Origin of the sequence: Mucilaginibacter sp. OK283 (assembly GCF_900110415.1) — a bacterium.
GTDB lineage: Bacteria > Bacteroidota > Bacteroidia > Sphingobacteriales > Sphingobacteriaceae > Mucilaginibacter.
The window spans coordinates 633,169-690,839 of the sequence record NZ_FODR01000002.1; the positions used below are offsets into that span (position 1 = coordinate 633,169).

The following is a 57,671-nucleotide window of genomic DNA, read 5'->3' on the forward strand; positions in this document are numbered from 1 at the left end:
AGGTTCGTTTTAAAAAGACTGGTGAATCTGGCGACAGCGAGAAAATATTTGTTATTATAAATGGCCAGGATGCTTTTAAAGCCGGAGACATTACTAAATTCTCCAACAACTTTACAGTATTAAATCCTGATCTGGTTTTATGTAACATGGACTCATCAGTAACGCTTGAAATTGAGCTTACTGTTGGTAAAGGCCGTGGTTACGTGCCGAGTGAAGAAAACAAAAACCCTGATGCAAATGTTGGCGTTATCGCTATCGACTCTATCTATACGCCGATAAAGAACGTTAAATATACCATCGAAAACTATCGTGTTGAGCAAAAAACCGACTATGAAAAATTAGTATTGGATATTGCTACTGATGGTTCTGTTCATCCTGAAGATGCTTTGAAGGAAGCTGCAAAGATCCTTATCCAGCACTTTATGTTGTTCAGCGATGAAAACATGATGTTAGAAGCGCAGGCTAAAGAAGAAACTAAAGAAGTTGACGAGGAAATTTTGCACATGCGCAAGATTCTTAAAACTGAATTGGTTGATCTTGACCTTTCTGTACGTGCATTAAATTGCCTTAAAGCTGCAGATATCCGCAGCCTGGCTGATTTAGTATCGTACGATGTTGCTGATATGTTAAAGTTCAGGAACTTTGGTAAAAAATCACTGACTGAAATCCAGGACCTGGTTAAATCAAAAGGTTTATCTTTTGGTATGAACCTGTCTAAATTTAAGTTAGACGAAGAATAAGTCGTTAAATCTTGAGTTCTGAGTGTTGAGTTTATCTCTGTCACTCGGGACTCAAGTCATTTATAGGGTAGTTGGTTTTTTAGGGTTTTAAACTCACTACTCATCACTTAAAACTCAATACTATTAAATAGCGAAGGCATAATTCCGAAGGCTTGAGTAAATCGCCGGACGGTATGCACGTGAAATAATTAAAACAATGAGACACGGAAACAAAAACAATCACTTAGGCCGTACTACCAGCCATCGCAAGGCGATGCTGTCAAACATGGCAACTTCGCTTATCCTACACAAGCGTATTACTACAACATTAGCTAAAGCAAAAGTTTTGCGCGGTTATATCGAACCACTTTTAACTAAATCAAAAAGCGATACTACTCACTCTCGTCGTACAGTGTTTAGCTACCTGCAAGATAAAGATGCTACAACTATCCTTTTCCGCGAGATTGCTGAGAAGATTGCTAACCGCCCAGGTGGTTACACCCGTATCATCAAGTTAGAAAACCGTTTAGGTGACAACGCCGAAATGGCAATCATCGAGTTAGTAGATTATAACACTGTTTACGGTGTTGATACTGCCGCAACTGCTAAAAAATCAACACGTCGTCGTGGTGGTTCAGCAAAAGCTAAAACAGCAGCACCAGTTGCAGCTGAAGAAGCAGTAGTTGTTGAAGAAGCTAAAGAAGCACCAGTTGCTGAAGCTCCTGCAGCCGACGCTCCGGAAACTGAAGAAAAAGGAGAATAATTATTCTTTTTTTTAGATATAAAAACGCCCTGTTCATTTGAGCAGGGCGTTTTTTTTGACATGATAATTGGAATGCGTGGATGACGGATTTATAAACCAGATGGTGGTTTGGTGAGTTTGTATGTCAGCAATCCTTCTATCTCCTCCATCTGCTCAAAGCCAAACTTGTCCATTAGCCTGCGCGATGGCAGGTTATCGGCATAAGTATGCACAATAATGGCTTTTACAAACGGATGCGTAAATGCCCATTTAATCATCGCCTGTATGGCCTCTGTAGCGAAGCCCTTGTTGTGCTGGTTGGCATCAATCATGTAGCCTATTTCTGCTTCGCCGTTTTCGTTTGGATAGCCCGCAAAGCCCATGCCACCGACGGATGTGTTTGTGCTTTTAAGCACCAGTTCCCAATCGGTATACCATAGGTATTTGTCGGGATAGGCGAGGGTATTGGGCAGCCAGAAGTTGTCCAATGCATCAATGATTTCGGCATAATAAAATGGATCAACGAGCATAAAGGAAGGTGTCAGTCCCATGGAAATTTCCATCAGCGTGCGGTCCTGGCGTAGCAATAAAAGTTGCTGATGTGTTAACGGTATCAGTGTTAACCGTTCAGATTCTAAATAAAACATTTGATTTGTTTAGGAATTAAATAACAATAGCAAACCGGTTCTCTTTTTTAAAGTGAAGGTTAAGCTTTGCGGGCAAAGCTTTTGTTATACAATTCCAGGCGTAGTGATTGGCCCGATTTGGTTATTAAGTAACAGAGGCGCTTTGTTTGTTAGGATAAATATGAGGATTTAGTTTTAAAATAACTAATGCTGTAATTTAATATAATTTGCGTTAGGGGGAGTAGCGGATACCGGCCCCGAGCCTAAGGCCGTGTGTGCGTATGAGCGGATGACCCGGCCGTAGGCAACGCCATTGTTAGTTGATTAGGTAGAACAGCGAGCAGTTGGTTAGGTTATGCTTTATTTAAAATTTTAGATATCCGCCGGTTCCGTTTTGGTTGTTTTACCCAATTTTAAATCACTTTCACTTTTTTGCATCTTAGCAATAAATTAAATCCGGTACTGTAGGGTTGTTTTTATTTTGTTCTTTTTGCTTGAACTTTACAGGCAGGTTTTTCATAACACTAATCTAAGATTTAATCAAACCTTTTGCTTTTTTCCTTTCTCCTTTCACCTCCAACGAAGCGATTTCTGCCAACCTGTCACCACAGTTTATGACTTTTCTGACGCAATAATTGTCATCCTGACCATATGCCCTGCCAAACGGGTTTGGCACAAACGTTGATAAATGGCTGTTGTAGTAATTTAATAAAATCAGAAAAAACAATCATATGTCTAAAATAATTGGAATCGACTTAGGAACAACAAACTCCTGCGTGTCTGTAATGGAAGGTAACGAACCTGTAGTTATAGCAAATAGCGAGGGAAAACGTACTACGCCATCCGTTGTAGCTTTTATTGATAACGGCGAGCGTAAAGTTGGTGATCCGGCTAAACGTCAGGCAATCACTAACCCTACAAAAACCATTTCGTCTATCAAACGCTTTATGGGTAACCAGTTTAACGAAGTTACCAGCGAGGCCGCACGCGTACCTTATAAGGTAGTTAAAGGAGATAACAACACCCCACGTGTTGAAATTGGCGACCGTAAATACACTCCACAAGAGATTTCGGCCATGATCCTTCAGAAAATGAAGAAAACTGCCGAAGACTTTTTAGGAACTGAAGTTACTGAAGCTGTTATTACAGTACCTGCGTACTTTAACGATGCACAACGCCAGGCAACTAAAGAAGCCGGTGAAATTGCTGGTTTAAAAGTTCGCCGTATTATTAACGAACCTACTGCTGCTGCCTTGGCTTATGGCTTTGATAAAGCACACAAGGATATGAAAATTGCGGTATTTGACTGCGGTGGTGGTACGCATGACGTATCAATCCTTGAATTAGGTGATGGTGTATTTGAAGTAAAATCAACCGATGGTGATACGCACTTAGGTGGTGACGACTTTGACCAGGTAATTATTGACTGGTTAGCTGACGAATTTAAAAGCGACGAAGGTATTGATCTGCGTAAAGATCCGATGGCTTTGCAACGTTTAAAAGAATCGGCCGAAAAAGCTAAAATTGAGTTGTCAAGTTCTGCACAAACAGAAATTAACCTGCCATACATTACAGCTGCCGATGGTATGCCTAAACACCTGGTTAAAACTTTAACCCGTGCTAAATTTGAGCAACTGGCAGATAGCCTGATTAAACGTACTATTGAGCCTTGCAAAACAGCATTGAAAAATGCAGGTTACAGCACATCAGATATCGACGAAGTTATCCTGGTAGGTGGTTCAACCCGTATCCCTGCTATTCAGGAAGCTGTTCAGAAATTCTTTGGCAAAACTCCATCAAAAGGTGTTAACCCAGATGAGGTTGTAGCTATCGGTGCTGCTATTCAAGGTGGTGTATTGACAGGCGAAGTTAAGGATGTGTTGTTGTTAGATGTTACCCCGCTTTCATTAGGTATCGAAACTATGGGTGGTGTAATGACCAAATTAATTGAGTCGAACACAACTATCCCTACTAAAAAATCTGAAACTTTCTCAACTGCCAGCGATAGCCAGCCATCTGTTGAGATCCACATATTACAGGGTGAGCGCCCAATGGCTGCAGGTAACCGTACTATAGGCCGGTTCCACCTGGATGGTATTCCACCAGCACCTCGGGGCGTGCCTCAAATCGAAGTAACATTTGATATTGATGCCAACGGTATATTGCACGTATCTGCTAAAGATAAAGCAACCGGTAAAGAGCAAAAAATCCGTATCGAAGCCTCTTCGGGTTTAACTGATGCCGAGATTAAAAAGATGAAGGATGAAGCTGAAGCTAATGCTGATGCCGACAAAAAAGCACGTGAAGAAGTTGAAAAACTTAACGGTGCCGATGCCTTGATCTTCTCGACAGAAAAACAACTGAAAGAGTACGGTGATAAAATTGGCGCTGATAAAAAAGCTCCTATCGAAGCCGGTTTAGCTAAGTTAAAAGAAGCTTACGCTGCTAAAAACTTTGATGCGATTGAAGCCGCTCAAACTGAACTGAACGCTGCATGGGCAACCGCATCTGAAGAGATGTACAAAGGTGCTGCCGATGGTGGTCAGCCTCAGCCAGAAGCTAACGCAGGCGCACAAGATCATGGCGACACCGTAACTGATGTTGACTTTGAAGAAGTAAAAGACGAGAAATAATATTAAATTTCGTTAAATACATACAAGGGCCCGGTTGAAGAAATTCAGCCGGGCTTTTTTGGGCGATAATTTTTGCCCTTTCATAGCATGACGAGAGGTGCATCATTTAATCCTGTATCCTCCTGTCATTCTGAGGTACGAAGAATCTATTTTACGCCATGCACGGCCGATAGGAAAGTTCGCGAATAGATTCTTCGTACCTCAGAATGACAAGAGTATTTTTCTTATTTTTACTCCATAACAAAAGGCAAATAAATTTCAATGTCAACAAAACCAATTGTAGCGGGCCTGATGGCCTACGGTATGTCGGGCCGTATTTTTCACGCCCCATTTTTATCAGCCAATCCTGGCTTTACTTTTAAAGCTATTGTGGAACGCCATGAAAAAAAGGCCGGCAAAGTATACCCGGATGTAATTAGCTATAACACTATAGACGAATTGCTGAATGACACTGAAATTGAATTGATTGTTGTTAATACGCCAAATGATACTCATTTTGACTATGCCATGCGGGCGCTTAATGCCGGTAAACATGTGCTGATAGAAAAACCTGCCGCAGTTACTTCTGCCGAAGTAAAGGCATTATTTGATTTGGGCAGGCAACTTGATTTGAAAGTAATGATTTACCAAAACCGCCGGTACGATAGTGGTTTCATTTCGGTAAAAAAAGTTATTGAAAGCGGCCGGCTTGGCGAACTGATAGAAGTGAATTTCAGGCTCGACAGGTATCGTATGGCTATCGGGGCAAAGCAGTTTAAGGAAACTAAAGAAACGCCGGGTAACGGCTTAACGTACGATTTGGGCGCGCACCTGGTTGACAACGCCATCAGTATTTTTGGCCGGCCGTTAAGTTATGTGAAAACTACAGCCACACATCGTCCCGGGTCGCAGGTTGATGATTATTTTCACATTCATTTAAGTTATCCCAACCAATTAAACGTGTATTTAACGTCGGGCTTGTTGATTGCCGAGCATCTGCCGGGCTTTGTTGTACATGGCACATTGGGCAGTTTTGTAAAGTTGCGTACAGATGTGCAAGAGGCACAATTAGATGCCGGAATGATGCCGGATGCAGCAGGTTTTGGAGTTGAGCCTGAAGGAAGCGAGGGTAAATTGGTACTGATGGGGCCTGACAATGAGAAAACTGTAGAGTGGGTTCCGTCAGATAAGGGTAATTATAATGGTTTATTTGATGCCGTGTATCATACTGTGCGTGAAAATGCGTTATTCCCGATAACTGAGGAACAAATAGCCTGGCAGATGGAATTGCTGGAGAGCTAAAAATATCGTAACTATGCTTTAATGAAATATTATATCAACATAATGAAAAGAATATGTTTGTTGCTTTGCCTTATTGCAGCCGCGGGCTGCAGCCAGGCCCAAACCATGCCCGTAAATAGCAAAATTGCCCCATATCATATATTAACCACCGACAGTGTTTATGTTACGCCTGCCGACCTGAAAAAGAACAAGCCGGTGATGGTGATTTACTTCTCGCCGGACTGCAGTCACTGCCAGCACTTGATGTATGATTTAAAACCCGAATTGGATAAGCTTAAAGGGGTGCAGATTGTAATGATAACCTTTGTGAACCAGCTAAAGGCCATACAGGTATTTCAGCGCGATTTTGATTTGGCTAAATATCACAATATCATTATAGGTACCGAAGGGTATACTTACGTAGTGCAGCGTTATTACCACGTACAAACCACGCCATACATTGCCATTTATGATAAAAACGGTAAACTTGCCCAGGCTTATGACAAAGTGCCAAAAATTCCGGTGCTGATGGATGCAATTAAGAAAGTGTAATTTTAATTTGAGAATTTGAAGATTTGAGAATTTGAAAATGGTTTATTAATTCAACTTTTAAAAAATCTAATCTTCAAACTATTTTACGCTTGTAACAGCGTGTCCAAAATTGATATTAAGAAAATTGAAAATTATTGTTGTTGCTGTTGTTGTTGCTGAATAATCTCTAAATGTCTTTGGTAGCTATTTTTGGGGCCACTGGTAGTTGGTTGATACAAATTGTCGTGATGGGCTTTATCGTCTATGCTTCTGAACGTATTCTCATTATCATCTACGCTAACAGCTACTTCCAGTTTATGGCCGGATGTGCCTTTATAAACGCCCTTTACCGGCGAACAATCTGAAAAATTACGGCCAACTGCCAAACGCACATGGGTTTCATTAGCGATGCAGTTATTGGTAGGGTCGATACCCAGCCAGCCATAATCCGGGATATAGGCCTCGGCCCAGGCGTGGGTGGCGCCTTCACCGCGCATGGTGCTGCTATTGGTGCATATATAGCCACTTACGTAGCGTGCCGGTATTTTTAGCAGGCGCAGCATCACCATTAAAATGTGCGCAAAATCCTGGCAAACACCGGCCTTTAATTTCCAAACTTCATCAAGTGTGGTTTCAACGCTGGTTACGCCTTTAATATATTCAAAATTTTGGTACACATAGCCGCAAAAGCGCAATGCTATCTGGAACGGGGTATCATCCAATGCTCTTTCCTGCTCAACAATAACTTGTAGCTCGGGAAGGCCTTCAAAATATTCCTGCTTCAAAAAGTCGATATAGGGCACCATGTATTGGATGTGTTTAAGATATTCCCACTGCTGATCGGGAAAAATATCTGTAACAGGTAGTGGTCGTTGCCTGGTGGTTACATTTAATTTTGAATTGATAACCATCACCGAATGCGGTTCGCTGTAGGTGAAACTACCTATCTCGTTTCCATAATAATCAATATGGGTATCAACAACAGGGCTGCCGGTTATTGATAACTCATGTTGTGTTACCTCCTGGTACTCGTCCTTTATCGGGTATAGTACAATTTGGTTGGCACTGTCACGTACCATCCCTTCGTAACTGTATTTGGTAATATGCTGTATCTTAAAGTCGGGCATGTTTTTTTGAATTAGTTAATTTGAGGACTGAGACAATTTGAAAATTTGAGAATTTGAAGATTTGAAAATGACTTTGATGTAAATCATCATTTGTAATCTTTTAAACAAGCAATTTTCAAATTCTCAAATCTTCAAATTCTCAAATTAAAATTATGAGTTTGCAAAGTAATATTCATTTAATGAGTTACCAATTCCATAAAGCTCTTTCCGGGTTTGTGTTAAAAACAAATGCAGGCCTTCATCGCGGATGCTTTTTACCGAACTGTATTTGATCCGGCTTTGCAACCTGCCTATCTGGAATGACATTTCGCGGAAGGTATCTACATTGCTGTCATTTTTCAACCTGTCAAAATATCGGTGTATGTTATTTACCGAATAGATAACCGAGCGGGGGAAGTCGTTATTCAATGCTACCTGTTCCAGTACATTCTCCGCCTCAAAACCCTCGCGGTATGTTTTCAGGTACAGCTCATATCCGCCTAATGAAAGCAAAAGATGTTTCCAATAGGTGGTGTCTGTCAGCAGGTCCGGATTATCACTTACCGAACTGAATTTGGTATCCAAAATATCTACCGATTGAATGGCCCGCTCCAGGTACTTGCCGATATTCATAAAGCTGCGCCCTTCGCCACGCTCCATAGTGATCTCGGCCGTACCGTAGTAAAGCATTACTTGTTTTATCAGTATATCAAGTACGCCGATAGGGTCTTCACGCTGTAAGGAACGCTCCAGGCGCGGATCTTTTACGGTATGGTAATACTCGTTAAGGCATTGCCAAAGATCCTTGGAGATGTGTTCCTGCACCCCACGTGCGTTCTCCCTTGCCAGGGTTATAATGTTCAATATCGAGTTAGGATTGTTTTTACCCGTAACCATGTATTTTAAAACTGCCCGGCTATCATTTTCCAGTTTATCAACTTCTGCCTCTTTAATTCCGGCAAAAATTCTGATCACCGGCTCCCACGTAAATTCCTGAACGGTATCCTGCGATGAGGCATAATTAATTTTGAGCATCCGCAGCATACCATCGCTGCGCTCAATGTAACGGCTTAACCAATAAAAACTTGCTGCAACCCTGCTTAACATATTAGCCCTTTAAGCCCCCTAACCCCCTAAAGGGGGAATGATAAGGGGATATTTATTAAAAATTTAACTATACTATTTTCACTCCCCCTTTAGGGGGGCGGGGGGCTTACGCCAGCACCCACGTATCTTTACTGCCGCCGCCCTGCGAGCTGTTAACCACCAATGAGCCTTCTTTTAAGGCCACACGGGTTAGGCCGCCGGGTACAATCTCAATGCCATCGGGGCCGTACAATGCGTAGGGCCTTAAGTCAATACGGCGGGGTTTTAATGAGCCCTGCATGTAACATGGCGCTGCCGAAAGGCTGATGGTAGGCTGCGCTATAAAATTACGGGGATCTTTCAGAATTTCTTTTTTATATTCCTCAATTTCCTCTTCAGATGCCGCGTGCCCCATCAGCATGCCATAACCGCCGCTGCCGTTGGTTTTTTTAACTACCATTTTATTCAGGTTTTTAAACACATGCTCACGCTCGTCGGGGTTGCCCAGCTGGTGGGTGGGCACGTTTTTAAGTATCGGTTCTTCGTTCAGGTAATACCTTATCATGTCCGGTACGTATACATACACCGCTTTGTCGTCGGCCACTCCGGTACCAATAGCGTTTACAATAGCTACGTTGCCTTTGCGGTAAGCTCCCATAATACCCGCTACACCCAGCATACTCGCGGGGTTAAAGACCAGCGGATCAAGGTATTCATCATCCACCCGGCGATAAATTACATCTACCTGCTGTAGCCCTGTTGTGGTTTTCATATAAACCTTATGGTTATTTACCACCAGGTCGCGTCCCTCCACAAGTTCAACGCCCATCAGGCGGGCCAATGTAGTGTGTTCAAAATAAGCTGAGTTATAAATTCCCGGGCTTAACAGCACGATAGTAGGATTGGAAATTTGCCTTGGCGATAATGCCAGCAGGTTTTTATACAGTATCGTTGGGTACTCTGTAACACTCCTTACACCGCACTGAGGCAGCAAATCGGGGAATAAGCGTTTGGTTATTTCGCGGTTTTCCAGCATATAGCTCACGCCCGATGGGGTGCGCAAATTATCTTCCAGTACATAAAAAGTACCGTCCTCATCGCGGATCAGGTCGATGCCCGAAATATGTACATAGATATCGTAAGGTACCTTCAATTGGTACATCTCGCGCAAAAAGTGCGGGCACGAATAAATGATATCAATAGGCACAATACCATCCTTTACAATAAACTGGTTATTGTATATATCTTTCAGAAAATGGTTTAGCGCGGTAAGGCGTTGCTTAATACCTTTTTCTACAAAAGCCCATTCGCTTGCGGTAATAATGCGCGGGATAATGTCAAAGGGGAAAATCTTTTCAATGCCCTCGCCGCTGTTATACACCGTAAAGGTGATACCCTGGCTCATAAAAAGACGTTTGGCCAGTTCCTCTTTTTTGTTCAGATCGTCGGCCGATTCCTGCGAAATATATTCTATTACCTTACGATAATGTTCACGAACATTGCTGTCCAGGCCATACATTTCGTCCCAAACACCACTTATTGGGTTATATTTATCAAAATAAGCTGATTCCTGCATATGAAATTGTGAAGATTTGAAGATTACTAATCAGTTATTTTTTAAAAATGTAATTTATGAAGTGTTTTTGATAAAAAAGCAAATTATTTTGAATTTTTTGCGATTATTTTAATTGATTTTTCATTTTTAACAAAGTTTATGTATTGATATGGTAATTTGTGAAGGTAAAAGTTGTTTTAAAGGTCTCGTCGTCTTCGCCTAAAATATCAATCGTCAGTGATGTATCTTTGCATAAACCTTATACAACTATTCATGTTATCTCAAATCATTAAAAAGTATGGACTGTTGTGTGGAGTACTATTGCCGTTGCTTCCGGCTTGCGACAATAACAAATGGGCGAAAGGCTTATTGCCTGCTAAAGCAACGGTTAAGTTCAACGCAGTTGATACCGCGTCAGAAAGTTTTAATGTATTCTTCAATAGGTTTAGCACCGATTCTGCGTTTCAAATATCAAGGATCGAGTTCCCGCTAAAGTTAACGATAATTGCGGCGAAGGTGAAAGTGATACCACAAAATTTCTCCAAAAAAAGATTGGTCATTCGCGCATGCGCAGCCTGAGAAAAAAATAATCACCAAGCTGGCTCAAACGGGCAAAGGCATGGCCAATATTCACTTTTTTATTGAAGATACGGGCGTTTCGGTTTATTATCAATTTGTCAGCAGGAGAGGAAAATGGTGGATGACTTCAATTAGAGATGAATCCGATTGAAGTTTTACAGCGTTTCACCCAAGTCCCCACAGGCCTTTACTCACATATCTCTCCGCGCACCCGGCATTTCAATACTAACATTTAAGTTGTTGATTTCGAGGTTGTCTTCCTTCTTTTTTAAATAATATTCCTATTTTGAGCATATCAAAAATATTCTGCTTACTTTGGTAGTAGGCTTACAATAAAGCCTGCCATATTTAAACCATCCTATTTCAAGCTTTTCGGTTTTTAAACATGAAAACTATTTTAGGTATTATCATTTTCCTGGTAAGTTACCGCTATGTATCGGCGCAGACTTCTGTTTTGGCTGATAATCCCGATGACGGCTGTAAAATAAAGTTCGAAAAGATTAAATCAAAAATTGATGCCAGGCGAAAAAGATACGAATTTAATGTGCAGGAATACAAGGACGGCCTGTTTTGCAGCGAATGCGGCCGCACCAAGAGCGAAATTGAAGAACGTGCCCATTTAAGTTTTAGTCAGCACATCCGCGATGGCGCCACCCATAACCGCCGTGCCCTGGTTGCAACAAAACAGCTATACCATGACCTTTATAATGATTATCTTATTGATTTTAATGATCTTAAAAAAGAATATGATGATAAGTATAACGATTGCGGGGGCGATAATTCTTCGTTGGTTTTACAAACAATAACAGATCAGCAGTTTCAGTTATATACGCTTGAACTTGGCGGAGACACCAATCAGTATAACACGCAGTGGGAATTACTTCGAATAAATTATACTTTTTATTATTCCTGGTTTATGAGGATCAGCATTACCAGGTGGCAAAGCACCAGGGTGCAGACTATTTGGCTTACCGATAATCATTATCAGGCAGATGGTCGTGAAAATGCGATTATAAAGGCAGGCAATCTTCTAAATAACTACCTTCAAACTTTAACCGGGCAAACTTTAAAAAGGGAGCAATCATCTGCCTTTATAGGTTTGGATTCCCAACCTACATGGCCGTTGAAGGGCGCATTGGTTAGCAAATAATCAATGAACCAACGAACCTGTTGTTGTTGAATTTACCAAATAAAAGTCCCGGGCGTGGTACCTATCCGGCAACAAAAAATGCCCGGAAGAAACCACGGGCATTTTAAATATTCAAGCTAAAATAGCTTAGTGTTTTACGTCATGAACTTCTTCTTCCCTGAACAATTTAGCGCTAAAGAAATCATTGTTCATGCGGGCAATGTTGGTCAGCTTAATTTCTTTAGGGCATTCGGCTTCGCAGGCACCGGTATTGGTACAGCTGCCAAATCCTTCTTCGTCCATTTGGGCTACCATTGATTGTACGCGGCTGTAACGCTCTGGCTGGCCTTGCGGCAATAAGCCCAGCTGGGTAACTTTTGCAGAAACAAATAACATGGCCGACGCATTTTTACATGCCGCAACGCAGGCGCCGCAACCAATACAGGTAGCTGAGTTAAATGCTTCGTCGGCAATAACTTTAGGGATAAGGATGGCATTACCATCGGTAGTTACACCGGTATTTACCGAAACATAACCGCCCGCTTGCTGAATCCTATCGAATGCCGAACGGTCAACTGCCAAATCCTTCACAACCGGGAATGCCGAAGCTCTCCATGGTTCAATGGTGATGGTTTCGCCATCATGAAAGGTACGCATGTGCAGCTGGCAGGTGGTAACACCACGCTTTGGCCCGTGCGGGTGGCCGTTGATATATAATGAGCACATGCCGCAAATACCTTCGCGGCAATCATGATCAAAGTTAATAGGCTCATCGCCTTTATGGGTCAAACTTTCGTTAACAACGTCAAGCATTTCCAAAAATGACATATCAGGCGAAATATTTTCGGCCTTGTAAGTCACGAATTTGCCCGATGTCTGAGCATTTTTTTGACGCCATACTTTCAGCGTCAGGTTCATATTTCCGTTACTCATCTCTTTAAGATTTTGTATCAAGTAGTAAGTATCAAGTATCAAGTAGGTTGGCGGTATCAGTTATCAAGATTTTTTTCTGTCTTGATACTTGATACTAACTACTTGCTACTAAGCGTAATTTCGTTGCGATAAATGAACTGCTTCAAATACCAGTTGTTCTTTGTGTAATTCCTCCGGTTGGTTTTCGCCTTTAAATTCCCAGGCTGCTACAAACGCGAAGTTTTCATCGTCGCGCAATGCCTCACCATCTGCTGTTTGCGATTCAACCCTGAAGTGGCCACCACATGATTCATTGCGCATCAATGCATCATCAACCATTAGTTCGCCAAGTTCGATGAAGTCGGCTATACGGCCGGCCCTTTCTAATGACGCGTTTACTTCCTCATTTTCGCCGGTTACAATGGCGTTTTTCCAGAAATCCGCTTTCAGCGCCTGAATCAAACCTTTGGCTTTTGTTAAACCTTCTGCCGTACGGGCCATGCCGCAATATTCCCACATAATGTGGCCAAGCTCGCGGTGATACTCGTTTACAGTTTTATTGCCTTTTAAAGCCAATAACTTATTGATATAGGTGATCACATCCTTTTTTGTAGCTTCAAAAGCAGGGTGCGATGTATCAACCTTTTTAGGGCCAATTTTAGCCAGGTAATCGCCAAGGGTATAAGGGATCACAAAATAACCATCGGATAAACCCTGCATCAAAGCAGAAGCACCCAAACGGTTAGCCCCGTGATCGCTGAAGTTACATTCGCCCAAAGCATATAGGCCAGGTACGGTTGTGCTCAGGTTATAATCAACCCAAAGGCCGCCCATAGTATAGTGTACCGCCGGGTAAATACGCATAGGTTGTTTGTATGGGTTTTCATCCGTTATCTGGATGTACATATCAAACAGGTTGCCATATTTTGCCCTCACGGTGTCTTCGCCTAAACGTTTGATGGCATCGGCAAAATCAAGGAATACCGCAAAACCCGAACCACCTACGCCCTTGCCTTCTGCAACCATTTCTTTGGCGTTACGTGAGGCCACATCGCGTGGCACAAGGTTACCAAAGGCTGGGTATTTACGTTCCAGGAAGTAATCGCGGTCGTCCTCTTTTACCTGGTCGGCTTTGATGGTTCCTTTGCGTAATTGCTCGGCAATCTCAACAGTTTTTGGCGCCCAAACACGACCATCGTTACGTAACGATTCAGACATCAGCGTAAGTTTCGACTGGTGATCGCCGGTTACCGGGATACAGGTTGGGTGAATTTGGGTATAACAAGGGTTTCCGAAGAATGCGCCGCGTTTGTGGGCCCTCCAAGCAGCCGTTACGTTTGAGCCGATTGCGTTGGTTGACAGATAGAAAACGTTGCTGTATCCACCTGTACACAACAATACTGCGTGACCGGCGTGAGTATCAATAGAACCGGTTATCATGTTACGGGTAACAATACCTTTGGCATGGCCATCAATAGTAACCACATCAAGCATTTCGGTACGGGTGTACATTTTTACCTTACCGGCATGTATCTGGCGGTTTAATGCCGAGTATGCGCCTAAAAGCAATTGCTGCCCGGTTTGGCCACGTGCATAAAAAGTACGTGATACCTGCGAACCACCGAATGAACGGTTATCCAGCAAGCCACCGTACTCGCGGGCAAAAGGAACACCCTGTGCAACGCACTGGTCAATGATATTTACCGATACTTCGGCAAGGCGGTACACGTTGCCTTCGCGGGCGCGGTAATCGCCACCTTTTATAGTGTCATAAAACAAACGGAACACACTGTCGCCGTCGTTCTGATAGTTTTTTGCAGCATTAATACCACCTTGTGCTGCAATAGAGTGCGCACGGCGTGGGCTATCCTGGAAACAAAAAGCTTTTACGTTATAACCAAGCTCGGCCAATGAGGCTGCTGCTGATGCGCCTGCCAAACCAGTTCCTACAACGATGATATCGTATTTACGCTTGTTGGCCGGATTAACCAGCTTCAGGTCAAATTTATGCTTGCTCCATTTTTGGGCTAATGGGCCTTCTGGAATTTTAGCATCTAAACTCATTTCTTTTATATTTTATATTAGTGAGTGGTTGGTTTGGTGAGTTGTGAGTGGAGAGTAGTGAGTTTGAAAGGGTGTTTTACTTCCCAACTTAATCACTTAACTTAATCAACCATTCAACTTAATCAACCTAATCAACTCATTTAACTTAATCAACCTTTAACTACAAAATAGTAATATACCGGCATAGCGGCAAAGCCCAGCGGGATAATTACTGCGAAGAACCAGGTGCCAATGGCATATACGATAGGTGTGTATTTACGGTGTACCCAGCCTAGTGTGCGGAAAGCACTCTGGAAACCATGCAACAGGTGGAATGACAGTGCACCCATGGCTATAACATAAAGAATAACATACCATAAGCTGCTAAAGCTTGTTACTACACGTGCATGTAAATCTTTTACCCTTACAATTTCTACGTTGTTTTCAACAGAAACTGAGTGGCTAAAATCTTCTGAAACCGGTGTGTAAACAGATTCGGTTGTTTTGCCCGTTGCCAGATCAGTGCGGTACTCCTTAAAAGCAACATCGTTGGTATATTTATACTTGAACCAAAAATCGCCCATGTGGATAACGATAAATAAAAACAGTATCGACCCCAAAAGCCCCATGTTTTTTGAAGACCAGGTAGCATCAGATTTTGGCTGGATAGCATAGCCTACCGGACGTGATTTGCGGTTTTTAACCGTAATAATTAATGCGTAAAGCGCATGTACCGCTATAGACAGGTATAAGATATACGCAATTACTTCAATTGGTGCAAAATGTGTAAGAAAGTTGGCATACACATTAAAACCAAAACCATTATCGTTGCTAAATAGCAGCAGGTTGCCCCCAAGGTGTACAATAATAAAAGTACACAAAAACAAGCCTGTTAAAGCCATGATCAGCTTTTTGCCCAGCGATGAGTTAAAGGTTTGTTTAATTTCGCTCATTATTAATTTAGATTTATTTTGGCAAAAGTATCTATTATATGCCAAAAGATATAAATGCATCCCGCTTATTAACCGCGAAAAAGCTATTTAGAATCAATCTAAGAAATTGCCATATAATTACACAAAATCCCTCCTTTAAATAAAGGCTAACAGCTAAAATATCAGGCTATCGCTACTACTTTATCTTTCAATACAGCAAAAATTTTATCGGCCTGCCCGCTGCGGATAGCTATTTTGCCGGTGAATTTGCCAAACGACGGAAAGATTGCCTGTTTTTTGCCGAATGCGAAGCAGGGTAAGGTAATACTTTGCCTGCCTTTACCGCTCAGGTTTACACCCGGATGGATGTGTCCGCAAAAAACATAACCGCCCGCGTTTAACAGTTCATGGTCGGGCAGGGGGTAGTGCAGCATCAGGAAGGGGCCAATTAATAATTCGTCATGCAGTTCAATATCGAGCTTTTGGTAGTTGCTGTCGGCTATAATATCATGGTTGCCCCTTATCAGGATGATTTGCAATCCCTGAAACTGGCTGCGCCAAAGTATAAACCAATCCCAATCATTATTCATATCGCTGTGAAACAAATCGCCAAGGAAAATAAGTTTTTCGGGTTTATATTCGTGGATCAGGTCGGATAAGGTGGCCAGGTCGCTTTGTTCCATATCGCGGGGTACCGCAATACCCGCCTTGCGGAAATGGCCCACTTTACCAAAGTGCACGTCGGCAACAATTAAAGCTTTTTGCTGTTGCCAGTAAATAGCTTTTTGAGGCAGTAATAAGAGATCCTGGTTGAGTAAATTAAAGGGAGTAGCCACACCGATCATCATAACAAAGCAAAGTTAAAAATTTTATTTGGGGCCAACCTGGTAAGCTTGCGTAATCAGAGAAATCACTTTTAACTTTTCTTAGATAAAGAAAATACACGACTTAAAAAAGGCAGGTAGCCTCTACGAGGCAAAATAAAGATTAGATGGATACTTCTACAAATATGTGGCCTCTACGAGGCATATCAGCATATTTTTCTGCCTCGTAGAGGCTACATATTTGTAGAAATGGAAAGAAAAAAATCTTTGCCCCGTTAGGGGCTACCTATATTTCGATGTCAAATCTTTAAAAGCTTCCCTGGCTTAATTGAATATGAAAGCGTACGGTTTTTCTTATATATTTTTAACCACTTGTAACACAACCCGATAATTGACCGTAAATACATCAAACCCAATTATATGAAAGCGCATCATTTTTTAGTTTTTTCATTTGCTTGTTTTATGATAGCCGCCTGTAAGGATGACAAGGTTATACCCCAACAATTACAGGGAACATACAAAGGGTCATTCAGGAGTGTAAATACGGCATCCATGACCGATAGGGCGGGCTTGCTTAATGGCAGCGCCGAAATTGTTATCAGCGGTAATAATTACCAGGGTGGTTGCGCAGCCGTGCAACAAAGCAAGGGGGGGTATGTAGTAGCAGGTAATGAAATAACCTTTACAGATAGCCTTATGCATACTGCCGATTTTAACTGGAGTTTGCTCCTAAACGGCACGTTTAAACAAAGTAACAAAGGCGATAGCCTGGTATGGACTAAAACGCTGGGCACTTACAATTATATTTACACCCTTAAAAAACAATAACCTCGGCGGCATTATTGATTTATCGAATGATGAAGGAAAAACTTCGATGTTGGATATTCAAAATTCGTTATTCGATATTACATTCCCTTCTTTCTTACTACTTTTACCGCAACCAATACGGTTTACATGAGTAATACCTTTAACCGCCCCATCCGAGTTCTTGTTGCCAAGGTAGGGCTCGACGGTCACGACCGCGGCGCACGCATCATAGCTACTTCGCTGCGCGATGCCGGCATGGAAGTAATTTATACCGGTTTGCGCCAAACGCCCGAGATGGTGGTGAACACCGCCCTGCAGGAAGATGTTGATGCTATCGGTATCTCTATATTATCCGGCGCGCATATGACGGTTTTTCCAAAAATATTAAAGCTGATTAAGGAAAAACAGATGGATGATGTGCTGGTTACCGGCGGCGGCATTATCCCTAACGACGATATGATTGCGCTGAAAGAGCAGGGGGTAGGCGAGCTTTTTCCGCCCGGAACAAGCACGCAGGATATTGTAAAATATATTACCGATTGGGTGCATCAGCACCGCAATTTTTAAATAATTATACCAATGGGATTTGAAAACATATTAACAGAAACGAAAGATAGGATACTATATATTACAATCAATCGTGAAAGTAAGCTCAATGCCCTTAATAAGGCTACCCTCGCCGAACTGCATGCCGCGTTTTTTGATGCTTTTAATGAGCCTGCTGTCGGCGGTATTATTATAACCGGTGCCGGGGCTAAAGCCTTTGTTGCCGGTGCCGATATTAGCGAATTTGCCGATTTGAATGTTGCCAATGGAACCGCTCTTGCCCGTGATAACCAAACCCTGGTTTTTGATTTGATAGCCAATGGCAACAAACCTGTTATTGCGGCTATAAATGGATTTGCCTTGGGCGGCGGATTGGAACTGGCTATGGCTTGCCACATTAGGATAGCTGCCGAGACTGCCAAAATGGGTTTGCCCGAAGTAACGCTTGGCCTTATACCCGGCTATGGTGGTACGCAGCGCCTTACTCAATTAATAGGCAAAGGCAAAGCGCTGGAGATGATATTAACCGCCGAAATGATTACCGCTGCCGATGCATTGCAATATGGCCTGGTTACCCATGTAGTTAGCCAGGAAGCTTTATTAGCAAAAGCCGAAGAGTTGATGTTGAAAATTATATCAAGGGCTCCGCTGGCCCTTGCGTCTGCTATTCACGCCGTAAATTCAGGATTAACCGATGGTATTAACGGCTATGAAACAGAGATAGAAGAGTTTGGCAAATGCTTTGGCACCGAAGATTTTAAAGAAGGGGTAGCCGCATTTTTACAGAAACGTAAGGCGGAGTTTAAGGGAAGATAATTATTGAATTATTGAATTATTGAATTATTGAATTATTGAATTATTGAATTATTGAATTATTGAATTATTGAATTATTGAATTATTGAATTATTGAATTATCAGATCCTAAAAATCAAAATCCAAAAAAATCTGATAAATCCGACGAATCGCGGTTCAGACAAGTGCATTAGGGATCGTCGCGGATACCGGCCAAAGTGGCTAAGGCCTGTGTAGTATGAGCACAGAGCCCGGCCGTAGGCAATGCCCGGAAAAAGAATCGAGCGGTTAGAATCAGAATTAAGAACGCAGTTTAATTTGATTTTTTTCGCAATTGCGGCATTTTACGCAGAAAATACCTTTCGATCGCACTAAATCCCATGTTAAGCCAGTGTTAATTCTGACATTGAAACAGCAATTGTCAAGCTATTTTACAGTGTCCTGACCATTGTACTGTATTGGTCAAAAAATAAATTATTGTCAATCAAACGGTTAAATACTCATGACTTTTGGATGAAAAATCATATGTGTTTTGGTGCTTTAATTTGCCCTGTGTTTAAAACAAAACAAAATCAAAACACAACAATGGTTATGAAAAATTCATTCAAAATTTCAGCTTTAATTTTAGCTTTTGCCGGCTTAGGTCTTGGCGCATCAGCTCAAACAACAACACCTACTACCACAACAACTTCTACTACAACAACCACCCCGGGTGGCATTCGTTACAGCATTGGCGTTGATGCGGGTATTCCTGTAGGCAACTTTAAAGATAATTACAAATGGAACTTAGGCGGATCGGTACAGGCAGACATCCCGGTTTACAAACAACAGTTATTTGTAACTATTAACGCAGGATACAACAATGTTTTTGGCAAAAAGAATGTTGGTGGTGTTGCTGCCAATGATGTTACCGATTTTAAATTGCTACCAGTAAAAGCCGGTTTAAAATTCTTCCCTATCGAAAATTTTTATGTACAGGGTGAAGCAGGTGCGGCTTTTTTGTTAAACAAATCTGATCTTGGCGCCAACAAATCAACCGCTTTTGTTTATGCTCCACAAATTGGTGTTCAGTTCCCGGTAAGCAAAACCAGCTTTATTGATGCTGGCGTGCGTTACGAAGCAACCACCAAATATGCCACTGGTGTTGATGCAAGCAAAGTGAATTTTATAGGTGTACGGGTAGCCTACGGGTTTTAATATCGATTCTACTTTTACCTGAAAAAGCAAAAAGAGGCGGCCGGTTATGGTCGCCTCTTTTTGCTTTTTGTGGATATTTTTTTAACCAATGTGACAACTATAATTCAATAAAATCGTACAAATAGCTACATTGTTTGTAATTTAACGCCTTTAATACATTTTACCACTGTAGTAACCGATATGAAAAAAATCCTCATCATTGATGATGAAGTTAATGTAGCCTTACTGCTATCTAAATTTTTAATCCGCAACGGCTTTGATGTAAGCACTGCATCAAGTGGTACAGGCGGAATGGAAGCCCTTAAAGTTGGCGATTATAACCTGGTACTGTGCGATTTCAGGCTGGAAGATACCGATGGGCGGGAAATGCTCCGCAATATTAAAACACAATATCCAAAAACCGGCGTAATTATTATTACCGGCTACTCGGATATAAAAATGGCTGTTGAGCTTATAAAAATGGGTGCCTATGATTATATTACCAAGCCCCTATATCCTGATGAAATTTTAAATACCATCAACAAAGCGTTTGAAACACATTATGCTTTAGTTGAGGCCACCGAAAATACTACAGGAACTGTTAACGCCGACAAATCAAAAAGCAAAGAGGCTAAAAAGCAAGTATTCGCCAGTGAATTTGTGGCCGGTACCAGCAAGGCATCAAAAGAATTGCTGAGGCAAATTGAGTTGGTGGCGCCAACTAATTACAGCGTAATTATTTTAGGCGAAAGCGGTACCGGTAAAGAATCGGTTGCTAAAAGCATCCACCTGAATAGTCCGCGCCATAATCAGCCTTTTATTGCTATGGATTGCGGTTCGTTAACCAAAGAACTGGCAGCCAGCGAATTTTTTGGGCACGAGAAGGGTTCGTTCACCGGTGCTTTGTATACCAAAATAGGCCACTTTGAAATGGCAAACGGTGGTACTTTGTTTTTGGATGAGGTAGGCAACTTATCATACGAGATACAGGCCGCCCTGTTGCGCACAGTGCAGGAGCGCAAGGTTAAACGGATTGGCAGCACAAAGGAGATTGATCTTGATGTGCGCATCATAATAGCCACTAATGAAAACCTGCAGGATGGTATAAGCAAGGGTAAATTCAGGGAAGATTTATACCACCGCTTTAACGAGTTTACCATTTACATGCCGCCACTGCGGGATCGTGGTGCTGATATCATGTTGTTGGCCGAACATTTTTTAAGGATAGCCGCAAATGAATTGGGCCGTAATGTGGAGTCATTTGCGCCCGAAGTTATTGATTGCTTTATGAACTACCGCTGGCCGGGTAACATCCGCGAGCTTAAAAACGTGATAAGGCGGGCCGCATTACTGGCCGAGGACAACGAGATTACCATGAAGGCCCTGCCGCTGGAAATCTCCAACTTTAAAACGCCGTCGTTTGATTACCCGGCTCATTCTGCGCCGTCGCCTTTTGATGCGCCAGAGGCTAAAGAAAACAGGCATGATTTAAAAAATGCCGCGCTTGAGGCCGAGTATGAGACCATCATCCGCGTTTTACGGGAAGTAAACTTTAATAAAACCAGGGCAGCCGAGATATTAAAGATTGACAGGAAAACCCTGTATAATAAAATGAAGGCTATCAACCTAAAGTAATACGATGGATTTGCATGAACAGGAAAAGGATAGCGAAGATGACCAGCTGCGCAAGCTGAAACACGATATTAGAAACCAGCTTTCAAACGTGCACCTGGCATTGGAACAACTAAAGTACGAATTGCCGGATATAAACGAGGAGTGTTTGTTTTATATAGAAATGATTGACACAAGTGCCAAAAAGATAAACGAGTTGTTAAATGGTGCGGAGTAGGCAAATTACGGCCAAATTACTTTTCAAAACGCTGAAACTTTTTAGCGTTTTTTTTGTCTCAGAAATGGGAAGGGAATCAAGAACCCAGGAGTCGGAAATGACACAGTTTGCGATTTTCCTTTCTCGATTCTAATATCTTGATTCTTATCACCAATGTCAATTTTTAACTACAAACAACGCAACAATATTATCCTGGCCAGTATTATAGTGCTGGGATGTTTTTTGCTGTATGCGCTTAGTGGCTTATTCAGTAGTATACTTGGCGCTATTGTATTGTATGTTATTTTCAGGCCGCTGTATGTGAACCTGGCCGAGAAGCGTGAATGGCCCAAATCGCTGGTGGCGCTTCTCATTATTTTTACTTCGTTAATCATTATTGTTATTCCCTTCCTTATCCTAAGCATTATGGTAGTAGGGAAAATATCCAGCATTAATATTAAAGACTTACCCATTGATCAATGGACTACAAAAATTGACGCATTTGCTGCCGCTAACCTTAATCAGCCCCATTTTGCCGAAGAAACGCTGCAAAAATTAGGCTCATTTGGTACCAGCCTGTTCCCATCTATACTTAGCAGCGCGGCAAGCATTATACTTACCTTGTTGGTTTTGTATTTTATTTTATATTTTATGCTTACACAAATGCGCGAGTTTGAAGCGGGTTTGTTAAAATACGCACCATTCAGAGAACAGCACGCATTAAAATTTGCAGCCGCCCTACGCGATTCTACCTATTCGAACGTTTTAGGACAAGGGATCATAGCTGTTACCCAGGGTGCGCTGCTGGCCAACGGTTTTTTAATATTCGGCATTCCCGACCCGGTTTTTTGGGGGGTTATAGCCATATTTATTTCATTTTTGCCGGTAGTAGGTGCGCCAACATTATGTATACCGGCAAGTATTTTGTTATTTGCACAGGGGCATAACTGGCAGGGTGTTGCATTGCTGGCTTATGGTTTATTATTTATAGGCAACGTTGATAATTTTTTAAGGATGATTATCAACAAGCGGGTGGCCAATACGCACCCCATTATATCCATCATTGGCGTGTTTATAGGGTTGCCGCTTTTTGGAATATTAGGCCTGGTTTTTGGTCCGCTTTTATTATCTTATTTTTTATTATTGCTGGAGATATATGAAACTAACCGTATGGCTGCCGACAGGCTTGAACGGATTAACACAGCAGCAGAAAACTGACAGCCATTGAACAGTTTTGTAAACACAGAACAAAAAAATAACTGACAAAAAAGCCATTTACATGCAATTAGTATACAAATAACACAATTAATGATATTTGGCAAGGTATTAGTATTAATGAATCAAATGTTCAACTTTAAATTTATATTACAATGAATGATAACACAAAAGTAGTTGTTGCATTGCTTGCGGGCTTGGCAGCAGGGGCAGCTTTAGGCATTTTATTTGCACCCGATAAAGGTGACGAAACTCGCGATAAGCTTACGGAATCATTAAAAAACCTTGGCGATTCGATTAAAGAAACCGCCGCGGCCGAAATTGACAACCTGGTTGGCCTGAAAGACAAAGTGGTTGGAAACATTAAATCAAAAATCCGCGGTGCCGAAGAAGAGTACCAGGACGATTTGGAACATGCATAATTTTAAATAGCCCGGATAATTCATATTATTGAGTTATCCGGGATTATAAAATTAGTAAACAAACAACCTATGGAAGCCGAAAAAGAAACACCACCACCATTACCACCAATTATTGATCAGTTAAGGGAATACGCCGAAACACGGTTTAAGCTTTTAAAATATGAGGCTATTGAAAATGGCACTTCCATTTTGGCAAGTGTTATTACCGATGTTGTTGTGGTATTAGGTATGGTGCTCTTCTTCATATTCGCCAGCCTTACTTTAGCGTTTTACCTGGCCGATTTATGGAACTCCAATTGGATGGGTTTTGGATGCGTTGCCCTTATTTATTTAATTATTGCCATCATTATTAAGTTGAATAAAAGCCGTATAGAAAAACCACTGGCCAATATTTTTATTCAAAAAATATTTAAAAGGTAAACATCATGAGCTATCAGATAAGAAGTATAAACGATTTGCAGGACGAGATATTCAGGCTCAAGACACTGGAGAGCCATCAAAGCGCGGCTTTAAAGGCGCGGGTGAGCAGCCCCTCTGCCATATTTTCATCTGTTATGTCGTTGTTTCCGCGTTCGGTTGATAGCGATGGTGTTCGTAGTCCCGGTCTTTTTCATCCGGATATTATAAACCTGGTATCAAGGTTTGTAATTCCGCTTACTTTAAATAAAACGCTGTTTAGAAATTCAAACTTCCTGGTTAAAACATTGGTGGGGCTGGTGTCGCAAAAGGCATCCAACTATGTTAATGAAGATTCTGTATCGGGTATTTGGGGTACTGTAAAAGGTCTTTTTGAAAAGTTTACCAAAAAGAAAAGCAAGGATGAGTACAAGCCAGAACCCTATAAAAAGCCAGTTGCCGGGCCGGTAGTTTAAAGCTATTTTAAACCCCACCCTGCTCAATTAGCAGAAAAAGTTATTTTTGCACTTTATTTTATAAAGTGGGAAAAGATAAGTTAAAGCGATTTGCAGAGATTGATACCTTTAGCAATGTATTACAATTGGATGCAGGCAAACCTTTTAAAGGGGAGTGGAGCAAAGGTTTTTTTAAAAATGACAACCCGGTAGTTTTAGAGCTGGCCTGCGGCAAAGGCGAATATACCGTAAACCTGGCCCAGCTTTTTCCTGATAAAAATTTTATTGGTGTTGATTATAAAGGCAACCGCATTTGGCGTGGTGCAAAAACGGCTATTGAAGATAGCGTTGCTAATGTTGCTTTCTTACGCATCCAGATAGAAAACCTGCTGGATTATTTTGCCGATAGCGAAGTAGACGAAATCTGGATTACCTTTCCCGACCCGCAACCGCAGCTAAGCCGCGAGAAAAAACGGTTAACATCTCCGCGGTTTTTAGATAAATATATCAGGATCCTGAAACCATCCGGCTGCGTAAACCTTAAAACCGATAACGACGGCCTGCATGCTTACACGGCCGAAAAGATTGAAGAGCTGAAACTAAAACTACACATCCGCACCGAAGATCTTTATCATTCGCCTTATGCCGATAATGTGCTATCGATAAAAACCTATTACGAAAAAAAATATTTGAAGGATAACAAGAACATTAATTATCTTAAGTTTTCGTTTGAGTAACGCATGAAGGCTTAAAGCTTAAAGCGGAAGGCCTAAAGCCTTGAAAGCCAAAACCTGTCAATAATAACACCAGGTGATTTAAAGCTTTTAGCCTTAAGCATCCGGCCCTAAGCTTTTAAAATGGATGATATTAACTTTTTTGATAAAGTATACCAGGTTGCAAGACTAATACCTAAAGGCAGAGTAACGTCATATGGGGCTATCGCCGCCTATTTAGGTACCAAAGGATCATCGCGTATGGTGGGCTATGCGATGCAGGCGGCAGGCAGGGCCAATCCGCCGGTACCCGCGCACCGGGTTGTAAACAGGCAGGGCTTGCTTACCGCCAAGTTTCATTTCGGGGGTAATACCATGCAGGAGATGTTGGAAAGCGAAGGCGTAAAAGTAACTGACGACCAGGTGCAGGATTTTAAAAATGTGTATTGGGATCCAAATATTGAGTTGGCGTTATAGGTTAATGGTTTGAATTATAGTGTAATAGAGATACAGTATGGTAAAAAGCTCTATAAAAGGTATTATAATTGCCATTACAGGATGGTTTTTACCCCTCAACCATTTGTAAGTTAACCAGCAAATTCCGACTGGAATAATAATGCTAAATATAAAGGCAAACATGATCAGTGTGAAATCGAATTTGGCTTGTCTGAAACTGTGACTCATAACAATATTATTTAAGCATCTCTAATAATTCTATCCTGTTCCCAAATGGGTCGATAAAAGAAAACCGTTCCCTGCCGGGGATTACGGGTTCTTCTATAAATTCTACTTCATAACTTTTTAAATGTTCACGTGCTGCTGCAATATTGGTCACCTCAAAGGCATTGTGCCTTGAGGTGCGTGGCATGGCCTCCTCGGTACTCAAATGCAGCTGGATATTGGCAATATTAAACCAATAACCTTTCGACCTGAACTTAGGCCGCTCAATTTGCTCAAGACCTATAATATCGGCATAAAAAATCCGTGCTTCCTCCAATCGCTCGGCAGGTACAACAATCTGGAAATGGTCGGCACGTTTAAAGTTAATCATCGGATATTCAGAAACAAAACTACTTATTCAACACAGCACGGCGATATGGGCAGTTCCTGCCTCACCTTATTAATTGGTATATGCTTATCGATGTGGCGTTACGAAAAACAATCAAAAGTCGGCTAAAAATTGCAAACAACAAATGGCCTTAAAAAAAATGGCCTTTATTTTGCTTTGGTTAAAATATCTACTTAAAACTAAATATTATGGCAAAGTATTCAGAAAAAGCAGGTGAAAAAGTTGAGAAAACCATGCACGAAATGAAAGAGGGGAAACTTAAAAGCGGCAGCGGTAAAAAAGTGACCAGCAAGAAACAGGCCGTAGCTATTGGTTTATCAGAAGCCCGTAAGGAAGGCGCAAAGGTGCCTAAAAAGAAAAGCTGATATTTAAAAGTAACAAAGCCACCGGCTGTAATAATCGATGGCTTTGTTACTTTTAATTGATAAAAATATCTACTTAAAATCGGTAGCTATCCAACTGGCCAGGTTGCCTTCTTTATTAATCTCTATCAGTTTTTCAACGTCATCATCCTTTTTATGAGATTCTTCCATGCTGTATTTGGATAGCATGGCTCTTAATGCTACCAGATTGGCCGTGTTTTTATCAAAATCGGTTTTATGTTGTAATGCAAATTTGGCGTACTGTGAAGTATAGGTAAACAACAGCTCGGGATTAAGATCGCTAAGATTATTTACGGCCTTATTGATGGATACGGAAACGCTGTGCGAGCCTTGTACCCAGGCTAAGATAAATAAGCGGGCGGCCTGCCTTTTTTCGCGTTTGTCTTTCCAGCCGGTTTGTTGCAGCCAGTCGGCTGTGTTTATTACCTGCTGCTCGTACATGTCAAAGTCGGCATCGGTTTGCAGTTCGTAATGCATGGGCACATCATATTTTTGTGCGGTTGCCGTAAGGCAAAAGATAGTTAACGTTATACTAAGTGTTAAAATGTATTTCATGTGTTATTTGTTATTAAGCAGGCTATACTGAAAGTTCAGCAAGTCTTTTTTTATTTCGAAATTCCTTTTGGCTACTGTCGATATATATGCACCTACCCCTTTGTTAAAAATGCCGATGGCCTCATTATCGTATTTAGGTTCATAATAATAAATCCACTTTGATGCCAGGTATTTATCTGCAGCTTCAAGTTGCTCCTCATCCATAAAGGCGCGGGTTTCTTCATCGGCTATTACAACCGCTATCCTTGGCTTCAGTGTGTGTTCAAAATTATAAACTTCGGTTAAAGTAGCGTTAATATTGTCGGCTGTCATGGTGTTGTACACCCGGTTAAAAACCGACATGGTTTTATTGTACAAATCATAATCCTGTACGGCATCGGCCTGGTATTTAAATAGCCTGTTGTATTTAACGGCAAGTAAATCGCGGGCTTCGCCGGTATTGCTTTTGTTGTAAAAGAAGATGAAAATATTTTTGTCCAAACTTTCCAGCTTTTTAACGGATTCGTGCCGTTCATGATCAATAAGGCCGCTTACTGTTTGCGCCTCGTTCTTTATGTATTTATTGCCTTTGTAATCAAATGTTTTGATATCGTTTTGGGCAGTTATAAGTGTATTTAATGTGCTAATATCCTGCTCCATTCTTTCGATGTTTTTTGGCAGGCTGCAATTGGCATCGGTAAACAATTCCTCAAAAGTAAAAGTTGTATCTGTAACCATGTTAATTGCATCTTCCACGTCAAACCGGGTTATCCCACGACCATCATAGTAGCCTTTATATGCCTCGTTAAATGAGTTTTGGCTAATAGCGTTATAAAAATCAGCTTTAAAACCTTCCAGGTTGATAACGGAAAAATCCTTGTTTAGTTTTGCCCCGGCATAAATCTCGTCGGTAAGCAGTATCTGCAGCTGTTCGGGGTTATTAAATATCACCCAGGCGGACTCGTTAACTACAGGTGCATTCAGGTTGATAATTGTTAATGCAGCTCCCCGGTCCTCGTTTGAGGGATGCGACGACCATTGGTCATTAATAATCACCTCGCTGGTTTCGCCAATGTTGGTATGCTTATCAATTATTGGCAGCCCTATGCTATCGGCTTTAAGCCCATGGTTGGCCGCATAATGACTGATCATTTCCAGTTGTTGCGGATAAAAATTTTGTGACCGTTTGTTTTCTGCCAATTGGCTATTCCAGTAATTTAACAGGCCGCTGTAACATAGCTGCCCAACTTCAATCCGTTTTAACGATGATATGGCATGGTTTGAACCGCTTACGTAGGCTGCCATGGCATCGGCATGAAATTCCATTTCGCGCGATAAGCCCATGTATGTTTTGTTAAGCACCACATATATCTTTTTCAGGATGTTTTGCATGCCCATCACCAGTTGGATATTTATCCAGGCAAACAGCCGGAATATGCTGTGAACGCGGGCAAAGCCGTTTAAAAGCTTGCCGTAACCATCATTGTCATACAACATGTTGTGAATAACCTTGTTAAGGTTATATACGTAGCTGCCAAACTTCATGCTTCGTTGCGAAAAATGGCCAAACTCATGCGCCATAATTGCCTTAAACTCCGATAAGTTAATGGAGTTTACCAACCCGAGGCCAATTTTAAGGTTCTTTTTAACCGGAAAAAACATGCTCCAAAAGCTGGAATCGTAAAATACACCGGCGTTTACGTCGGCCGAAATAAATATCCGTTTTGGAAAAGGCGCCTGCGCCTCGTCCGTTAGTTGTTTAATAAATGCAAAAAGCGCAGGTTGCTCGTCGGGAGTTATCTCCATCATATCTGAATGGTCGGCAGGCGTACTTTTAAAAAGAAACTTGATGGTAAAAAATACCAGCATCAACCCCGATCCCATTAAAGCAACTCCGGCTATCAATCCCATAAATGACGACAGCCCGGATATGATAACTACGCCCAAAGCGATAAATGCCCCTGCAATGGCAACGGCACCCAGGAGTAGTAAAAGGTAGGTGAGTATAAAAAGAAATATTGCCCCGATGGATTTGTAAACCTGTTTGGTAAAAGCCCGCGAAGGCTTTAAAATACCTTTATCGGCATGTACAGGCATCGGCGGAAAGGTAAAGGCACTTGTGCTCATTTAGTTTTAGTAAATGAATCCATAATATCCATTAAAACAACGGCCTCGTCAATAGAGCAGGGGTTAGGGCCCTCGTTTTTAAAGTAAGCCACAATTTTTTCGATCATGGGTTGCTGTATGTGCTGCGGGTGTTTAAAAGTTACGGTTTCATCTTCGGTATCCGTTTTCCAGCTCACATAATTGCCAAAAAACGGGAAAGTTATTTTTCCTTTAGTGCCGATGATCTCGCAGGTATCAGTGGTTAAACTTTCGGCAACATTAAAGCACCAGGAGCCATTAACTACCACTTTGTTTTTAAACTGAATTTGGCCGCAAACATGGTCATCGGCCTGTGTTGATGCCGATTGGTTGAGTGAGAAGCCGTGATATTTTTCAGGTTCGCCAAAATAATATAACATCAGGTCCAGTTGGTGCGGGGCAAGATCATGAAAATAGCCACCGCCCGAAAATTCGGGCAGCACTCTCCAATTAGCTTCGCTTTCAGCAATCAATTTTGGCTTACGGCTTTGCCACATCCTGATTTGTACTGTGCGCACTTCGCCAATTTTTTGTTTATCCAGCAAATTCTTCACCATTAAAAACATAGGTACGGCCCTGCGGTAATGTGCTACAGTGAGTTTTGCATTGCTTTGTTTTACGGCCGCAGCCATAGCCCTGGCTTCATCGGCATTACGGGTAACAGGTTTCTCCACGTATACATTAAAACCCTTTTCTAAGGCAGCTAAAGCATACTCCAGGTGTGATGATGGGGGAGTAGCAATATAAATAGCATTTACGCCGGCTTCGGCCATCATTTTATCAGCGTCGCTGTACCATTTGCCCACCAGGTGGCGGCTGGCATAGTCGGCTGCTTTAACTGCATCGCGCCGCATAACGGCTATCAGGTCGCTGTCGGCCACTTTTTTAAATGCCGGCCCGCTTTTAAGTTCGGTTACATTGCCGCAACCAATTATGCCCCAATTGATCATATTGCCCCCTCTAAATCTCCCCCTGAATGGGGAGACTTTTAAGAAATTTATTTGGTTAATTAATTATTGGTATCAATACCCCGCTCCAGCTCCCCCTTTAGGGGGCCGGGGGGCTATAATATCGCCTCTATCTGCGCCAACTCATCGGCCGAAAAAATAATATTATCCAGCGCCTTTAATGAATCGGCCAGTTGCTCGGCACGGCTTGCGCCTATTAGTACCGATGTAACGCGGGTATCTTTAAGCAACCATGCCAATGCCATTTGTGCCAGTGTTTGGCCACGCTGCAAGGCAAGGTCGTTAAGTCTTTTTATCTGGCTCAGGCGTTCTTCAGTTAATTGCGAAGCCTGTAAAAAACCGGTTGATTTTGCCGCCCTTGAATCTTCGGGGATGCCGTGTAAATATTTGTTAGTTAACATACCCTGGGCCAATGGCGAAAAAGGGATACAGCCCACACCCTCGTTGCCCAGCACATCCATTAAGCCGCCTTCAACCCAACGCTCAAACATGGAGTATTTTGGCTGGTGGATAAGGCATGGCGTGCCCAATTCTTTTAATATTTTAATGGCTTTAGCTGCAAGATCGGCAGGGTAGTTGGAAATGCCCGCATATAAAGCTTTCCCCTGGCGAACGATGAGATCAAGCGCTGCCATGGTTTCTTCCAGCGGCGTTTCAGGATCAGGGCGATGATGGTAAAATATATCTACATACTCCAGGCCCATACGTTCAAGGCTTTGGTCAAGGCTGGCAACCAGGTACTTTTTTGAACCCCAATCGCCATAAGGGCCATCCCACATAGTATAGCCGGCTTTGCTGCTGATGATCATCTCATCGCGGTAACCGCGAAAATCTTCTTTTAAAATGCGACCAAAATTCTCTTCGGCCGAACCCGGCGGCGGCCCGTAGTTGTTGGCCAGATCAAAATGGGTAATACCGCTATCAAAAGCAAGGTGCAAAATTTTGCGGTAGTTTTCGGTGACATCAACGTGGCCGAAATTATGCCACAGCCCCAGTGAAATAGCCGGTAATTTAATGCCGCTATTACCACAGCGGCGGTATTGCATTTTTTTGTATCTGTCTGCAGATGGTAGATATGTCATATTTATAAAAGGTATGGATTGAGTTGGATTGTATCGGAAGTAAAAATAGAATTTTAATCAGAATATTTTGTCTGAATCAGAATTTACAGGATTTAAGAATTTTCAGAATCTAAGCAGGATACACTCCTATAATTCTGTTAATCGTATAATTCTGTGAATTCTGATTCAGACAACCTTCGCCACCACAAAAGTACTGCCACCAACAAAAACCAGGTCGTTATCCCCAGCTGCGTTTTGAGCTGCTTGTAATGCCTGTTTAACCGATGTATATGCCAATCCCTGCAAACCAATGCTTTCAGCCTTCAGCCTTAAGCTCTCGGCCTCCAAACCCCTTGGGATATCGGGTTTGCAAAAATAGTAGGTAGCATCCTTGGGGAGCATGCTTAAAACTTTGGTAATATCCTTATCGTTCACCATACCAATTACAAAATGGAGGTGTTTGTAATTGACGGATGCAATGTTTTGTAAAACCTCCTGTATACCGTCAGGATTGTGGCCGGTATCGCAAATGGTCAGGGGTTTTTCTGTTAATGTTTCCCAGCGGCCGTGTAAACCGGTGAGGGTTTTTACCTGCGATAAGGCTGTACTGATATCATCGTCGCTAATATTGAAACCCTGAATACGCAGTTCGTCAATAGCGGTTAACACCGTTTTTACATTTTTGAGCTGATATGAGCCGGTAAGATCAAGCCGGATGGCGAGTTGTGAGTTGTGAGTTGTGAGTTGTGAGTTTTTTGTGGCGGTTAAATCAAGTTGGTTTTCTTTTTGAATTTTGAATTTTGAATTTTGAATTTCCCACGTATCTGATGCAAATGAAAGGTTGGCATGTTCTTTTGTCGCTTTGTCAACAAATACGTGAGCTGTTTCCGGCTGGTTTTCGCCAATAATAACCGGGACGCCAGGTTTTATAATACCTGCTTTTTCGCCGGCTATGAGTTGTAAAGTATCGCCCAGGATATTCATGTGGTCCCAGCCGATGTTGGTGATAATAGAAAGTAGCGGATTGATGATATTGGTAGAATCCAATCGGCCCCCTAACCCAACTTCAATGATGGCTATATCTAATTTCTCTTTTGCAAAAACATCAAAAGCAAGGCCAACAGTCATTTCAAAGAATGACGGACGGATCTCATCAAAATCTTTACGATGATCTTCAACAAAATCAATAACCGTTTGCTCACTGATCATTTGCCCGTTTATGCGGATGCGTTCGCGAAAATCTTTTAGGTGGGGGGATGTGTACAACCCGGTTTTGTAACCAGCCGTTTGCAATACTGCCGCCAGCATGTGCGACGTAGAACCTTTGCCATTGGTGCCGCCAACATGCACGCTTTTAAATTTATGCTGGGGATTATCAAGGCGTTTGCAAAGCTCGACGGTATTATCGAGGTTAGCTTTATAAGCAGAAGCCCCATCGCGCGTAAACATGGGGAGTTGGGTATATAGGTATTGGATGGTTTCGTTGTAGTCCATGGTCCATGGTCCATAGTCCATAGCTATGGTGAATTTGGATGAAAATTTATGAAATAAACTTTTGCCATGGTCTATTGTCCATTGACCATGAACTAAAAGATTAATTTACCTTAAACACAAATACCACAGTACCAACCTGGGTATCAGGTGCCGAATCGAGGGGATTTAGCTTAGAGTTTTTTACAGCATCTTCACATTTTTGCAACAACGCTGCATCGGTTATAGTGGTTCCACGGGCACCGGCACGCGCGTATACTACGTTGCCATCTTTATCAACTCTTATATCAACCATTATTTTGCCTGTTTGGCGGTTGTCGTCGCTAACAGAGGGGCGGCTTACAAAATTACGCTGGGCCATGTTAAGGTTGCCTCCGTTACCAGATCCTGTTCCGTTATAATTGTTAGTTAGCGTAGTGCCTGTAGTTTTGCCCTGGTTTCCCGGTTTATTACCCGTTCCGTCACCCTCTCCCGTTCCGGTTGTGGCTTTGCCTTTATAAAGGGCGTTTTGATTCACAACGGGTTTTGCAACCGCTTTAGTAGGTTGTGGCGTAGCTACTGCAGTTGTTGGTTTTTTTGTTGGGGCCGCCACTTCGGGCGCATCTTCGGTATTTTGGGTAACAACGGTTTTCTCGCTGGCCTGCGGTGTTGGTTTGTCCTCCGACGGCGGGGCAGGGGTAACTTTGTCGGGTTTGGTATGATTAGCTTTCTCGGCAACCGAAGGTTCTTCTGTACTCATATAATCGTTACCCATGCCTTCATCAACGGTGCCATAATTCACCAGGATACCACCTGTACCTTCCTCCTGCTTAGGCGGGTTTTTAAACACGATAAAATAACATGCCGCTATCAGCAAGGTCATGATAATGCCTGTTGCTAAAAACGCCTTTGGATAGTTATTTTGCTCTTCCCTATATTCCATTTTATTCAGTTGGCAGTTGCCGGTTTGCAGTTGCATGTTTGCAGTTATCAGTTGCTCTTTATTTCAAAGTTAAGCAAAAGCAAAACCTTTACGCAAATTGATAACTGCCGAGTGCCCACTGTAAACTGCAAACTGCCTATTTAGGTTCCGTTGCTAAAACCAGTTTAATGTTCAATTTTTGTGCTATATCCAATACCTGTACCACATCCTGTATGGCCACGGTTTTATCTACCGATAAAACAATGGTTAATTCTTTAGCCATCGTTTTGTAGGTTGATAGTTCGTCCATGAGTTTATCTACAGGCACAACCTTTTTATCAACGGTGTACACCAGATCTTTAGTAATTGCTACGTTGATTGTTTTTTTGGAGATAGACTGCCCGCTTGACGATTTTGGCAAAACCAACTTAACCACGTTTGGGTTGGTTACCGTAGATGCGATGAGGAAAAACAAAAGCAGGAAGAACATGATATCGTTCATAGCCGAGGTATGTACCTCGGCAGATGCACTTTTATGTCTTTTTCTTAAATTCATTTGCTTGGCTCCTCTAACAGGTCAATAAATTCAATGGCATCAGTTTCCAGTTTCAGAATAACCTTATCAACCATCATATTTAAAATATGGTAGCATACATAGGCCACAATACCCACAAATAAGCCGGCGGCTGATGTTACCATTTTTACATATAAACCACCGGATATAACACCCATACTGATGTTATCTGTTTTAGAAATATCGTAAAAAATTTTGATTACACCCGCAATAGTACCCAGGAAACCAAACATCGGCGCAATACCGGCAACAATACCCAGAATACCAATGTTTTTTTCGAGTTTGGATACTTCCAGCTTGCCAATGTTTTCTATCGCGCCTTCAATATCTTTTATCGGGCGGCCAATACGCAACAGGCCTTTTTGAAGCATACGGCCCAATGGCGTATTGCTGTTACGGCAAATGGCGATGGCTGATTCCAGGTTGCCCGAATGGATACTTGCACGTACCTGTACCATCAGGTTCGACTCATTACGGGATGCCTTGCGGATAGTAAAATAGCGTTCAAAAAATATCACAAGCCCCAGTACAGCAAGTATGCCAATAGGTATCATTACCCAGCCGCCTTTTATCAGCAGGTCGCCAAAACGTAAATCTTCTGCGGGTGCTAATTGAGTGGCTGCATGGTTAGCGGTATCTGCTAAATGCTTTGCTGTATCTGTTACTGCCTGTATTAATAATAAAGTCATTTCTGATGTTTAACGAGTTGATATGGATACGATGTTATTTCTATTTTCTTTTCTTTTACCAGCCTATCTTTTTGGGCTTTTGCTTCATCATAAGTTGCAAAGCTGCCGGTTACAACCTTAATAAGCTTACCGGTACCTGGGCCGCTGTAAACGCGGGCATCAACCCCTTTTCTCTGGTAATTATCTGCTTCTGCCTGGGCTTTTTTTACCGTTTTAAACGACCCCAGGATAACGGCGAAAACAGGGCCGGTTGATGAATCGGCAGGCGGGGTGGCAGCACTTGCTGTCTTTAACGCAGAATCGGGCTTTAAAATTGCCTTTTTGATGGTATCAGTAGGCTGTGCCGCTTTTTTTACGGAGTCGGTATCGCTTTTTGTAACAGGTGTAGCTTTGGGCTCGGGCGGCAACTGCATTTCCTGGCCTTTGTTCAGGCGCAGCCATTGCGGTTTAAATTTGTAAATGGTTAAACCGGCGCTGGCCAAAATTATTATAGCTATTAATACAATTGCCCAGGTGCTTATACTGCGCCTTGGTTCTGGCTCTGCATCAAAATATTCTTCGGGTTGATTAACAGTTTCTTCTGACAGGATTTCCCTGATTGGTGGCGGTAATGGCAAAGGCTCCGGCGATTGTACAGCGGCCGTTGTTGCCTGGGGCGTGCCAACAGCTTCTGGCGCGGCAGTGCCCGTTTCAACTGTTACCTCTGGCGCAGCGGGCTGGTTTAGTTTTTTTATGCCGACGGGCGCGTACCCGTAAAACGATGCATTATCAGCATTGCTTATCTTTGATTTAAAGGCAATTTTGCCTTTATCCATAAAAAACCAACCCAGATCGGCAAACGGAACTTCCTGCAAAGCAGCCTCTTGTTTTAAGGAGTTTATGTATTTATCGGTGAAGTACTTAGATGACGCAAGGGAAATTTTTTTCTTTTCGGCGATGTACCTTGTTAAAGTGTCATCACCATCAACTATTTGCGGATTGAATTGTATTTTATAGCCTGGCGGGTAAAATTTGCGTTCGGCATCGTTATACCATGCGCTTACACGAACATGCACAAAATGGCCCAGCCCAGGCACGCTTATTTCGCCGTGCTGGCCCAATAGTTCGCTTAAGTAATTGGCTATATCCATTTGCTAAAATACGGTTTACTACAAAGTTGATATCTTAAAATGAGAAACCAACGCCGCCAAAGATATTAAATCCATAGTTAGAATAGTATACCCAGTTTTGATAACCTGAGTTTAAAATGTTATTTGCCTGCGCAAATACTGTAATAACGGGTGTAACCCGGTATTCAACACCGCCATTCAAATCGGCAAATGAGGCGATTTCGCGGTTTTTCATTAACAGGGTTGTATTTGGTGTCGGCGTTCCCAGCGGCCCTGGTGTTATGCCGAATGGCCTGTCATAGGCGGTTCCCCTTATCAATAATGAGCCGGTAATGCTTACTTTGTTGTTAATATGAATGGCAGTACCTGCTGTCAACAAAAACTTAGGCAAGTTCCAGGCTTGCGCTTCTGTCGCCATTTTATAATCCTTAAACTCCACGCGGCCAAAAATGTTTACATCTTCAGTTGCCTTAAAATCAAGCTCGCCATTAAAACCGCTTACACGCGACCGTCCTTTATCATATATCACATCAAACTTGTAGCCCTGGGTGGTTTGGGTGCTTACAAATAAGGCCATTTCTTTTACGCTGTTGCGAAACACTGCAGCTTTAAAGCTAAGCCCGGGTGCCAGCGTGCCTTTTAAGCCGGCGCTGATATCCAATTGATCAACGGAGTTTTGAAGCTTTATATTTTGATTGATGTATGGGTTTACATTTGCAAAATCGCGAATAGATGCCCTGTTTACATCACCCTTGGCCTCAACAAAAAGGCGTACATATTTAGGAATTACCTGGTACTCGAGTTTTGCTGCAGGGAAAACAAAAAAGCGGTCATAATCGCCAAATTCTTTAGCGATGGTTACGCCCGCGTCTATTTTATAGTTGGTACCCTGGAATTTAATATAAGGGTTTAACCGCAGAATGCTGTTGTTTAAGTTATAAGCACTATCTTTTGGATTGGCAACATCAATTGAAGCGCCAAGGCCGGTGTAAAACTGTTTAATAGTTTGGTTTACGAAGCCCGAAAGCACAATATTACTCTCACGCGCTTTAAACGCATTGCTAAAAGAATAACCGTTTAGTTTTACCGAGTAGGTAAAGTCGTTTTCAACATTCTTGAAGTTTTTGGCCAGTTCAACTTCGCCGCTGATATCATTAAAATATTGTTTTTGCGGGGTAAAGGTTAAAGGAATTGAATCCGGATGGCCGTAAAAGTAAACTCCACGGCGTTTGTAATTAATACGGCCGCTAATGGTGTTTTCTGAATTGATGCTTTTGATAAACACACCAACTTCGTCTTTACTTTCGGTTTGCTTATCCCATGAACCCGATTGCGAAAGGTGTTTCAGGAAACCACCAACCTGTAAAGCCTGGTCGCGGCCGTTACCAAAATATGCTTCGCCAAACAAGGTTTTCATGCTACCCACGCCTGCTTTAACATAGTTGTTAAGCAATACCGAGTCCTGCTCGGCGGGCCGTTTTTGGGCATCAAGACGTTTAATTTCCGAATCCTGCTCCAGTTTTTTATCCATCGGGGCATAGGCCAACGGCGCCTTAAAAGGTACTTTATCTTCGAGGTCCGGATTACGGCGAATTTTTACCGCATCAGCTAAAACCGGTTTATAGGCAGTGGTTACCACAATCTCTTCTGATAAACTGCCGCCGTTTGCAGGATTGTTGCCGTTGGCGCCACCCTTTTTAGTAGTATCCTGGCTGGTTTTGCTAACTACATCGCCCAGTTTTTTTGCACCGGCATCGGTTTTTCTAACAGTAGTTTTTGTTGCGGCTTTTGCGGGTGCCTTGGCCGGCGTTTTGGCTTTAACTGTTTTTACTGTTGCCTTTTTTGCATGTTTCTTTGTTTGCGCTTGTGCAGGAACAAAGTATAATGCTATTATTAAGGTAAGCAGCGTATAGGTGTATCTTAATTTCATTGCTTGTCTTCTTTTATATTACTCTTCGTTATCCTGTTAGTTTTGGGCTGGGGTTTTGGTGGTATCCGCAGGCGCTGCTTTATTGTCGCCGGTATCAGGTACTACAGGTGCGGCATTTTTGCTTGATTTGCCACCGTTTAACACATCCAGTTTTTGTTTGGCCGTTGGCAGTATATCATCATCGGCTTTATAGTTATCAATAATACTTTGCAGGGTTGCTTTAGCCTGGAAATTGTCTTTCAGGGCCCGGTAGTTGTCGGCTAATAAGATATATGTTTTGGCTACCCAATAATCGTAGTTTGGCATCTCCTTAGCCAGATCAAAACACATTTTTTGCGATGTTTTGTACCGGCCTTTTAAATACTCCACCTGTGCTACATTGTATTTTGCTTCGGCTGCGGCAACTGTTTTGGTGTTGGTTATGGTGTAGTTTAATTCCTTAATTGCGGTGGTTGTATCGCCCCTTTGCAAATAAGCCTTACCTGCATATAAACCTGTACGGAATTTATCTTCCTGCGCGGTTTTATCGTTTTCCCTAACCAGTTTTACATAGTTCAGCGCGTCGTCCGGCATTTTCATTTCGGCATAGCAAAGCAACAGGTTATTAATGGCAAAGGTATAATCGGCCTTATATTCTGAATTGGTTTCCAACCGTTTCAGAAATACCACTGCTTCGTTATATTTTTGCTGGCTAATGTAAAGCTTGGCCATCGCTATTAATGATTTTTCGCTGTAGGCGCTTGTCCAGTCGTTTAATATCAGGTTATAGTCCACTACTGCTTCCTGTGTCCTGTTCAGGTTGGTTAAGCTTTGCGCCCTTATAAACCTTGCTTGTTTTTCGTAAATCTGCTTGCCCGGGAACTTATCAAAGTAAGCGTTTACGGCACCTAATGCGCCTTGCCAGTCGTTTTTTAAATAAAGGTTGTTGGCAGCAGTTATCATAATGCTTTCCTGGTCGGCAGCGGTGTAGTTACCTATCGGTGTGGTAGCCGCATAGCTAATAAATGTTTGGGCATCACCTTTATCTGTATAAATTTTTTCTATCTGCTTAAGCGCCTGTTTAGCCTCATCGGTTGATGAGTAATCCTGGATCACTTTTTTGAATGATTCAACGGCCACATCATCATTACCGGCATTGTAATCAATTAAACCAATAGTAACCAGCGCACGCGGGATGTAGCTGCTGCGCGGGTATTTCTGAATCATGGCCTGCAAATCTGTTTTGGCTTTATCGCCGTTTGTTTTCAGGAAATAAGTGTAGGCTATCTCGAACGACGCATCATCGGCATAATCAGAATTTGGGAATTTGTTCAGCACATCGTTCAACGTGCTTATCTTGGTATCCAACGAGCCCTGCAATCCCTGGATCATGCCACGCTGAAACAATGCGTAATCTTCGCCCTGGCTATGCCTGGCAATAATGCGGTTGTAGTAATCAAGCGCTTTGCCGTAGCTTTTAAGCACAAAGTAGCTATCGCCAATACGGGTTACCGCGTCGTTTTGGGTACTTTCGTCTTTTACGTCGCCGGCCAGGAACTTTTCAAAATAGTTAGCTGCTTTTTTGTATTGCTCGCCATAAAAGGCAGCGTAACCCACGGCGTAGTTGGCATAGTTGGCCACTTCGGTTTCCTTAGCCTCGGGCATATCTAAAAACCGTTCAAAGGTTTCAACCGACTCGGCATATTTACGTACCTCGTACATGGCTTCGGCCATCCAGTAAGTGGTAAGGGCTGCGGTTTTTGGGTCGATAGGGTTTTTTAGCGACCGAAGAAAAATACCTATGGCGTTTTCAAAGGCGCGCTCGTTATAAAACTCCAATCCACGGTAATAGGTAACCTTTTGATAAGCTATCTGAGCACTTTCTGATTTATTGGGGATGGGTTCCAGGATGTCAACCGCTTCTTTATAATTACGGGAGTTTAGCAGTTCTTCGCCTAATAAAACCTTCATCTCATCATTACGGCGCGAGCGCGGATAGTTTTTAAGATATAAACGCGTGGCGGCAAGGGCTTCGGTATTAAAATCCAGTTCGTATGATAGCTTGGCGTACTCATACAAGGCATCTTCCTGTAATTGCTTGTCGTAATTAAGCTTTGATGCATTAAGGAAAGCGTTACGTGCACTTTGCTTGTTGTTCATTTTCAGGAAAACATCGCCTAAGGTGTAGTTGCCATTTTGGCTGTATACATCTTTTTGCTCCACCAGTTTTTCAAGTTCGCTGGCCGCCTGGGCGTAGTTGCCCACCTTGTAAAAGGTGTAACCTATCTGATAGCTATCCTGTGTGTTTTGGGTACGCCCCTGGTCACGGTCCTGGAAACGGCCGTAGTACTTAACAGCATTGTCAAAATTGCCTTTGGCAAAGTACGATGCGGCAATGATGCGCAGCATTTCGGTTTCATTTTGCTGGTGGGTGTTATTAACAATAGGTACCGCGTAGTTTATTACATCGTCATAGCGTTTATCTAAAAAGTAAACGGCCGAAATGTAATAAGGGTAGCTGTTTTCGTATTTTTTTGATTTTTTTAACCGCTCAAAGTTTACCAATGCCAGGTGGTAATCTTTGTTGAGGTAGGCTATGTAGGCAAAGTAATAAGTTGCATCCTCGGTAAATTCGGTTTTTTTGGCTTTTACTTCCGCAAAAAGCAATTGGGCTTCTTTAAAATTACCTAACGAAAAATAAGCGTAGCCTTTGCGAAATTTATACTCGGTATTATCATGGCCGTTAAGCTCGCCGGCCTGTACTTTATCAAACCATTCAATTGATTTTTCGTAGTTGCCTTGTTTAAAATATGATTTGCCTATCTGGAAATAAGCCAGTTTAGTAAGCGGATTTTCAGGATGTTCTTTAATGAAACGCAGAAACATGCTTTCGGCATCGTCATTATTAAGGTTAAGAGCGCAAAAGGCTTCGTAATACTGGCTGTTTTCTTTTACCAGCGACAAATCCGACTCGAACTTGGGCTGGTTGGTAGTTTTTAGCCGGGCAGTTTCTAATAGCCGGAATTGCTCGGCCGCAGATGCATATTTTCCTTTACTCATCAGGTCGATGGCGGTATGGTAAGTGCGGTAAACCTGGGTAGATGGATTTTGCTGTGCCAGAGCGGTTGAAGCTATAAAAACAGGAATTAGCAGGGGGATGTATCTTTTTTTGATCATAAAGCGCATACTAACGATGATGCTAAATTAGCGAAACGAAAATGGCTAATTAACATAAGTAGTTAACAAATGTGGAAAACACGTTTATAAAACGAAGGTAATATTAAAGATGATATGTGTGTGGAAAACTTTAAAATTGTTGACTGTTCTATAGCCAGGGCGGGGAACGCAAAATAACCAATTAGTATAAGCTGCCGCAATTTTTTTAAACTTTAAGCGTGTTTGATAATATGTTTGTTTGCGTGTGTTGCCCGATTTTCGTGTCGGCCGGGATATACCGTTTTGCCGGTAAAAGACTTAAGCTGTTAATCATTTTGTTTTTTCCGTTGTTTTGTAATGCACAAAAAATAAACGGGCCAATTGTTTTAACCGCCCCGCAATTTTTATTGCCGGCCAACGAATTTTACATTGCCGGGGTTGTGGATGACCGGGACGACCGCGGTGCTGTAGCCTGGCTTTTACCTGCTGCGCAGCTAACCCCAGCCACACCAAAATACAGGGTTGATCTGGTAGGGGGCACGCTACCGGCAGTTAAAGAATATATGGGCAAAAGCCTGCCGCCCGATAAAATATTAAGGCCGGTTATTATCCATATCAAAAAACTAATGGTAGATGAAACTTTGCAGCCGGGAGGTAAAGTTGAAGGCAAATTGAGTATTGTTTTATCATTTTGGTTAAAAAAGGATGATGATGACCTGCGGCTGATTGATTACCGCGGGGGGACAAACTATACCAGGGGCACAGGGCAGCAAATGGATGTGGGCGGGCTGTTAGGTAATTCGTTACGGGTGGGGCTGTTGTATTTTAATAGCTGGATAGATAAACAAGCTGGGGGCAATATTAAGCTGGCCAAAGGTGTAAAATTAATTTTTAGTGATTATGCCGAACAACCCGAAGGCGACACTATTTACTATTCGGCCAAGCGGCGTTTAAGTTGGGACGATTTTCAGCAAAGGCCCCTTGCCAGTAAATATGAAGCTGAAGTTTTTCCGAGCATAGCTTATGGAGAGCATGTGGAGGTTGTTAAGGGAATTATTAACGTGCACATAAGCCTAAAACCATATTTGCCCAAAAGCGCTTGCTGGGTAAAGGATGGAGGCCGTACTCCTTATAATTTAAATCACGAGCAAAGGCACTTTGATATTGTAAAGTTGGTGATGGAGCATTTTAAGCAGCATTTGCTCAAAGAAAAACTTACGGTTGACAATTATGATGGCCCGATTAACGTGGATTACCTCGATTCGTTCAGGGAAATGAACGACCTGCAAAAACAGTATGATGACGAAACAAACCACGGGCTTAATGTTAGCGTGCAGGAGGAGTGGAATAAGAAGATTGATAAAGAACTTAAGCCTTAGATGTGCAGATGTGCAAATTTCAGATATGCAGATGTGGCCATTTTAAATTTCGAATTTGGAGATGCCTGTTTTGGCTGAGCGTGAGGGGCAAATTATCTATCGAATTATGAGTGTCACGAGCAACATGGCTTGCGAAGCGTCATCTGCATATCTGAAATTTGCACATTTAAAATCTAAAACTTAATTTCATTTATTTTTGAAAGTTTAAAAACTTATCTATATTTGGATATGGAATTGGCAGAAGCGAAGCTGAAGTTTATTGAGGCCTGGGGAAAGCTGGGTTCGGAGTGGGGCATTAACCGTACTATGGCACAGGTACATGCGTTGCTGATGGTATCGCCCGAGGCCTTGACAACCGAGGATGTGATGGCTGAATTAAGTATATCGCGTGGCAATGCCAATATGACCCTGCGCGATTTGATTGATTGGGGGCTGGTTGAAAAACAACACAAAACCGGCGAACGGAAAGAGTTTTTTTATGCCGAGAAAGATACCTGGGTAATTGCACGCCGCGTGGCCGAAGAGCGTAAGAAACGCGAGCTTGACCCGGTTTTGAAGATTCTTGCCCAATTAACCGAAGTTAAAGGTGATGAAAATGACCCTGCCTATAAAACTTTTAAAACATCAATAAACGACATTAATAAACTGGCCAAAAACGTAAATACAACTTTGGATACCATGCTGAAAGCAGAAGAAAGTTGGTTTTTTGGGTCGATATTTAAAATGTTCAAGTAACATTTTTTTTGAACTTTAATTTCAATTCTTTCTGAAAATTAAATAATTAAAATACATATAAACACAAATCACAAAATCATGAACTACTTTATTTTAACTTACTTTGTTTACCTGCTGGTAAGCATTGCATTAACTGTTTGGGTTGCCAAAGTATTATTCAAAAACGGCCGTGTTTTTTTGGTGGATATTTTTCACGGTAATAATGAATTGGCCGACTCTGTAAATAAATTGCTTGTAGTTGGCTTTTACCTTGTTAATATTGGGTATATGAGCCTGGCTTTGAAAGAAACAGGGAGCATTGGCAGCACACAGGTAGTGGTAGAGGTGTTAAGCTACAAGTTGGGATGTATAATTTTAATTTTGGGTGGTATGCACTTTTTAAACCTGGTTGTGTTTTTTAAACTACGTAGCCGCGCAAAACGGGATAAGGCTTTTAATATAAATATTCAATAAACGTAATAGAAACAGACGCCTTGGGGCATGATGTATGCCCAAGATAGCAGGGGCGCAAACGGCTAACCTGCTATTTTTACCATTAGGCTGCATGGTTAAGCCGTGCTTTCACACTGTGCAATAATACATCAATGTCAAAGGGTTTGGCTATAAAATCGTCCGGGCCGCCATTACTTTGGAGTACCCTGTCAGAAACATTGTGGCTGGCCGAGATCATAATAACCGGGATGTTATGGGTTTCTTTCATGCCCTTAATATGTTTGCATAACTCACGTCCATCTAAGCCCCCCAGCATAATATCAAGTAAAATCAAGTCGGGATGATGCTTTCTGATCCTGTCAAAAAGGTAATGACCGTCTGAAAGTGTTTCAACCTCGTAGCCCGATTCTTCAAGTATGTATTGTAAAACCTCCAGTATGTCCTTATCATCATCAACCGCTAATATCCGTCTCATGGTATTGTCTTTTAGTATCTTCAAAAAATGTTATTAATCATTAATTAATAACTTTACGTGGAACATAAGCAAATGTTATACCAAATTAGCTTGATAAGTAGTTTTAAATCAGTGTAATATTGTGCTTATACTTAATTTAATTCAAAATAAATGTAAAAACACCGGAATAAAGAAATGAAAAGATGGGGAATGTTGTAAAAACGAAACAATTTGTACTAATTCTTTGGTTCAAATTTGATGATTGACCTTTGCTAAAGTCATCGTTTTTAAATAAGAAAGAAGGAAATTTGACTTGAGGCTCCAAATTCAGCGGTTAACACTATGCTTCATCCTGCCTGGCAAAAATATAACTTGCCTTTTTACATCTGGCACAGAAGTACTTTTTTATAGGTAAAAAAAACAAAACCCTTTTGGTAAACCAGCCACGGCGCATTTTAAAATGGAAAGGGGTTCCACATTTTGAGCAATAATATACTTTTCTTGATTTTTCGCTGATATTTTGATCGTCTGCCATAGTAATATAGGGATGGCAATTTACAATATAGCCTGTATAAAACAGTACCCCACGTCCAAATACTACCAATAAGTTAGTATTTATATACTTTTAGTTTATTTTTTATTAGTTAAATTAATAAAAAACATGTCTCTTGCGTTGGCACCGATAACAAATGTATCTTTTAATCGGAAGGAAAAATAAAAAACGCCTGGCAAAAAAACCTCTCGGGATCCTGTCTTCGAGTTCTGCCTTGCATCTTGGGCACAACGGCTTCTTTTTTTGTGGTGCCTTTGTACCTTGCTGAGGGTTTATTTGTACAACCATAATACAATCAGGGGTTTATTGTATCTAATTACGTTTTGTTTTTACTATCACAAAGATATGATTGTTAACAATATTTCAATCATTTAGGTTGTTTATTATCTTATTTTTATTTTTTTTGACGAAAAAGAATTTTTTTTTGAAAAAATATCAGATTTTAAACAATCTTTTTAAATTCTTGTTAAAAGCGCGGTAAAAAGTAAATAAGAAGCTGTGATATTTCGGCTTAAATAGTGGGGATGAAGCGCAGTTGCGGGGCAATTATTTTATCAGGTTGTTAACTTTCTCTACAAGTTCTACAAGATCAAAAGGCTTATTGATAATGCCGTCGCAACCATAATTTAAAAGGTGGTCATCATTACTTAAATAAGCCGAAAATATAATAACGGGCGTGTTGCCAAATTTGGGATGCACTTTGATTGTTTTGCAAATTTCGCCGCCATTTGTGCCGGCCACGCGATAATCCAATATAACCAGATCGGGAGCGAACTCTTCTATTAGCGGTAATACGTCCCCACTGTTTGAGGTACTGCGTACTTCAAATTGTTCGTACGTGAGTGTCTCGTGGACAATTTCTAAAATGTCCTGATTATCGTCTAATACTAAAATACGCTTTGACATAGTAAACGTAAAGGGTGAAGAGGGCCTAAAATGTATTAAAGTATCTTTAACTAACGCTGTTGAATAAAATAACAGTAGGGGAGGCCATTATTAACGATAAATCAGCACACAAACCTAAACATTTTTTATAGAGTGACATAAAAAAAGAATATGGCTTTAGTGATTTTTTTGTTTTAATTAATTTTCTTTAAAAAAAGAAGAAGATAGTTGAGGCTTTTGCCAGCTTTTAAGCAAATAATTAATGGCTGTTATCTTCATAAATTTATCAGTTTGCATAAAAGCTTAAATCAAATATAGTTGCTACTTTAGTCGCATCACATTTGGCCTACGTGTCCAATTTAACAATTTGATGTAATGGTGTTAGCAATTATCCTTATTTGTATTATCCTGCTTATTTTATTGGTAAGCTGGGGCAAGGTAAACCCTTTTGTAGCTTTTCTTATTGTTGCTATAGCCGCGGGGTTAATGTTGGGCATTCCGATAAATAAGCTGATGGCCTCTGTGCAAAAAGGTATGGGCGATATTATGGGCAAATTGCTTATTATCATTTGCCTGGGCGCCATGTTGGGTAAACTTGTGGCCGTTAGCGGAGCTGCCCAAAAAATAGCCGAAGTATTGGTTAGGGCGGTTGGCCAAAAACATATACAGTGGGCACTGGTTTCGGCCGGTTTTATCATCGGTATCCCGCTTTTTTATGGAATTGGCTTTGTATTAATGGTGCCGCTTATATTTTCGGTGGTTTATAAATATAAATTACCGGCGGTTTATATTGGCTTACCCATGCTGGCCTCATTATCGGTTACGCATGGTTTTTTACCGCCGCACCCATCGCCATCGGCGCTGGTAGCTATGTTTCATGCCAACATGGCCACAACTTTTATTTATGGCTTGATGATAGCCATACCGGCCATTATAATTGCCGGCCCGTTGTTTGCCCGGTTTTTAAAGAAAATACCTTCGGAACCTTTGGCTACTTTCAGGGCCGATGAACTGCCGCCCGAAAAATTGCCCGGCGCTGTAAATAGTTTTCTTACTGCCTTACTGCCGGTGATATTATTAATGCTCTCGGCCTTGTTCCCGTACCTGGGTATCAAAGATGCTTTCGTGGTAAAATTGATAGCTTTCCTTGGCGATCCTTCCATAGTAATGTTGGTTGCGCTTCTGGTGGCCACTTTTACGCTGGGTATTAAACAGGGAAAAAAAATGGGCACCCTGGCCGGTAATTATACCGATGCTGTTAAAGACATAGCGCTCATACTGCTTATTATTGCCGGCTCGGGAGCTTTAAGCGAAGTTTTAACCGCCAGTGGCGCCAGCGATCAGATTGCCGATCAGTTAAAGGCCTTGAACCTGCCGCCATTGCTTTTAGGTTGGGTTATAGCGGCCATTATTCGTGTTAGTTTAGGATCGGCAACGGTGGCCGGGCTTGCAGCGGCGGGAATTTTGGTAAAATTGGTAACCAAAAGTCACGTTGATCCTAATTTAATGGTGCTATCTATAGGTGCAGGAAGCCTGGCGTTTTCGCATGTTAATGATTCGGGCTTTTGGCTTTTTAAAGAATATTTTAACATCAGCATAAAAGATACCATCAGGTCATGGTCGGTAATGGAAACGTTGGTTTCATTAACAGGCCTTGCGGGAGTATTAATTATTAACCAGTTTGTAAAGTAAGGCCCGTAATGAAAAAACTTATAAAATTAATAACAGTATTGTTAATAGCGCTTACAGCAAACCTTGCCGGTTTTGGACAGGAAGCGGCCGGAAACTTTTATACGGCGGCCGACGGCGTAAAAATTTATTACGAGGTTAAGGGCAGCGGAATGCCGGTTGTGCTTATTCACGGGTTTTCGGGCACTGGGCAGGGATGGAAAAACGGGCACCTTTACCCCGATTTGCTTGCTGCCGGTTATAAAGTGATTGTACTTGACCAACGCGGCAACGGACAGTCGGACAAGCCGCATACAGATGCTGGTTACGCTAACGATGCCGAGGCTAAAGACATAATGGGGTTGGTAAGCAGCCTGGGGATCAAAAAATATAACGTGGTGGGCTATTCGCGCGGGTCTATCATCGCATCGCGGTTACTGGTGCTGGATAAGCGGGTGCAAAAATTGGTAATGGGCGGTATGGGCGATGCATATACCAATCCCGAATGGCCAAGGCGCGTGCACGCATACAAAGCCTTGATGGGCGATACAAGTTTTCATGATGTGGATGGTATGATAAAATATATTCATAGTAACCCGGCTTTTGATGTACCTGCATTGGCTTTGCAACAAAAATATCAGCCGTCAACAAGTCCGGAGGAATTGGCTAAAGTGAAAATTCCGGTATTGCTGATAAATGGCACAGAAGATCATGACGGCGGATCTGAAACAGCATTACATAAAATGATCGCGACATCCAAACTAAGTTATGTGCCTGGCGACCATAACGCTGCATCAAAAACGGTACAGTTTTCGGCCAGCGTGATGGAGTTTTTTAAATAAACTTTGAGTAGGGCATTGCTGGCTATTGACAGGGGGGGATATTGGGCGAATTTGAATGAAGTGTTGTAATATCGGGCGTTTTTAGAGCCATTTATTTTTCTAAGGGTTGTTCAAGACTGTGCAGGACACCTAAATAAAAATATCGTTTTACATTGCGGGTTGTAAGTTGAAGAATACTTTCGGTATACCGTACCCATGATTTTGCTAAAAGCTTTTACTACTATTATAAACCTGGATATTCCTTTTTAAGATGAAACAATGTTTACGCAAACCTGCGCTTTACACCGCTTTATTGTTTATTTGTTTGTTTAAAATTTCGGCAGTTGCTTTTGCACAAACGCCTGCAACTACGGGCCTGAAGTGCGAATACCTGGTTGCTCCGATAGGTATCGATGCCAAACATCCGCGTTTAACCTGGCAAATGGCCGATGCGCGGCAGGGCGCAGCCCAAATCGCATATCAACTGTTTGTAGGTGCCGATTCGGCGGCCGTTGCCACAGGCAGGGGTGATAGCTGGACAACTGCCAGGGTAGTTTCGGCTGCCGGCCTGGTTACCTACAACGGCAAGGCCCTGCAACCATTTACCAAATATTTTTGGAAGGTTATTGTATGGGATAAGGCCGGTAAAAAATTAAGCGCATCGGCAATTACAAGCTTTGAAACCGGCATGATGGAAATGCGAAACTGGAAAGGATCGTGGATAAGTGATAATAAAGGTATATCGGTTAACCCCGCCCCCTATTTTCGTAACACCTTTAAAGTGGGTAAAACTGTCAGGTCGGCAAGGGCGTATATAGCGGTAGCCGGTTTGTATGAGCTTTACATTAATGGTAAGAAAATTGGCAACCACAGGCTCGACCCGATGTATACCCGGTTTGACAGGCGCACACTTTATGTTGCCTATGACGTAACCGCCAACCTGCAAAATGGTAAAAACGCGGTAGGTGTATTATTGGGCAACGGCTGGTACAACCACCAAAGCACGGCTGTATGGTTTTTTCACCAGGCGCCGTGGCGCGGAAGGCCAGCTTTTTGCATGGATTTAAGGGTGACTTATACCGACGGCACTACCGAAACGATATCATCTGATACCCGGTGGAAAACATCACTGAGCCCTGTAGTATTCAACAGTATTTATACCGCCGAACATTATGATGCCCGCAAGGAGCAGCCCGGATGGAATACCCCCGATTTTATCGACTCGGCATGGAAAAACGTTATCAACCGCTCGGCCCCATCAGCAAATATTGTGGCCCAAAGCCTGCAGCCTATTCGCAATGTAGAGGAGATAGCCACCAAAACCGTTACTAAAATTGATAATAACCTATGGGTGTTTGATATTGGTCGCAATATATCCGGCGTAAGCCAGATTACCGTTAAAGGTGATTCGGGCACAGTGATCCGACTGAAACACGCCGAACGGCTGAACAAAAACGGCCACGTAGATCAATCCAATATCGATCTGCATTACCGCCCAACCGATGATAAAGACCCTTTCCAGACCGATATTTTTATCCTTGGTGGCAAAGGCGAAGAAACCTTTATGCCTAAGTTTAACTATAAGGGATTTCAGTATGTAGAGGTAAGCAGCAGCAAGCCCATCCAGCTGACCAAAGAAAGTTTAAAGGCTTACTTTATGCACAGCGATGTACAGCCGGTAGGCGAGGTAAGCTCATCAAACCAAACTATTAACCAAATTTGGAGCGCCACCAACCACAGCTACCTGAGCAACCTGTTTGGCTACCCAACAGATTGCCCGCAACGCGAAAAAAACGGCTGGACAGGCGATGCCCACATAGCCAGCGAAACAGGACTGTATAATTTTGATGCCATCACCATTTACGAAAAATGGCTGGCCGACCACCGCGACGAGCAACAGCCCAACGGCGTATTACCATCCATTATCCCTACCGGCGGCTGGGGCTATGAGTGGGGTAACGGCCCCGATTGGACAAGCACCATTGCCATCATCCCCTGGAATATCTATTTGTTTTATGGCGATAGCAAACTACTGGCCGATAGCTATACCAGCATCGAAAAATATGTGAACCACATAGATGAGCTTTACCCAACCGGCCTTACCAGCTGGGGACTTGGCGACTGGGTGCCGGTGAAATCTGTTTCGCCGGTTGAGCTTACCTCGTCGGTTTATTATTATACAGATGCAACGATATTAGCCAAGGCAGCTCATATTTTGGGTAAACAAGCCGACTTTGTAAAATATACAGCCCTGGCTGCAAAAATAAAAAACGCTATTAATGCCAAATACCTCAACATGCAAACCGGCATTTACGGTCAGGGTTTTCAAACCGAGCTGAGTGTTCCGTTATTTTGGGGTGTGGTACCCGATAACATGAAAACCAAGGTGGCTGCTAACCTGGCTACCCGTGTTGCTGCCGATAATTACCACCTGGATGTGGGTATTCTTGGTGCCAAAGCCATTTTAAGCGCCCTGAGCGACAATGGTTACCCCGATGTGGCGTACAGGATAGCGTCGCAGGAAACCTTCCCTTCGTGGGGATGGTGGATGGTGAACGGCGCCACAACGCTGTACGAAAACTGGCAGATTGATGCCAAATCTGATATCTCCCTTAACCACATTATGTTTGGCGAAATTGGGGCCTGGCTATACAAAGGCATTGCAGGCATTCAGCCCGATGCAAATGAGCCCGGATTTAAAAATGTGATCCTGGCGCCGTATTTTGTACCCGGCTTAAATGAGTTTACAGCCACGCATGCTGGCCCCTACGGCAAAATCTTATCATCATGGAAACGGGAGGGGAGTACGGTTACTTATAAAGTAGTTGTGCCCGCAAATTCAACAGCAAGTATAACTTTCCCGGCAGGTAAAGTCACCTTATCAGGTAAATCCATTGGTAAGGAATATAAAGCGATGGCGGGTAACTATGAATTTAAAATAAGCCCGCCGGCCCCCTAAAGGGGATTTTTTGCTTATCGCACTCGTTTTAATGAACCAGTGTTAACCTAAATGACGTTAAACTGACAGGCCGGTAACACAACCGGCCTGTTTTGTATATAGCTTTGTTACATCGGGGACCTGCAACCCGGTTAGCTACCATGTACTACAAATTAACATTAATAATCCTGCTGATTGTAAATACAGCATTTGCACAAAACGATGAGGGCTGGGTGTTAAAACACAGTAACGACGGCGTAAAAATATATACCCGAAAAGTGCCCAACTCAAAAATAAACGCCATTAAAGTAGAGTGTCATTTTGATGTTCCGGCCTCGCGGCTGGTTGCCGTTTTGATGGATGTAAAAAACAGCGAGGACTGGTTGTACCATACTTCATCAAACTATATTATAAAACAGGTATCGCCATCGGAGTTGTATTACTATTCGATGGTAGAGGTACCCTGGCCCGTGAGCAACCGCGATTTTATTGCCCATATTAAAGTATCGCAGGATGTAGCTACCAAGGTTATTACCGTCGACGCGCCCTGCATCCCTGATATGGTACCCCGCAAGGCCGGTGTGGTGCGCGTGGCCGATTCAAAAGGCAAATGGGTACTTACCCCCGTTGGTAAAGATAAAGTGAAAGTATTGTACACCCTGCATGCCGATCCAGGCGGCAGTATCCCCGCCTGGCTGAGCAATATGTTTGCCACCAAAGGCCCCACCGAAAGCTTCCAAAAACTAAAATTACAATTGCAAAAACCCGCTTACAAAAACGTAAAGGTGCCTTATATAACCGAGTAAGGCTCCCCAGCCCCTGAAGGCATTAAGTTAAGGGGCTACTAACGATTTAAATATCGAATACTGAATTTCGAATAATGAAGGAAAAACTTCGGTGTTGGACATTCGAAATTCAATGTTCGATATTATTTGTCTTTCTGTTTTTCTTAGGGCTACGCTATAGCGAATTGCCATAGCAATTTCACATTTATATTAACCCTTAGGCAAATGACCTTGTACTGACAGGCAAAATAAATAAGCCTTATAGTTTTGATGTAACGGATCCTGTAACCCGTAACAACATGAAAAAAAAATTGACCTTGCTACTGCTGTTGGTTGTGAATTTTGCTTTTGCAAACCCCGACGGTAGTTGGACCCTTGATAAAAACGATGACGGTATTAAAGTTTATACCCGCAATATAGCTTCCTCAAAAGTTAAAGCTATCAAAGTAGAGTGCAACCTGGATGCAACCCCATCGCAACTGGTGGCGGTTTTGATGGATATCAGTAATGGCGACGGCTGGGTGTACCATACTGCTTCCAGCTATGTTATCAAACAGGTGTCACCGTCCGAATTATATTATTACTCGTTGGTGAATGTGCCCTGGCCGGTGCACAACCGCGATTTTATTGCCCACATAAAAGTTACGCAGGATCCGGTTACCAAAGTAATAACTGTAGATGCACCCTGCATTGCCGATATGGTACCCCGCAAGCCCAATACCGTACGGATAGAAGAATCAACCGGAAAATGGATTATAACCCCAACCGGCGATGGCAAGGTGAAAATTGAGTACACCCTTCATGCCGATCCCGGAGGTAATATCCCCTCCTGGCTGGTAAATATGTTTGTAACCCAGGGCCCTATTGAAAGCTTTAAAAAGCTAAAGCTGCAATTACAAAAGCCAGCCTACAAAAATGCAAAGCTGGCTTATATAATAGATTAAATATGCAGATTTCAGATGTGCAAATTTCAGATGATTTGTGATTCTTGGAAACAATAAGTAAGCTTTGTAAGATTGTCGAATGCCTGTAGTTACGGTTTTGCTGATTAAAAAAATCCAGATAATTCCGACCTGACCATTTCTGTCTTGACTCTTGATTCTTAACTCTTGACTCTTCTTTTAATTTTTATGTACCCCGTAACCCAAACCCAGTACCAGGGTTAAAAACACGCCGTTGGGTTTGCTGTTGGGGCCGGTTGTAAGTTTGTGGCCATCCACCTTCCAGTCGCTATTGTTGGCGGCGATGTAGTAGCCCGCACGGATGCCTATCGGGATGGTACGGTCGACAGTTACACAATCCATTTGTTTTGATTTAAGGTGTATCACGTAATCAAAGCCACCTCCAAGTTCGATGCCAAATGTATGCTGGTTAAGCGTTTTGCTTGATGAACTTTGGGTAATCTCCTGCCCAAAATCGGTAGTGCTGTTAATATTGCCATTATCCTTCACTTTAAGGAACGAGTTTTGGAAATTAAGGCCCACAGTTGGATAAAAACGGTAGGCCGTGTTGGTTGATAGGTTGTAACCTGCCCCAACCTGGATTTGCCCTCTGAAAACCGACACCTTTACATCGTTAGCCGTTACCGACTCGGGCGCTGTACCGCCAATACCCAGTGTTGTAATAAAGCGGTTGTTGTACATCCTGGTCATTGATAGGTTAAACCATGTGCTGTTGTTGGCCAGCAACGGGAAGCCTTTTGGCACCAAATAAGCATTAATATCGCGTACGTTGTTTTTACGGTACTCGGCTTGCAGTTCAAGGCCGCCGGTCATATCTTTATGCCAGCCGCTGTGCATCCGGTTTTTAGTTTTAACGGTATCGGCGTTTTGAGCCTTCGCCAGAGTAGGGGTAAGGCCAATGACAACTAACAATAGCTGTACTGTATTGGTAAATATCTTTTTCATAGTTTCAGTATTTTCAATACAAACGTTGTTTTTGCATGGATAGTTCTTGCGAAGTAAAAAAATTAACCGAAATTTAAAAAGAATTCAACCTATCATATCTTCACGCAAATAAAGTCTTGCTACCTGATACTAACTACTTGCTACTCTCCTTCAAATACCCTTATCGTTTTCAGATACCTGCTATCATAATACGGGCTGAAAGGGGTTTCGGTAACACATTTAGCTTTGCCTGATGTGGAATGGATAAATACCATAGGCTGGCCGGGCTTTACAATTAAAATACCCATGTGCCCCGGTACACGGTCGGTACTGTCGGTGCCGGTGAACAGCACAAGATCGCCGGTTTTGGCCTGGCTTAGCGGAATCTGGTTGTGTACATGGTCAAAATCCATCGACCGGCGGGGCACTGCTATCTTAAAATGGTTAAACACATAAGTTATAAATCCCGAACAATCAAACCCCTGCGCCGGATCGGTAGATGCGTATAGATAGGGGATACCCCGCAGACTTTGAGCAAATGCAACCAGGCTATCGGGGTTTATGCCTGCTGTGTTTATCCTGGTAACAAATTCCGCGCTATCCGGAGTCGGCGGCGGCAGGGTATCACTACGCAGTAACGTTTGCCCGTTAATTACCACCGCCTCGTGGCTGCAGCCCTGGCAACCGCTAAATGTCAATAAGATAAGGAGATACAGAGGAATGGCATGCATGTAAAGTATACATGAATGCTGCGCAATTGTTTTGGGCAATCATTGATATCATGAAGTCAATGGCAAGTATCAGGCTTTTTGAGCGTTCTGACAAATTGCGGCGGTTTTGGCGCCAGTTGGCATCAAAATGCATTGCTTTGATATTTTTAATTATACCAACATATTATTGAAAATAAATATGCCGGTTTGCATTGATAAAGTATTTACATATATTAACTTTAGCTAATTAATAAACCAAATATCTTGTCCTATGAAAACAATAAGAATACTGCTGTTGGCAGTACTGCTGCCTTTTGTTGTGGATGCGCAAACGGGGCACACCAAAAACACACACAAACACACAGTTGGTTCAGGAAGAGAACATCAAAAAAATGACAGCCTTGTACGGGGTGTTTCGTACAGTGTTTTTGTTGCTTCTGTTGCCGATTTTGCCGACAGTACCAAAAAGCAACTTGCCAAAACTGCCTGGCAACTTTGGAAGCACGAAAAATGGGCCGAATTAGAGCAATTTTTTAGCACAAACAACCTTAATGGTGGCTGGCCCCCAAACCGTGGCGCCCTGTCGTTAAAAATGATTACCCTGCAGGCCGGCTTGTTGGTTGACCGCTATGGCGGTTACTACGATGCCGACAGTGTTTTCCAGGACAAGGGCACCTTTGTATCATTTGTTGGTGTGCCGTTTCCGCAACGCGCTTTGCCCGATAAAACCTTACAATCGCCTTACAGGGTTTATAAAATTGTAAAACCCATTGCCGGTGTTAAAAAAGGACAGATCATCCCCTGGTTTAATAAGCCCGGTTTAGGTATCCAGTTTGAATTACCATATAATATCAACGATTTGAAAAAAGGCGGGTATATTGCCGAGCAAAAAGATAAAGAAAGCCCCAAATGATAATCAACTATAAAAAGGCAAAGTCACTCATATTTGATGGCCCCGAACAGGAGATACTGCACAAATCATTCGATTTGAGCCGTGAAACCGCCTTGGGCATAACCATAAAACTGGATGACTTTGCCAATAATACACTTGAAGACCTGCGAGAAGTTATCAGCAGCGCCGACTTTGAATTCATTGTAAAAACCGGGGCATTTGTTAGCGATGGCGGTTTCCTGAATTTATATAAGGGTAGCAATAACCTTAGGCTGTATTACAACAAAAAAGGTAATACTATAATTGTTTTTGCCTACGGCGAATTTCAACCGGCCCGTTATATGCTTTACCTGGAAGGCTTTTGGACAATAGCTTAGCTATGCACCTAAGGCAGATCTAAAAAAATCCTGATACTTGCGACTTGATACCTTTGTAAAATAGCCAACTTGCGTTTTGGATAACAAATCACAAGTCGGCTATTTGCGGTTAAACTGCACAAGGCTTACAAAAGGAAAACTAATTTGTAATGTAAACCGCTAAAGTTGTTAACTATGCAGCCTTTTGCGGCGCCTTGGTTTAAAACTGAATGGTAAGCGTTGGATCCCACCAAAAGTAGCCGAATAATACCGGCTCTGCCTGGTCCCTCGTGTGGCGGTAAAGTGCAAAACTGATACTGTAATTTTCTGTTCCGCTTTTAAGGATGGTTGCGCTGTTAAACCAGTAATTCTGTAACGAAAACGTGATAGGGAATGTGGTTCTGTCAGTTGGCAAAATGCCTGTCCTGGCAAAAACATTAAAATCAACTGCGCTGAATACATCATCGCTGCTGTCATATCTTGCAATTTTGTAAATGGCTACAGCGGTGTCAAAATTGCCATTTTCAGATACCGCGTACCAGCGAACAACATCGCCGGTAACGGCTTTTACGTTAAGGTCTGCCGTACCTTCAGATTGTGGAGTAAATACATTGCCCCTGGTGGCTACCATGTACATATAATTATGCGCCAGGCCGGTTGGGCTGTCTGCATTAGTACTTGGTGTAGGGTTATCGGCTATAATAGCTTCGGTATCGATAACTATCTGGATATAAACGATTTCATTGGAATCGCTTGCTGGTGAAATTGCCATAAGTAGTAAATTTAAAAGTTAAATAATGGTCTCTACTCTTTAAAAGGATTTTCGAGTTAACTCCTGCTTTTGGGGCGTATGACCGAAGCTTCTTAACCGGTATCATATGCCCCTATTGCGATACAAATATTGCTCGGAACCAGAAATTAGGGAAGAGTAGAAATACCGAAAAAAATAAATAAGTATTTATACGCAGAAAATGGGCGTTTGCGAAAAAAATGTATATTATTATATTAATTATTAAAACAATATACTTAACTTAACCTTAGTTAATTTGACCAGCCTTTAAAGCCATTAACTATTAAGCTACGCATCACAAACCTTGTAAATCAATTTATTATGCAACAACAACCCTTTGGCAATTTTACCAGATTGCTCCACTATGTACTTATTTTTTTTGTATTTTTATTTGTAACAGCCTGTAAGCCGCCGGCAGGCGGGGGCATTAAGTTTGCTTCGTTAAAATATACTTCGGGGCAGGTTACCCATTGGCTCGATTCGGCCAAGACCAATAACTTCGTTTTTCAATTTTACACACCGGCTGCTGATAATGAAAAGCGGCCTTACCAGCTTATCTCGTACATTATTGATACGGCCGGGAAGTATTTAAATGCTGCCAGCCCCGATACATTATCATTGGCAAAAGATAGTTTAACCACGCTAAGCGGTAAGGCCATCTTGGGCAACTCCTATATCTCCAAAAAAACCATCCTCGATATGTTAAAAGATTCCGGCGGAAAAAAACGGGACTTTGACTATCTTCTTTTAACCCCAATAATACTGCCGTCCAATCAGCATGTAGTGTACCAGGTTCAAATTATAAAAGGAGAGGTTGTTTTAAAATGCGGCACCGGCGATGTAAATTCAAACCCTTCGCCGCCGGCCACTATGCAATAAAACATATAAAGGCTGTGCAAAATATTCTTAAAAACGTTCTCGATTGGTCGGAGGTTTGGGCATTGCTCATACCTTTGACTTTTCTTTACATCCGCAAAAAACAACCGGCCTTTAATAAGCCTGTGGTAATATATGTTTGGATGGCACTGATACTAAATATAGCTATCGACCTAACCTGGAAATTCAGGACAAAACTACCCGTTCAATTTCAATCGAATAATTATCTGTATAATATCCATTCCATAGTAAGGCTTGGGTTGTTCAGTTCTTATTTTATCCGGCTTAAGCAACCGTTTCTTACCGCAACAAAAAAGGTTATTCAGCTTGTTTTTGCAGGGTTTGTAATTGTAAACTTCAGCATTTATCAACATTTTTTTGACTACTGGCATTTTAGCAGCCTGCTGTTATCGGTTGAGGCCGCGCTGTTGTTGTTTTACTGTATTCAATATTATTTATTCAGGATAAACGATGACGAGGAAATAAGTAAAAAA

At 42.2% G+C, this 57,671-nt stretch carries 56 protein-coding genes (2 of these 56 only partly in view); 31 read left to right on the top strand and 25 right to left on the bottom strand.

Annotated features, from left to right (window positions below; all coding sequences use genetic code 11):
- Window positions 1-740, top strand: the 3' portion of a protein-coding gene (locus tag BMX56_RS07530) for a DNA-directed RNA polymerase subunit alpha (protein ID WP_090643464.1). It extends 253 nt beyond the left edge of the window; 740 of the gene's 993 nt are visible here — the last part of the coding sequence; its start codon lies beyond the left edge, outside the window; its stop codon occupies window positions 738-740.
- A gap of 196 nt (window positions 741-936) precedes the next feature.
- A complete protein-coding gene (rplQ, locus tag BMX56_RS07535; protein WP_090643470.1) occupies window positions 937-1,482 on the top strand; it encodes a 50S ribosomal protein L17 in 546 nt (181 codons plus the stop codon).
- 89 nt (window positions 1,483-1,571) lie between these two features.
- Here the strand turns inward: rplQ and BMX56_RS07540 are convergent, their stop codons facing one another.
- Window positions 1,572-2,108 carry a GNAT family N-acetyltransferase gene (locus BMX56_RS07540; protein WP_090643474.1) on the bottom strand — a complete coding sequence of 179 codons (537 nt, stop codon included), beginning with the start codon at window positions 2,106-2,108 and terminating at the stop codon, window positions 1,572-1,574.
- Between the two features lie 710 nt (window positions 2,109-2,818).
- Between BMX56_RS07540 and dnaK the strand changes: the two genes are divergently transcribed.
- From dnaK to BMX56_RS07555, 3 genes are all read left to right on the top strand, one after another.
- Window positions 2,819-4,720, top strand: coding sequence for a molecular chaperone DnaK (gene dnaK / locus BMX56_RS07545; RefSeq protein WP_090643479.1), 1,902 nt, complete (start codon window positions 2,819-2,821; stop codon window positions 4,718-4,720).
- A gap of 261 nt (window positions 4,721-4,981) precedes the next feature.
- Window positions 4,982-6,001, top strand: a complete 1,020-nt coding sequence (locus BMX56_RS07550; RefSeq protein WP_090643483.1) for a Gfo/Idh/MocA family oxidoreductase — start codon at window positions 4,982-4,984, stop codon at window positions 5,999-6,001.
- A gap of 42 nt (window positions 6,002-6,043) precedes the next feature.
- Window positions 6,044-6,532: a TlpA family protein disulfide reductase gene (locus BMX56_RS07555; protein WP_177183742.1), complete on the top strand. Its 489-nt coding sequence runs from the start codon at window positions 6,044-6,046 to the stop codon at window positions 6,530-6,532.
- A 131-nt stretch (window positions 6,533-6,663) separates the two neighbouring features.
- Here the strand turns inward: BMX56_RS07555 and BMX56_RS07560 are convergent, their stop codons facing one another.
- The 3 genes from BMX56_RS07560 to BMX56_RS07570 all read right to left on the bottom strand — a co-directional run bounded on the left by BMX56_RS07560 (window position 6,664) and on the right by BMX56_RS07570 (window position 10,279).
- Window positions 6,664-7,638, bottom strand: coding sequence for a transglutaminase family protein (locus tag BMX56_RS07560; RefSeq protein ID WP_090643492.1), 975 nt, complete (start codon window positions 7,636-7,638; stop codon window positions 6,664-6,666).
- Between the two features lie 150 nt (window positions 7,639-7,788).
- Window positions 7,789-8,724: an alpha-E domain-containing protein gene (locus tag BMX56_RS07565; RefSeq protein ID WP_090643496.1), complete on the bottom strand. Its 936-nt coding sequence runs from the start codon at window positions 8,722-8,724 to the stop codon at window positions 7,789-7,791.
- A 106-nt stretch (window positions 8,725-8,830) separates the two neighbouring features.
- Window positions 8,831-10,279 carry a circularly permuted type 2 ATP-grasp protein gene (locus tag BMX56_RS07570; RefSeq protein ID WP_090643501.1) on the bottom strand — a complete coding sequence of 483 codons (1,449 nt, stop codon included), beginning with the start codon at window positions 10,277-10,279 and terminating at the stop codon, window positions 8,831-8,833.
- A gap of 943 nt (window positions 10,280-11,222) precedes the next feature.
- Between BMX56_RS07570 and BMX56_RS07580 the strand changes: the two genes are divergently transcribed.
- Window positions 11,223-11,987 (top strand): hypothetical protein, encoded by a 765-nt coding sequence (locus tag BMX56_RS07580; RefSeq protein WP_090643508.1) that lies wholly within the window; start codon window positions 11,223-11,225, stop codon window positions 11,985-11,987.
- Between the two features lie 126 nt (window positions 11,988-12,113).
- On the opposite strand, the gene BMX56_RS07585 is transcribed toward BMX56_RS07580, so the two are convergent.
- From BMX56_RS07585 to pdeM, 4 genes are all read right to left on the bottom strand, one after another.
- A complete protein-coding gene (locus BMX56_RS07585) occupies window positions 12,114-12,899 on the bottom strand; it encodes a succinate dehydrogenase/fumarate reductase iron-sulfur subunit (protein ID WP_090643512.1) in 786 nt (261 codons plus the stop codon).
- Window positions 12,900-13,007: 108 nt separating this feature from the next.
- Window positions 13,008-14,942, bottom strand: a complete 1,935-nt coding sequence (locus BMX56_RS07590) for a fumarate reductase/succinate dehydrogenase flavoprotein subunit (RefSeq protein ID WP_090643517.1) — start codon at window positions 14,940-14,942, stop codon at window positions 13,008-13,010.
- 149 nt (window positions 14,943-15,091) lie between these two features.
- Window positions 15,092-15,874 carry a succinate dehydrogenase cytochrome b subunit gene (locus tag BMX56_RS07595; RefSeq protein WP_090643522.1) on the bottom strand — a complete coding sequence of 261 codons (783 nt, stop codon included), beginning with the start codon at window positions 15,872-15,874 and terminating at the stop codon, window positions 15,092-15,094.
- 161 nt (window positions 15,875-16,035) lie between these two features.
- Complete coding sequence (pdeM, locus tag BMX56_RS07600) at window positions 16,036-16,701, bottom strand: ligase-associated DNA damage response endonuclease PdeM (protein WP_255369796.1); 666 nt, start codon at window positions 16,699-16,701, stop codon at window positions 16,036-16,038.
- Window positions 16,702-17,097: 396 nt separating this feature from the next.
- Between pdeM and BMX56_RS07605 the strand changes: the two genes are divergently transcribed.
- The 12 genes from BMX56_RS07605 (at window position 17,098) to BMX56_RS07660 (ending at window position 25,505) form a co-directional block, all read left to right on the top strand.
- The gene (locus BMX56_RS07605) at window positions 17,098-17,505 is read left to right on the top strand and encodes a hypothetical protein (RefSeq protein ID WP_090643526.1); all 408 of its coding nucleotides are present in this window, start codon (window positions 17,098-17,100) and stop codon (window positions 17,503-17,505) included.
- Window positions 17,506-17,631: 126 nt separating this feature from the next.
- Window positions 17,632-18,051 (top strand): cobalamin B12-binding domain-containing protein, encoded by a 420-nt coding sequence (locus BMX56_RS07610; protein ID WP_090643530.1) that lies wholly within the window; start codon window positions 17,632-17,634, stop codon window positions 18,049-18,051.
- Between the two features lie 12 nt (window positions 18,052-18,063).
- On the top strand, window positions 18,064-18,846 hold the full coding sequence (locus BMX56_RS07615; protein ID WP_090643533.1) for an enoyl-CoA hydratase/isomerase family protein: 783 nt from the start codon (window positions 18,064-18,066) through the stop codon (window positions 18,844-18,846).
- Window positions 18,847-19,414: 568 nt separating this feature from the next.
- Complete coding sequence (locus BMX56_RS07620) at window positions 19,415-20,020, top strand: hypothetical protein (RefSeq protein WP_090644027.1); 606 nt, start codon at window positions 19,415-19,417, stop codon at window positions 20,018-20,020.
- Between the two features lie 180 nt (window positions 20,021-20,200).
- Window positions 20,201-21,634 (top strand): sigma-54-dependent transcriptional regulator, encoded by a 1,434-nt coding sequence (locus tag BMX56_RS07625; RefSeq protein WP_090643537.1) that lies wholly within the window; start codon window positions 20,201-20,203, stop codon window positions 21,632-21,634.
- Between the two features lie 4 nt (window positions 21,635-21,638).
- Window positions 21,639-21,848: a hypothetical protein gene (locus tag BMX56_RS07630; RefSeq protein ID WP_090643540.1), complete on the top strand. Its 210-nt coding sequence runs from the start codon at window positions 21,639-21,641 to the stop codon at window positions 21,846-21,848.
- Window positions 21,849-22,001: 153 nt separating this feature from the next.
- Window positions 22,002-23,045, top strand: a complete 1,044-nt coding sequence (locus BMX56_RS07635) for an AI-2E family transporter (protein ID WP_090643544.1) — start codon at window positions 22,002-22,004, stop codon at window positions 23,043-23,045.
- Between the two features lie 152 nt (window positions 23,046-23,197).
- Complete coding sequence (locus BMX56_RS07640; protein WP_090643549.1) at window positions 23,198-23,464, top strand: YtxH domain-containing protein; 267 nt, start codon at window positions 23,198-23,200, stop codon at window positions 23,462-23,464.
- 69 nt (window positions 23,465-23,533) lie between these two features.
- Entirely contained in the window at window positions 23,534-23,884 is a 351-nt protein-coding gene (locus tag BMX56_RS07645; RefSeq protein WP_090643554.1) for a phage holin family protein, read from the top strand.
- A gap of 5 nt (window positions 23,885-23,889) precedes the next feature.
- On the top strand, window positions 23,890-24,336 hold the full coding sequence (locus BMX56_RS07650; protein ID WP_090643558.1) for a hypothetical protein: 447 nt from the start codon (window positions 23,890-23,892) through the stop codon (window positions 24,334-24,336).
- A gap of 65 nt (window positions 24,337-24,401) precedes the next feature.
- Window positions 24,402-25,052, top strand: a complete 651-nt coding sequence (trmB, locus tag BMX56_RS07655; RefSeq protein WP_090643563.1) for a tRNA (guanosine(46)-N7)-methyltransferase TrmB — start codon at window positions 24,402-24,404, stop codon at window positions 25,050-25,052.
- 120 nt (window positions 25,053-25,172) lie between these two features.
- Window positions 25,173-25,505, top strand: coding sequence for an MGMT family protein (locus BMX56_RS07660; protein ID WP_090643567.1), 333 nt, complete (start codon window positions 25,173-25,175; stop codon window positions 25,503-25,505).
- Between the two features lie 214 nt (window positions 25,506-25,719).
- Here BMX56_RS07660 and BMX56_RS07670 read toward each other — a convergent pair whose 3' ends face one another.
- Window positions 25,720-26,079, bottom strand: coding sequence for a VOC family protein (locus tag BMX56_RS07670; protein ID WP_090643576.1), 360 nt, complete (start codon window positions 26,077-26,079; stop codon window positions 25,720-25,722).
- Between the two features lie 206 nt (window positions 26,080-26,285).
- On the opposite strand from BMX56_RS07670, the gene BMX56_RS30090 reads away from it, so the two are divergent.
- On the top strand, window positions 26,286-26,462 hold the full coding sequence (locus BMX56_RS30090) for a DUF6496 domain-containing protein (RefSeq protein WP_167516215.1): 177 nt from the start codon (window positions 26,286-26,288) through the stop codon (window positions 26,460-26,462).
- 69 nt (window positions 26,463-26,531) lie between these two features.
- Here BMX56_RS30090 and BMX56_RS07675 read toward each other — a convergent pair whose 3' ends face one another.
- From BMX56_RS07675 to BMX56_RS07725, 11 genes are all read right to left on the bottom strand, one after another.
- Window positions 26,532-27,035 (bottom strand): hypothetical protein, encoded by a 504-nt coding sequence (locus tag BMX56_RS07675; protein WP_090643579.1) that lies wholly within the window; start codon window positions 27,033-27,035, stop codon window positions 26,532-26,534.
- Window positions 27,036-27,038: 3 nt separating this feature from the next.
- Entirely contained in the window at window positions 27,039-29,141 is a 2,103-nt protein-coding gene (locus tag BMX56_RS07680) for a M48 family metallopeptidase (RefSeq protein WP_090643582.1), read from the bottom strand.
- Window positions 29,138-30,109, bottom strand: a complete 972-nt coding sequence (locus tag BMX56_RS07685; protein WP_090643587.1) for a Gfo/Idh/MocA family protein — start codon at window positions 30,107-30,109, stop codon at window positions 29,138-29,140. The genes BMX56_RS07680 and BMX56_RS07685 overlap by 4 nt, the downstream gene beginning before the upstream one ends.
- Window positions 30,110-30,222: 113 nt before the next feature.
- Window positions 30,223-31,209, bottom strand: coding sequence for an L-glyceraldehyde 3-phosphate reductase (gene mgrA, locus BMX56_RS07690; protein ID WP_090643591.1), 987 nt, complete (start codon window positions 31,207-31,209; stop codon window positions 30,223-30,225).
- Between the two features lie 165 nt (window positions 31,210-31,374).
- A complete protein-coding gene (locus tag BMX56_RS07695; protein ID WP_255369797.1) occupies window positions 31,375-32,703 on the bottom strand; it encodes a bifunctional folylpolyglutamate synthase/dihydrofolate synthase in 1,329 nt (442 codons plus the stop codon).
- A gap of 79 nt (window positions 32,704-32,782) precedes the next feature.
- Window positions 32,783-33,601, bottom strand: a complete 819-nt coding sequence (locus tag BMX56_RS07700) for an energy transducer TonB (protein ID WP_090644035.1) — start codon at window positions 33,599-33,601, stop codon at window positions 32,783-32,785.
- A gap of 136 nt (window positions 33,602-33,737) precedes the next feature.
- Window positions 33,738-34,136, bottom strand: coding sequence for an ExbD/TolR family protein (locus BMX56_RS07705; RefSeq protein WP_090643595.1), 399 nt, complete (start codon window positions 34,134-34,136; stop codon window positions 33,738-33,740).
- Entirely contained in the window at window positions 34,133-34,843 is a 711-nt protein-coding gene (locus BMX56_RS07710) for a MotA/TolQ/ExbB proton channel family protein (protein WP_090643596.1), read from the bottom strand. Before BMX56_RS07710 ends, BMX56_RS07705 begins: the two co-directional genes overlap by 4 nt.
- Complete coding sequence (locus BMX56_RS07715; protein WP_090643600.1) at window positions 34,840-35,973, bottom strand: HU domain-containing protein; 1,134 nt, start codon at window positions 35,971-35,973, stop codon at window positions 34,840-34,842. The genes BMX56_RS07710 and BMX56_RS07715 overlap by 4 nt, the downstream gene beginning before the upstream one ends.
- A 34-nt stretch (window positions 35,974-36,007) precedes the next feature.
- A complete protein-coding gene (locus BMX56_RS07720) occupies window positions 36,008-37,882 on the bottom strand; it encodes a porin family protein (RefSeq protein WP_090643605.1) in 1,875 nt (624 codons plus the stop codon).
- A 36-nt stretch (window positions 37,883-37,918) separates the two neighbouring features.
- Complete coding sequence (locus tag BMX56_RS07725) at window positions 37,919-41,038, bottom strand: tetratricopeptide repeat protein (protein ID WP_090644038.1); 3,120 nt, start codon at window positions 41,036-41,038, stop codon at window positions 37,919-37,921.
- 260 nt (window positions 41,039-41,298) lie between these two features.
- On the opposite strand from BMX56_RS07725, the gene BMX56_RS07730 reads away from it, so the two are divergent.
- The 3 genes from BMX56_RS07730 to BMX56_RS07740 all read left to right on the top strand — a co-directional run bounded on the left by BMX56_RS07730 (window position 41,299) and on the right by BMX56_RS07740 (window position 43,584).
- Window positions 41,299-42,396: a hypothetical protein gene (locus BMX56_RS07730; RefSeq protein WP_090643610.1), complete on the top strand. Its 1,098-nt coding sequence runs from the start codon at window positions 41,299-41,301 to the stop codon at window positions 42,394-42,396.
- A gap of 228 nt (window positions 42,397-42,624) precedes the next feature.
- Window positions 42,625-43,131, top strand: coding sequence for a GbsR/MarR family transcriptional regulator (locus tag BMX56_RS07735; RefSeq protein WP_090643613.1), 507 nt, complete (start codon window positions 42,625-42,627; stop codon window positions 43,129-43,131).
- Window positions 43,132-43,209: 78 nt separating this feature from the next.
- Window positions 43,210-43,584, top strand: a complete 375-nt coding sequence (locus BMX56_RS07740; protein ID WP_090643616.1) for a hypothetical protein — start codon at window positions 43,210-43,212, stop codon at window positions 43,582-43,584.
- Window positions 43,585-43,666: 82 nt separating this feature from the next.
- On the opposite strand, the gene BMX56_RS07745 is transcribed toward BMX56_RS07740, so the two are convergent.
- A complete protein-coding gene (locus tag BMX56_RS07745) occupies window positions 43,667-44,038 on the bottom strand; it encodes a response regulator (RefSeq protein WP_090643620.1) in 372 nt (123 codons plus the stop codon).
- Window positions 44,039-45,116: 1,078 nt separating this feature from the next.
- Window positions 45,117-45,476 carry a response regulator transcription factor gene (locus tag BMX56_RS07755; protein ID WP_090643628.1) on the bottom strand — a complete coding sequence of 120 codons (360 nt, stop codon included), beginning with the start codon at window positions 45,474-45,476 and terminating at the stop codon, window positions 45,117-45,119.
- Window positions 45,477-45,830: 354 nt separating this feature from the next.
- Between BMX56_RS07755 and BMX56_RS07760 the strand changes: the two genes are divergently transcribed.
- The 5 genes from BMX56_RS07760 to BMX56_RS07780 all read left to right on the top strand — a co-directional run bounded on the left by BMX56_RS07760 (window position 45,831) and on the right by BMX56_RS07780 (window position 52,611).
- Window positions 45,831-47,147, top strand: a complete 1,317-nt coding sequence (locus BMX56_RS07760) for a GntT/GntP/DsdX family permease (RefSeq protein ID WP_090643632.1) — start codon at window positions 45,831-45,833, stop codon at window positions 47,145-47,147.
- An 8-nt stretch (window positions 47,148-47,155) separates the two neighbouring features.
- Window positions 47,156-47,965 carry an alpha/beta fold hydrolase gene (locus BMX56_RS07765; protein WP_090643636.1) on the top strand — a complete coding sequence of 270 codons (810 nt, stop codon included), beginning with the start codon at window positions 47,156-47,158 and terminating at the stop codon, window positions 47,963-47,965.
- A gap of 250 nt (window positions 47,966-48,215) precedes the next feature.
- Window positions 48,216-50,903, top strand: coding sequence for an alpha-L-rhamnosidase (locus BMX56_RS07770; protein ID WP_090643639.1), 2,688 nt, complete (start codon window positions 48,216-48,218; stop codon window positions 50,901-50,903).
- 140 nt (window positions 50,904-51,043) lie between these two features.
- Window positions 51,044-51,688: an START domain-containing protein gene (locus BMX56_RS07775; protein WP_090643643.1), complete on the top strand. Its 645-nt coding sequence runs from the start codon at window positions 51,044-51,046 to the stop codon at window positions 51,686-51,688.
- 278 nt (window positions 51,689-51,966) lie between these two features.
- Entirely contained in the window at window positions 51,967-52,611 is a 645-nt protein-coding gene (locus BMX56_RS07780; protein WP_090643647.1) for an START domain-containing protein, read from the top strand.
- Between the two features lie 177 nt (window positions 52,612-52,788).
- Here BMX56_RS07780 and BMX56_RS07785 read toward each other — a convergent pair whose 3' ends face one another.
- Window positions 52,789-53,574 (bottom strand): hypothetical protein, encoded by a 786-nt coding sequence (locus BMX56_RS07785; RefSeq protein WP_090643652.1) that lies wholly within the window; start codon window positions 53,572-53,574, stop codon window positions 52,789-52,791.
- 140 nt (window positions 53,575-53,714) lie between these two features.
- Window positions 53,715-54,284 (bottom strand): C40 family peptidase, encoded by a 570-nt coding sequence (locus BMX56_RS07790; RefSeq protein ID WP_090643655.1) that lies wholly within the window; start codon window positions 54,282-54,284, stop codon window positions 53,715-53,717.
- A 250-nt stretch (window positions 54,285-54,534) separates the two neighbouring features.
- Between BMX56_RS07790 and BMX56_RS07795 the strand changes: the two genes are divergently transcribed.
- Both BMX56_RS07795 and BMX56_RS07800 read left to right on the top strand, forming a co-directional pair.
- Window positions 54,535-55,176, top strand: a complete 642-nt coding sequence (locus tag BMX56_RS07795) for a TNT domain-containing protein (RefSeq protein WP_090643660.1) — start codon at window positions 54,535-54,537, stop codon at window positions 55,174-55,176.
- On the top strand, window positions 55,173-55,532 hold the full coding sequence (locus BMX56_RS07800) for a hypothetical protein (RefSeq protein ID WP_090643663.1): 360 nt from the start codon (window positions 55,173-55,175) through the stop codon (window positions 55,530-55,532). The genes BMX56_RS07795 and BMX56_RS07800 overlap by 4 nt, the downstream gene beginning before the upstream one ends.
- A 199-nt stretch (window positions 55,533-55,731) precedes the next feature.
- Here the strand turns inward: BMX56_RS07800 and BMX56_RS07805 are convergent, their stop codons facing one another.
- Window positions 55,732-56,283 (bottom strand): inclusion body family protein, encoded by a 552-nt coding sequence (locus BMX56_RS07805; RefSeq protein WP_090643667.1) that lies wholly within the window; start codon window positions 56,281-56,283, stop codon window positions 55,732-55,734.
- Between the two features lie 339 nt (window positions 56,284-56,622).
- Between BMX56_RS07805 and BMX56_RS07810 the strand changes: the two genes are divergently transcribed.
- Both BMX56_RS07810 and BMX56_RS07815 read left to right on the top strand, forming a co-directional pair.
- Window positions 56,623-57,180: a hypothetical protein gene (locus BMX56_RS07810; RefSeq protein ID WP_090643672.1), complete on the top strand. Its 558-nt coding sequence runs from the start codon at window positions 56,623-56,625 to the stop codon at window positions 57,178-57,180.
- Between the two features lie 14 nt (window positions 57,181-57,194).
- Window positions 57,195-57,671, top strand: the 5' portion of a protein-coding gene (locus BMX56_RS07815; RefSeq protein ID WP_143065390.1) for a hypothetical protein. Its footprint extends 189 nt past the window's final position; the window shows 477 of its 666 coding nt (coding positions 1-477); its start codon is at window positions 57,195-57,197; its stop codon lies off the right edge, out of view.

Coding starts and splice junctions, on each gene's coding strand:
- rplQ (WP_090643470.1), top strand. CDS start 937: ATGAGACACGGAAACAAAAACAATCACTTAGGCCGTACTACCAGCCAT.
- BMX56_RS07540 (WP_090643474.1), bottom strand. CDS start 2,108: ATGTTTTATTTAGAATCTGAACGGTTAACACTGATACCGTTAACACAT.
- dnaK (WP_090643479.1), top strand. CDS start 2,819: ATGTCTAAAATAATTGGAATCGACTTAGGAACAACAAACTCCTGCGTG.
- BMX56_RS07550 (WP_090643483.1), top strand. CDS start 4,982: ATGTCAACAAAACCAATTGTAGCGGGCCTGATGGCCTACGGTATGTCG.
- BMX56_RS07555 (WP_177183742.1), top strand. CDS start 6,044: ATGAAAAGAATATGTTTGTTGCTTTGCCTTATTGCAGCCGCGGGCTGC.
- BMX56_RS07560 (WP_090643492.1), bottom strand. CDS start 7,638: ATGCCCGACTTTAAGATACAGCATATTACCAAATACAGTTACGAAGGG.
- BMX56_RS07565 (WP_090643496.1), bottom strand. CDS start 8,724: ATGTTAAGCAGGGTTGCAGCAAGTTTTTATTGGTTAAGCCGTTACATT.
- BMX56_RS07570 (WP_090643501.1), bottom strand. CDS start 10,279: ATGCAGGAATCAGCTTATTTTGATAAATATAACCCAATAAGTGGTGTT.
- BMX56_RS07580 (WP_090643508.1), top strand. CDS start 11,223: ATGAAAACTATTTTAGGTATTATCATTTTCCTGGTAAGTTACCGCTAT.
- BMX56_RS07585 (WP_090643512.1), bottom strand. CDS start 12,899: ATGAGTAACGGAAATATGAACCTGACGCTGAAAGTATGGCGTCAAAAA.
- BMX56_RS07590 (WP_090643517.1), bottom strand. CDS start 14,942: ATGAGTTTAGATGCTAAAATTCCAGAAGGCCCATTAGCCCAAAAATGG.
- BMX56_RS07595 (WP_090643522.1), bottom strand. CDS start 15,874: ATGAGCGAAATTAAACAAACCTTTAACTCATCGCTGGGCAAAAAGCTG.
- pdeM (WP_255369796.1), bottom strand. CDS start 16,701: ATGATGATCGGTGTGGCTACTCCCTTTAATTTACTCAACCAGGATCTC.
- BMX56_RS07605 (WP_090643526.1), top strand. CDS start 17,098: ATGAAAGCGCATCATTTTTTAGTTTTTTCATTTGCTTGTTTTATGATA.
- BMX56_RS07610 (WP_090643530.1), top strand. CDS start 17,632: ATGAGTAATACCTTTAACCGCCCCATCCGAGTTCTTGTTGCCAAGGTA.
- BMX56_RS07615 (WP_090643533.1), top strand. CDS start 18,064: ATGGGATTTGAAAACATATTAACAGAAACGAAAGATAGGATACTATAT.
- BMX56_RS07620 (WP_090644027.1), top strand. CDS start 19,415: ATGAAAAATTCATTCAAAATTTCAGCTTTAATTTTAGCTTTTGCCGGC.
- BMX56_RS07625 (WP_090643537.1), top strand. CDS start 20,201: ATGAAAAAAATCCTCATCATTGATGATGAAGTTAATGTAGCCTTACTG.
- BMX56_RS07630 (WP_090643540.1), top strand. CDS start 21,639: ATGGATTTGCATGAACAGGAAAAGGATAGCGAAGATGACCAGCTGCGC.
- BMX56_RS07635 (WP_090643544.1), top strand. CDS start 22,002: ATGTCAATTTTTAACTACAAACAACGCAACAATATTATCCTGGCCAGT.
- BMX56_RS07640 (WP_090643549.1), top strand. CDS start 23,198: ATGAATGATAACACAAAAGTAGTTGTTGCATTGCTTGCGGGCTTGGCA.
- BMX56_RS07645 (WP_090643554.1), top strand. CDS start 23,534: ATGGAAGCCGAAAAAGAAACACCACCACCATTACCACCAATTATTGAT.
- BMX56_RS07650 (WP_090643558.1), top strand. CDS start 23,890: ATGAGCTATCAGATAAGAAGTATAAACGATTTGCAGGACGAGATATTC.
- BMX56_RS07660 (WP_090643567.1), top strand. CDS start 25,173: ATGGATGATATTAACTTTTTTGATAAAGTATACCAGGTTGCAAGACTA.
- BMX56_RS07670 (WP_090643576.1), bottom strand. CDS start 26,079: ATGATTAACTTTAAACGTGCCGACCATTTCCAGATTGTTGTACCTGCC.
- BMX56_RS30090 (WP_167516215.1), top strand. CDS start 26,286: ATGGCAAAGTATTCAGAAAAAGCAGGTGAAAAAGTTGAGAAAACCATG.
- BMX56_RS07675 (WP_090643579.1), bottom strand. CDS start 27,035: ATGAAATACATTTTAACACTTAGTATAACGTTAACTATCTTTTGCCTT.
- BMX56_RS07680 (WP_090643582.1), bottom strand. CDS start 29,141: ATGAGCACAAGTGCCTTTACCTTTCCGCCGATGCCTGTACATGCCGAT.
- BMX56_RS07685 (WP_090643587.1), bottom strand. CDS start 30,109: ATGATCAATTGGGGCATAATTGGTTGCGGCAATGTAACCGAACTTAAA.
- mgrA (WP_090643591.1), bottom strand. CDS start 31,209: ATGACATATCTACCATCTGCAGACAGATACAAAAAAATGCAATACCGC.
- BMX56_RS07695 (WP_255369797.1), bottom strand. CDS start 32,703: ATGGACTATGGACCATGGACCATGGACTACAACGAAACCATCCAATAC.
- BMX56_RS07700 (WP_090644035.1), bottom strand. CDS start 33,601: ATGGAATATAGGGAAGAGCAAAATAACTATCCAAAGGCGTTTTTAGCA.
- BMX56_RS07705 (WP_090643595.1), bottom strand. CDS start 34,136: ATGAATTTAAGAAAAAGACATAAAAGTGCATCTGCCGAGGTACATACC.
- BMX56_RS07710 (WP_090643596.1), bottom strand. CDS start 34,843: ATGACTTTATTATTAATACAGGCAGTAACAGATACAGCAAAGCATTTA.
- BMX56_RS07715 (WP_090643600.1), bottom strand. CDS start 35,973: ATGGATATAGCCAATTACTTAAGCGAACTATTGGGCCAGCACGGCGAA.
- BMX56_RS07720 (WP_090643605.1), bottom strand. CDS start 37,882: ATGAAATTAAGATACACCTATACGCTGCTTACCTTAATAATAGCATTA.
- BMX56_RS07725 (WP_090644038.1), bottom strand. CDS start 41,038: ATGATCAAAAAAAGATACATCCCCCTGCTAATTCCTGTTTTTATAGCT.
- BMX56_RS07735 (WP_090643613.1), top strand. CDS start 42,625: ATGGAATTGGCAGAAGCGAAGCTGAAGTTTATTGAGGCCTGGGGAAAG.
- BMX56_RS07740 (WP_090643616.1), top strand. CDS start 43,210: ATGAACTACTTTATTTTAACTTACTTTGTTTACCTGCTGGTAAGCATT.
- BMX56_RS07745 (WP_090643620.1), bottom strand. CDS start 44,038: ATGAGACGGATATTAGCGGTTGATGATGATAAGGACATACTGGAGGTT.
- BMX56_RS07755 (WP_090643628.1), bottom strand. CDS start 45,476: ATGTCAAAGCGTATTTTAGTATTAGACGATAATCAGGACATTTTAGAA.
- BMX56_RS07760 (WP_090643632.1), top strand. CDS start 45,831: ATGGTGTTAGCAATTATCCTTATTTGTATTATCCTGCTTATTTTATTG.
- BMX56_RS07765 (WP_090643636.1), top strand. CDS start 47,156: ATGAAAAAACTTATAAAATTAATAACAGTATTGTTAATAGCGCTTACA.
- BMX56_RS07770 (WP_090643639.1), top strand. CDS start 48,216: ATGAAACAATGTTTACGCAAACCTGCGCTTTACACCGCTTTATTGTTT.
- BMX56_RS07775 (WP_090643643.1), top strand. CDS start 51,044: ATGTACTACAAATTAACATTAATAATCCTGCTGATTGTAAATACAGCA.
- BMX56_RS07780 (WP_090643647.1), top strand. CDS start 51,967: ATGAAAAAAAAATTGACCTTGCTACTGCTGTTGGTTGTGAATTTTGCT.
- BMX56_RS07785 (WP_090643652.1), bottom strand. CDS start 53,574: ATGAAAAAGATATTTACCAATACAGTACAGCTATTGTTAGTTGTCATT.
- BMX56_RS07790 (WP_090643655.1), bottom strand. CDS start 54,284: ATGCATGCCATTCCTCTGTATCTCCTTATCTTATTGACATTTAGCGGT.
- BMX56_RS07795 (WP_090643660.1), top strand. CDS start 54,535: ATGAAAACAATAAGAATACTGCTGTTGGCAGTACTGCTGCCTTTTGTT.
- BMX56_RS07800 (WP_090643663.1), top strand. CDS start 55,173: ATGATAATCAACTATAAAAAGGCAAAGTCACTCATATTTGATGGCCCC.
- BMX56_RS07805 (WP_090643667.1), bottom strand. CDS start 56,283: ATGGCAATTTCACCAGCAAGCGATTCCAATGAAATCGTTTATATCCAG.
- BMX56_RS07810 (WP_090643672.1), top strand. CDS start 56,623: ATGCAACAACAACCCTTTGGCAATTTTACCAGATTGCTCCACTATGTA.